At 67.4% G+C, this 56,347-nt stretch carries 48 protein-coding genes (2 of these 48 running past the window's edge); 26 read left to right on the top strand and 22 right to left on the bottom strand.

The features are described 5' to 3' along the window. Positions 1–123: the 5' end (the start) of an SHOCT domain-containing protein gene (locus G7Y54_RS10100; protein WP_165079191.1), read on the bottom strand. The gene continues 126 nt to the left of window position 1, outside the view; the window shows 123 of its 249 coding nt (coding positions 1–123); the start codon lies at positions 121–123; its stop codon lies off the left edge, out of view. Between the two features lie 17 nt (positions 124–140). Continuing rightward, a complete protein-coding gene (locus G7Y54_RS12690; protein WP_241159455.1) occupies positions 141–845 on the bottom strand; it encodes a DUF805 domain-containing protein in 705 nt (234 codons plus the stop codon). Positions 846–988: 143 nt separating this feature from the next. On the opposite strand from G7Y54_RS12690, the gene G7Y54_RS10115 reads away from it, so the two are divergent. Further along, the gene (locus G7Y54_RS10115; RefSeq protein ID WP_165079091.1) at positions 989–1,159 is read left to right on the top strand and encodes a helix-turn-helix transcriptional regulator; all 171 of its coding nucleotides are present in this window, start codon (positions 989–991) and stop codon (positions 1,157–1,159) included. Between the two features lie 133 nt (positions 1,160–1,292). Further along, positions 1,293–2,489 carry a class I SAM-dependent methyltransferase gene (locus G7Y54_RS10120; protein WP_165079194.1) on the top strand — a complete coding sequence of 399 codons (1,197 nt, stop codon included), beginning with the start codon at positions 1,293–1,295 and terminating at the stop codon, positions 2,487–2,489. A 17-nt stretch (positions 2,490–2,506) separates the two neighbouring features. Here the strand turns inward: G7Y54_RS10120 and G7Y54_RS10125 are convergent, their stop codons facing one another. Together G7Y54_RS10125 and G7Y54_RS10130 are read right to left on the bottom strand one after the other, a co-directional pair. Beyond that, a complete protein-coding gene (locus tag G7Y54_RS10125; RefSeq protein WP_206214949.1) occupies positions 2,507–3,553 on the bottom strand; it encodes an alcohol dehydrogenase catalytic domain-containing protein in 1,047 nt (348 codons plus the stop codon). A gap of 49 nt (positions 3,554–3,602) precedes the next feature. Beyond that, positions 3,603–4,091: a cupin domain-containing protein gene (locus G7Y54_RS10130; protein ID WP_165079195.1), complete on the bottom strand. Its 489-nt coding sequence runs from the start codon at positions 4,089–4,091 to the stop codon at positions 3,603–3,605. Positions 4,092–4,288: 197 nt separating this feature from the next. On the opposite strand from G7Y54_RS10130, the gene G7Y54_RS10135 reads away from it, so the two are divergent. Beyond that, positions 4,289–5,188: an AraC family transcriptional regulator gene (locus tag G7Y54_RS10135; protein ID WP_165079196.1), complete on the top strand. Its 900-nt coding sequence runs from the start codon at positions 4,289–4,291 to the stop codon at positions 5,186–5,188. A gap of 422 nt (positions 5,189–5,610) precedes the next feature. On the opposite strand, the gene G7Y54_RS10140 is transcribed toward G7Y54_RS10135, so the two are convergent. Further along, complete coding sequence (locus G7Y54_RS10140) at positions 5,611–6,939, bottom strand: O-antigen ligase family protein (protein WP_165079197.1); 1,329 nt, start codon at positions 6,937–6,939, stop codon at positions 5,611–5,613. Between the two features lie 367 nt (positions 6,940–7,306). On the opposite strand from G7Y54_RS10140, the gene G7Y54_RS10145 reads away from it, so the two are divergent. Genes G7Y54_RS10145 through G7Y54_RS10165 form a run of 5 tightly spaced genes read left to right on the top strand, consistent with a single transcriptional unit; the run spans position 7,307 to position 12,842 of the window. Further along, entirely contained in the window at positions 7,307–8,290 is a 984-nt protein-coding gene (locus G7Y54_RS10145) for a glycosyl transferase family 1 (protein WP_165079198.1), read from the top strand. Further along, positions 8,287–9,426, top strand: a complete 1,140-nt coding sequence (locus G7Y54_RS10150) for a glycosyltransferase (protein WP_165079199.1) — start codon at positions 8,287–8,289, stop codon at positions 9,424–9,426. The genes G7Y54_RS10145 and G7Y54_RS10150 overlap by 4 nt, the downstream gene beginning before the upstream one ends. Then, on the top strand, positions 9,413–10,696 hold the full coding sequence (locus G7Y54_RS10155) for an oligosaccharide flippase family protein (protein ID WP_165079200.1): 1,284 nt from the start codon (positions 9,413–9,415) through the stop codon (positions 10,694–10,696). The genes G7Y54_RS10150 and G7Y54_RS10155 overlap by 14 nt, the downstream gene beginning before the upstream one ends. A 6-nt stretch (positions 10,697–10,702) precedes the next feature. Then, positions 10,703–11,707: a glycosyltransferase family 2 protein gene (locus G7Y54_RS10160; RefSeq protein ID WP_165079201.1), complete on the top strand. Its 1,005-nt coding sequence runs from the start codon at positions 10,703–10,705 to the stop codon at positions 11,705–11,707. A 10-nt stretch (positions 11,708–11,717) separates the two neighbouring features. Continuing rightward, the gene (locus G7Y54_RS10165; RefSeq protein ID WP_165079202.1) at positions 11,718–12,842 is read left to right on the top strand and encodes a glycosyltransferase; all 1,125 of its coding nucleotides are present in this window, start codon (positions 11,718–11,720) and stop codon (positions 12,840–12,842) included. A 75-nt stretch (positions 12,843–12,917) separates the two neighbouring features. Here the strand turns inward: G7Y54_RS10165 and G7Y54_RS10170 are convergent, their stop codons facing one another. After that, positions 12,918–14,324, bottom strand: coding sequence for an aldehyde dehydrogenase family protein (locus G7Y54_RS10170; RefSeq protein WP_206214950.1), 1,407 nt, complete (start codon positions 14,322–14,324; stop codon positions 12,918–12,920). Between the two features lie 156 nt (positions 14,325–14,480). On the opposite strand from G7Y54_RS10170, the gene G7Y54_RS10175 reads away from it, so the two are divergent. The 3 genes from G7Y54_RS10175 to G7Y54_RS10185 all read left to right on the top strand — a co-directional run bounded on the left by G7Y54_RS10175 (position 14,481) and on the right by G7Y54_RS10185 (position 18,133). Then, positions 14,481–16,028, top strand: a complete 1,548-nt coding sequence (locus tag G7Y54_RS10175; protein WP_165079203.1) for a glycosyltransferase — start codon at positions 14,481–14,483, stop codon at positions 16,026–16,028. Between the two features lie 258 nt (positions 16,029–16,286). Next, positions 16,287–17,540: a multidrug effflux MFS transporter gene (locus tag G7Y54_RS10180; protein WP_165079204.1), complete on the top strand. Its 1,254-nt coding sequence runs from the start codon at positions 16,287–16,289 to the stop codon at positions 17,538–17,540. 23 nt (positions 17,541–17,563) lie between these two features. Beyond that, positions 17,564–18,133 carry an isochorismatase family cysteine hydrolase gene (locus tag G7Y54_RS10185; protein WP_165079205.1) on the top strand — a complete coding sequence of 190 codons (570 nt, stop codon included), beginning with the start codon at positions 17,564–17,566 and terminating at the stop codon, positions 18,131–18,133. Positions 18,134–18,224: 91 nt separating this feature from the next. On the opposite strand, the gene G7Y54_RS10190 is transcribed toward G7Y54_RS10185, so the two are convergent. Continuing rightward, positions 18,225–21,890 carry a response regulator gene (locus G7Y54_RS10190; protein WP_165079206.1) on the bottom strand — a complete coding sequence of 1,222 codons (3,666 nt, stop codon included), beginning with the start codon at positions 21,888–21,890 and terminating at the stop codon, positions 18,225–18,227. A 317-nt stretch (positions 21,891–22,207) separates the two neighbouring features. On the opposite strand from G7Y54_RS10190, the gene G7Y54_RS10195 reads away from it, so the two are divergent. From G7Y54_RS10195 to rimO, 5 genes are all read left to right on the top strand, one after another. Continuing rightward, a complete protein-coding gene (locus tag G7Y54_RS10195; RefSeq protein WP_165079207.1) occupies positions 22,208–23,245 on the top strand; it encodes a hypothetical protein in 1,038 nt (345 codons plus the stop codon). 141 nt (positions 23,246–23,386) lie between these two features. After that, positions 23,387–25,306, top strand: coding sequence for a SurA N-terminal domain-containing protein (locus G7Y54_RS10200; RefSeq protein WP_165079208.1), 1,920 nt, complete (start codon positions 23,387–23,389; stop codon positions 25,304–25,306). Positions 25,307–25,333: 27 nt separating this feature from the next. Beyond that, entirely contained in the window at positions 25,334–27,160 is a 1,827-nt protein-coding gene (gene glmS / locus G7Y54_RS10205; RefSeq protein ID WP_165079209.1) for a glutamine--fructose-6-phosphate transaminase (isomerizing), read from the top strand. A 7-nt stretch (positions 27,161–27,167) separates the two neighbouring features. Continuing rightward, a complete protein-coding gene (locus G7Y54_RS10210; protein ID WP_165079210.1) occupies positions 27,168–27,740 on the top strand; it encodes a hypothetical protein in 573 nt (190 codons plus the stop codon). Between the two features lie 4 nt (positions 27,741–27,744). Beyond that, positions 27,745–29,094 (top strand): 30S ribosomal protein S12 methylthiotransferase RimO, encoded by a 1,350-nt coding sequence (gene rimO / locus G7Y54_RS10215; protein ID WP_165079211.1) that lies wholly within the window; start codon positions 27,745–27,747, stop codon positions 29,092–29,094. 60 nt (positions 29,095–29,154) lie between these two features. On the opposite strand, the gene G7Y54_RS10220 is transcribed toward rimO, so the two are convergent. From G7Y54_RS10220 to G7Y54_RS10240, 5 genes are all read right to left on the bottom strand, one after another. Further along, positions 29,155–30,132 carry a hypothetical protein gene (locus G7Y54_RS10220; RefSeq protein WP_165079212.1) on the bottom strand — a complete coding sequence of 326 codons (978 nt, stop codon included), beginning with the start codon at positions 30,130–30,132 and terminating at the stop codon, positions 29,155–29,157. Positions 30,133–30,328: 196 nt separating this feature from the next. Continuing rightward, a complete protein-coding gene (locus G7Y54_RS10225) occupies positions 30,329–31,993 on the bottom strand; it encodes an MBOAT family O-acyltransferase (protein ID WP_346773641.1) in 1,665 nt (554 codons plus the stop codon). A 42-nt stretch (positions 31,994–32,035) separates the two neighbouring features. Continuing rightward, positions 32,036–33,181 (bottom strand): glycosyltransferase, encoded by a 1,146-nt coding sequence (locus G7Y54_RS10230; protein WP_165079214.1) that lies wholly within the window; start codon positions 33,179–33,181, stop codon positions 32,036–32,038. Between the two features lie 48 nt (positions 33,182–33,229). Beyond that, a complete protein-coding gene (locus G7Y54_RS10235) occupies positions 33,230–34,180 on the bottom strand; it encodes an aminotransferase class IV (protein ID WP_165079215.1) in 951 nt (316 codons plus the stop codon). Between the two features lie 16 nt (positions 34,181–34,196). Continuing rightward, positions 34,197–35,243 carry an aspartate-semialdehyde dehydrogenase gene (locus G7Y54_RS10240; protein ID WP_165079216.1) on the bottom strand — a complete coding sequence of 349 codons (1,047 nt, stop codon included), beginning with the start codon at positions 35,241–35,243 and terminating at the stop codon, positions 34,197–34,199. Positions 35,244–35,469: 226 nt separating this feature from the next. Here G7Y54_RS10240 and G7Y54_RS10245 point away from each other — a divergent pair, with 226 nt between their 5' ends. The 7 genes from G7Y54_RS10245 to G7Y54_RS10275 all read left to right on the top strand — a co-directional run bounded on the left by G7Y54_RS10245 (position 35,470) and on the right by G7Y54_RS10275 (position 47,285). Further along, positions 35,470–36,486 (top strand): NAD-dependent epimerase, encoded by a 1,017-nt coding sequence (locus G7Y54_RS10245; RefSeq protein WP_165079217.1) that lies wholly within the window; start codon positions 35,470–35,472, stop codon positions 36,484–36,486. Continuing rightward, positions 36,483–38,624: a peptidase U32 family protein gene (locus G7Y54_RS10250; protein WP_165079218.1), complete on the top strand. Its 2,142-nt coding sequence runs from the start codon at positions 36,483–36,485 to the stop codon at positions 38,622–38,624. Before G7Y54_RS10245 ends, G7Y54_RS10250 begins: the two co-directional genes overlap by 4 nt. Beyond that, the gene (locus tag G7Y54_RS10255) at positions 38,621–39,421 is read left to right on the top strand and encodes a methyltransferase domain-containing protein (protein WP_165079219.1); all 801 of its coding nucleotides are present in this window, start codon (positions 38,621–38,623) and stop codon (positions 39,419–39,421) included. Before G7Y54_RS10250 ends, G7Y54_RS10255 begins: the two co-directional genes overlap by 4 nt. Beyond that, positions 39,418–42,594 (top strand): UvrD-helicase domain-containing protein, encoded by a 3,177-nt coding sequence (locus tag G7Y54_RS10260; protein ID WP_165079220.1) that lies wholly within the window; start codon positions 39,418–39,420, stop codon positions 42,592–42,594. The genes G7Y54_RS10255 and G7Y54_RS10260 overlap by 4 nt, the downstream gene beginning before the upstream one ends. A 320-nt stretch (positions 42,595–42,914) precedes the next feature. Then, entirely contained in the window at positions 42,915–45,020 is a 2,106-nt protein-coding gene (locus G7Y54_RS10265; protein ID WP_241159458.1) for a heavy metal translocating P-type ATPase, read from the top strand. 115 nt (positions 45,021–45,135) lie between these two features. Beyond that, on the top strand, positions 45,136–46,293 hold the full coding sequence (gene cobT / locus G7Y54_RS10270; RefSeq protein ID WP_165079222.1) for a nicotinate-nucleotide--dimethylbenzimidazole phosphoribosyltransferase: 1,158 nt from the start codon (positions 45,136–45,138) through the stop codon (positions 46,291–46,293). Then, a complete protein-coding gene (locus tag G7Y54_RS10275; protein WP_165079223.1) occupies positions 46,290–47,285 on the top strand; it encodes an ABC transporter ATP-binding protein in 996 nt (331 codons plus the stop codon). Before cobT ends, G7Y54_RS10275 begins: the two co-directional genes overlap by 4 nt. Positions 47,286–47,301: 16 nt before the next feature. Here the strand turns inward: G7Y54_RS10275 and G7Y54_RS10280 are convergent, their stop codons facing one another. The 7 genes from G7Y54_RS10280 to rpsF all read right to left on the bottom strand — a co-directional run bounded on the left by G7Y54_RS10280 (position 47,302) and on the right by rpsF (position 51,704). Then, positions 47,302–47,544: a hypothetical protein gene (locus G7Y54_RS10280; RefSeq protein ID WP_241159456.1), complete on the bottom strand. Its 243-nt coding sequence runs from the start codon at positions 47,542–47,544 to the stop codon at positions 47,302–47,304. 11 nt (positions 47,545–47,555) lie between these two features. Next, positions 47,556–48,551 carry a hypothetical protein gene (locus tag G7Y54_RS10285; RefSeq protein ID WP_165079224.1) on the bottom strand — a complete coding sequence of 332 codons (996 nt, stop codon included), beginning with the start codon at positions 48,549–48,551 and terminating at the stop codon, positions 47,556–47,558. Between the two features lie 39 nt (positions 48,552–48,590). After that, positions 48,591–49,076 (bottom strand): ribonuclease HI, encoded by a 486-nt coding sequence (gene rnhA / locus G7Y54_RS10290; RefSeq protein ID WP_165079225.1) that lies wholly within the window; start codon positions 49,074–49,076, stop codon positions 48,591–48,593. Positions 49,077–49,096: 20 nt separating this feature from the next. Beyond that, a complete protein-coding gene (dnaB, locus tag G7Y54_RS10295) occupies positions 49,097–50,458 on the bottom strand; it encodes a replicative DNA helicase (RefSeq protein WP_165079259.1) in 1,362 nt (453 codons plus the stop codon). Between the two features lie 124 nt (positions 50,459–50,582). Then, a complete protein-coding gene (gene rplI / locus G7Y54_RS10300; protein WP_165079226.1) occupies positions 50,583–51,122 on the bottom strand; it encodes a 50S ribosomal protein L9 in 540 nt (179 codons plus the stop codon). Between the two features lie 9 nt (positions 51,123–51,131). Further along, positions 51,132–51,395 (bottom strand): 30S ribosomal protein S18, encoded by a 264-nt coding sequence (gene rpsR / locus G7Y54_RS10305; protein ID WP_165079227.1) that lies wholly within the window; start codon positions 51,393–51,395, stop codon positions 51,132–51,134. Next, positions 51,396–51,704 carry a 30S ribosomal protein S6 gene (gene rpsF, locus G7Y54_RS10310; RefSeq protein WP_165079228.1) on the bottom strand — a complete coding sequence of 103 codons (309 nt, stop codon included), beginning with the start codon at positions 51,702–51,704 and terminating at the stop codon, positions 51,396–51,398. It abuts the gene before it with no gap. A gap of 156 nt (positions 51,705–51,860) precedes the next feature. Here rpsF and G7Y54_RS10315 point away from each other — a divergent pair, with 156 nt between their 5' ends. Genes G7Y54_RS10315 through ruvC form a run of 3 tightly spaced genes read left to right on the top strand, consistent with a single transcriptional unit; the run spans position 51,861 to position 53,872 of the window. Next, entirely contained in the window at positions 51,861–52,511 is a 651-nt protein-coding gene (locus G7Y54_RS10315; RefSeq protein WP_165079260.1) for an RlmE family RNA methyltransferase, read from the top strand. 50 nt (positions 52,512–52,561) lie between these two features. Then, a complete protein-coding gene (locus G7Y54_RS10320) occupies positions 52,562–53,299 on the top strand; it encodes a YebC/PmpR family DNA-binding transcriptional regulator (RefSeq protein WP_165079229.1) in 738 nt (245 codons plus the stop codon). Between the two features lie 24 nt (positions 53,300–53,323). Continuing rightward, positions 53,324–53,872, top strand: coding sequence for a crossover junction endodeoxyribonuclease RuvC (gene ruvC, locus G7Y54_RS10325; RefSeq protein WP_165079230.1), 549 nt, complete (start codon positions 53,324–53,326; stop codon positions 53,870–53,872). Positions 53,873–53,986: 114 nt separating this feature from the next. Here ruvC and G7Y54_RS10330 read toward each other — a convergent pair whose 3' ends face one another. The 3 genes from G7Y54_RS10330 to G7Y54_RS10340 all read right to left on the bottom strand — a co-directional run. Then, positions 53,987–54,688 (bottom strand): HNH/ENDO VII family nuclease, encoded by a 702-nt coding sequence (locus tag G7Y54_RS10330; RefSeq protein WP_165079231.1) that lies wholly within the window; start codon positions 54,686–54,688, stop codon positions 53,987–53,989. A 103-nt stretch (positions 54,689–54,791) separates the two neighbouring features. Further along, positions 54,792–55,703: an SMP-30/gluconolactonase/LRE family protein gene (locus tag G7Y54_RS10335; protein WP_165079232.1), complete on the bottom strand. Its 912-nt coding sequence runs from the start codon at positions 55,701–55,703 to the stop codon at positions 54,792–54,794. A 175-nt stretch (positions 55,704–55,878) separates the two neighbouring features. After that, positions 55,879–56,347 carry the 3' portion of a peptidylprolyl isomerase gene (locus G7Y54_RS10340; RefSeq protein WP_165079233.1) on the bottom strand. Its footprint extends 164 nt past the window's final position, so 469 of the gene's 633 nt are visible here — the last part of the coding sequence; its start codon lies beyond the right edge, outside the window; the stop codon is at positions 55,879–55,881.

Raw genomic sequence — 56,347 nt, forward strand, 5'->3', positions numbered from 1 at the left:
TATATCGGTGCCGATTTCCGCAACTTCCTTGTGGCCCCCCTTGCGCAGCATCCTGACGATGAAGCCGATGACGAAACAGGCGGCCAGGATGGCCATTACCATGGTGAAAAACAGCTTGAACATTTCTCACGCCCTCCCGGTCAGTTCGCTTTTTTTCCGACGCCCTTTTTCGCCAGCAGATAGAGCAGATAGAGATTCGCTCCCGGGATAAACCATAATATCCATAAATAGCCGGGCTTTCCCACATCATGCAGGCGCCTGATAATTGCAGTAACAAGCGGGATGTAAATGGTAATAATAGAAGCGATGAGGAAGAGGACAGCAAATATATAGTTATCTGTTGGCATTTTTATAGCAATAACTATAATAATCCTTGGAAATAATAGACCACTTATTGGCCAATATATAATAAAGAATCGCCAAAATTGTCCGCGCGTGTCACAGCCGTTGGTGATAAAGCTTTTGCGTAACACATTCCAACTGCTTTCATATAGTTCACTTAATATACTTCTTATTAAAAGGTAAGTGTTGCATTTTTGGATTGCAATATTACTACAACATAAAGTATTTGCTCTGTCAATAAATTCGTAGGTAGCCGTGCTGTCTTGGGCAATGCTGGCAAAATGGAAAAACCAGCATGTCTTTTCGGCCCCGCGCTCCGAAGGGAGCGGGAGAAGAAAGGCTTTTCTTTTTGGGAGGTTGTATATCTGGCAGCCTATTATCCGGCGAATATCAGGCGCATCGAGGAGGGCAGGCTTCAGCCAGGTGTGCGCATGGCTTTCCGCCTCCTCAACGCCATCGGCGTGGAACCCGGCGGCTTCATGGCGGCCCTTGCCCGCGAACACGCCGCATGGCTGCCGCAGAGCCCTTCAGGCATGGGCAGCGTGACGGTGAGCTATGTGCTGACGCCCCTGGAGGCTGGGCAAAAATCCCTGTTTGGCCCCTTCTGGCGCAGGCGCGCCTTGCCGCGCACGTTTCTCAAACGGCCATGGCCAGGGCGGCAGGCTATAACCTCCGCAACATGAGCGTGGTGGAAAAGGGCCTGCAGGAACCGGGGATCATGACCGCGCTTGCGCTGGTCATGACCACCGGCGTGGATGTGGAGGAATTTTTCCGCACATTGCATGCAGGCTGGCAGGAGCACAAGACGCTCGGCTGAGGGGAAAAACGGCGTTTGGCCTCACGGGCGATGCAACAGGGGGCCATGCGGGCCCCAGCCCGGCAACACAGTGTCCCGCGATTCCTTGCCCCGGCGGAAAAGTTCCCGTATTTTATCCCGTGGAGGACCCGCCATGGGATACCAAAGCTTCCCCTGGGCGCGCGGCGATTCCGAAAGCTACAAGAAGCTCATCGCGCTGCAATTGCCCGCGCTCAAGGGCAGGACCTTTCTCGACGTGGGCTGCAACGAGGGCTTTTTCTGCGGCTATGCGGAATTCATGGGCGCCCGGAAGGTCACGGGCGTCGACATCGAGCCGCGCTTCCTGGCCATGGCGAAGACGCTCTTCCCGGGCTGCACCTTTCTTTGCGAAGACTGGGAAAATCTCGGCGAAGAGCGCTATGACATCATCCTGAACGCCTCGGCCATCCACTACGCGAAAGACCAGAAAAAATTTCTCGACCTGCTCATGAGCCGGCTCAATCCCGGCGGCACACTGGTGCTCGAGATCGGCGTGGCGCCCGGCAAGGCCAAGGAGTTCGTCGAGGTCAGGCGCTCCATCGACACGCGCCTCTTCCCCACGCGGGCGAAGCTGGAGGAGATGCTTGAGGGCTACGCGTTCAAGCTCATCTCCCGCAGCGTACCGCAGGCGGGCGACCCCATCCCGCGCGAGGTCTATCACATTTCGCACAAGCTGCCCTACGCCATCCTCGCGCTGGACGACCCGCACGCCGGCAAGAGCTTCACCGTGCGGGAGATCTTCAGGCCCGGCATCCGGCGCATCTCGGGCGACATGCTCTATTACGAGGTGGCGCAGGGCAGCCGCGAGGCGCCGCCGGCCGTCACCGAAACCGTGCTGGACAACAGGGCGGACATGGATTGCTGCGCCATCACCTGCCAGGTCTTCAAGAAGGGGCTGTTCAGGGAGTTTTGCCAGTGGCTTGCCGAAACGGCCGGCCAGGAGGACTTCATCCTCGACATGTACATGCCCGCGCCCGTGCGCCCGGCCGTGGCCGGCTTCCTGGAGAGCCGGGGCTACTATGTGGTCAATGTCCAGCTCCAGAAAGCGCTGAGCCGGCCGCGCGCCCGGGAGATGGCGCCCCGCGGCTCCTGCGGCCGCTATATGGACCACCTGCGGCGGGAATTCATGATCAATGAGGAGGACTACCTGGCCGCCAACCCGGACGTGGCCGAAGCCCTGCGCGCCGGCCGAATCCGCAGCGCCTTCGAGCACTACATCTTCCACGGGCGCGCCGAGGGCCGCAGGCGCGCCCCGGCCGAAAAAAACGAAGGGCGGGAAGCCCGGAAACCCGGGCCCCCCGCCGCTGACTGAGCACAACGCAGGCGGCCTCAGGGCCTGACCACGCTCTTCAAAAGCCCCGGCCAGCCGGTGCCCTGCTTCTGCATGGCCTCCTGCAGGCCGTCGAGCCCGATGATGTCGGTGACAAAGGCCTCGGGATCGATAAAGCCGCTGGCGATGAGGTCGATGGTCTCCTCAAATTCCTTGCGCGTGCAGGAGACGCTGCCCGAGAGGCGCACCTCGTTGAGGACAAGACTGTTGAGGCTGAAGGGGATCTCGGGCGTGACCGAATTGCCCACCGCCACGATCTCCCCGCCGGGGCGCACGGCCTCGAGGCAGCTCGCCAGCGATTCCCGGCTGCCCACCGCCTCGAATACCACGTCGAAGCCGCCCCTGCTCACTTCCCGGTAACGGGCCGCGCGGTCGGGCGCCGCGCCGTCGAGGTAGCAGTCGAAGTCGCCCGGTTCGCGGGCCTTGGCCATCTGGTTGTCGTTGATCTTCGACATGGCGAGCAGCGAGGCGCCGGCCTTTTTGGCCAGCCGCCCCATGAGCTGGGCGATGATGCCGCTGCCCACCACCAGCACCCGGTCATGCAGGCGCGTGCGCGAGTGCTTCACCGCGTGGTAGGCCACCATGAGCGGGTCGATGAGCGCGGCCGCCACATCCGACACGGTATCCGGCAATTTGTAGGCATAGCGCGCCGGGCCCGCGAAATATTCCGCATAGGCGCCGTTGCACACGAAGCCGATGTAGTTCTTGCCCTTCACCTCGCGGCACAGGTGCTCCAGGCCCTGGCGGCACATGTCGCAGCGGCCGCAATACATGTTGGCCCAGAAGGTCACGCGGTCGCCCCTGGCGAAATGGCTGTCGCCCGGGTCCACTACGACCCCGCAAAACTCATGCCCCATGCGGAAGTCCGGGATCGGCTCGTCGCTCCAGCCCTTTCCGGCCTTCCACATGTGCACGTCGCTGCCGCACACGCCGCAGGCGCTGACCCTGATGAGGATCATGCCCGGGGCGAGCCCGGGCATGGCGACCTCCTTCACCTCGATCTTTTCCGGGCCGGCGAGCACCGCGGCCTTCATGGTCTTTTGCATGTCTTTCCCCATGCGCCCGCGCGCGTTGCGGTTGCGCTCGCCCGGGCCCCTACTTGCCGTTGTACTGTTCGTCCGTGACCTTTTCCATCCATTCCACGACCTTGCCGGGCTCCTTTTCCTCGCAGATGGAGATATGGGTCATGGCCGTTTCGGGGCTGGCGCCGTGCCAGTGCTTGACGCCCACCGGGCAGATGATGATGTCGCCGGCCTTCACTTCCTGCACGGGCTTGCCCCATTCCTGCGTGCGCCCCACGCCCTCGGTGACGAGCAGCACCTGGCCCACGGGATGCACATGCCAGTTGGAGCGCGCCCCGGGCGCGAAGGTGACGCTGCCGCCGCTGGAGCGCATGGCATTGTTGGCCGGATAGAGCGGCGTGATGGTCACGTCGCCGGTGAAGATGCTGTCCGCGCCTTTCACGGACTTGAGCTCTTCCTTGCGGATGATGGACTGCCCGGGCGCGTCGTCCGCAAAGGACGGGGCCGCGAAGGCGAACACCAGAAGGGCCGAAAGGATGATGCCGAAAACCGCATGCCGCATGGTCTGCTCCTTGTGTTGGGCTCGTTTGTGTGGGTCGGGGGAGCCGGGGATTTGCCCGGGGCTTCGCCGGCATATATACGAAGCGGCACCGGCGCCGGGCAAGGCCGCTTTTTGGCAAAAAATTGCCATTTTCCTTCATCCGGCTTGCGCGGGCCGCGGGCGGTGCTACCATGCCGCCACGGGGAGGCAAGGTGGCCATGAGCACTGAGGACAGGGAAAGGATCGCCCGCGCGGGCGAAAACCTGAAGCGCGCGCTGCTTGCCCGCATGCCCCGGGACGGCATCTGGCCCACGGCCATCCCGGGCGTGTTCATGGCCAGGCGCGACCATGCGGGCATCTCGGAGCACCGTTTCGACCAGCCGCTGGCCTCGCTCCTCGTGCAGGGCAGCAAGAAGACGCTTTACGGCGCCGAGGAGCACACGCTCACGGAGAACCAGCTCCTCCTCGTGGGCATGGACATGCCGAGCTCCTCGCAGATCCTCCAGGCCAGCCCCGAAAAGCCCTTGCTGACCCTCTTTTTCCACATCAACCGCCAGATCGTCGGCGACCTCATCCTCCAGCTCGGCTGGAAGGAGCGCCACAGCCCGCACACGCCGGGCATCTCCATCGCGGACGCGGGCCCCGACCTCATGGAGACGCTCCTGCGCGTGACGCGCATCCTCGACGCGCCGGAGCAGGTCCCGGTGCGCGGCGAGCTGGCCATGAGGGACCTGCACTACCTGCTGCTGGCCGGCCCGCAGGCGGACGTGCTCCACGCCATCTACGGCAGCGGCCGTTACGGGCGCCAGCTTTTCGCGGCCATCGGCTATCTGCGCGAGCATCTCGACGCGCCCGTGAGCCTCGCCGAGCTCGCGCGGGCGGTCTATATGTCGGAGTCCACGCTGTACAGGTATTTCAAGACGCTCACGGGCCTGAGCCCGCTGCAGTATTACAAGCAGCTCAGGCTGCACGAGGCGCGGCGCCTCATCCTCGAGGAGCACGAGCAGGCCAGGCTCGCCGCGGCCCGGGTGGGCTATGGCAGCGCGCAGCAGTTCAACCGCGACTACAAGCGGCTTTTCGGGCAGCCGCCCCTCAAGAGCCGGAAATACCGGGAGTAGGGGCAGGGGCGCCGTGCGGAAGCGGCGGGGGCTCCCCTGAGCACCTGCGTGCCCTTGGCTTTGGCGTGCTTGTGCGTTGGCGGTGTTGCGGTGGGGCTTGGATAATGCCGAAATTATCCGTCAAAAACAGCCTTTTTGCTGCTGGCTGCGTCAGAAAAAAATTTCCTCGGTCGAGTACTTAAGTACACTCCCTTCGGAGCTTCAGCCGTTGCGACGCAGGAAGCTACGGATGAAGACAGCAGTTAGTTACCGCGCAGGACAGCCAACGCTGCCACTGTCGCTATCCGTAAGGCTCGTGGACTCGCCAACGGCTAGCGCAATTTTTGTCTTCCTTGCCAGCAGCAAAAAATCTTATTTTTTAGGATTCTTCCGGCACCAGCACCCGTCTTCCGCTTCGCTCCAGACGGAAGGCGGAATATCTGTCAACTCCCGTGGGGAGATGGTCTGATTTCCTCTTCCGGCGCCGGCGCTCCGTTGACCACGGCGCCGATCATGACGCCGAGGTGGCTCATGGCGAGCGCGAGCCACCAGATGCGGTAAAAGTCGTGGCCGAAGATGCCGTTGACGAGCCAGCCGGCATAGCCGAGCCAGAACCAGGCCGCGAGCCGCCAGTAAACGCCGCTGCCGGGCTGGCGGCACTCGGCCGCGAGCCGCGGGCGGATCTTGCGCCAGCCCCACCACAAAAAGCCCAGCAAAAAGACCATGCCGAGGCTGAAGCCGACGATGCCGTGCGCGTAGAGCAGGTCGAGGTACAGGTCGTGCGGGTGGCTGATGGTGATGGCGTCGTGGGCCGGCTTGAGGCCCAGTTCGCGGAAGGCCGCGTTGTAGCGGCCCGCGCCCGCGCCCAGCCACGGGTGCTCCAGAAAGACGCGCCAGGCCAGCTCCCAGAGGCTCCAGCGGCCGTCGCCGGCGATGCGCTCCACATGCAGCCTCGGGGCCTGGCAGAGGTAAAAGGCGGCGAAGACGAGGGCCGGGCCCACGACGGCGCGCACGACGCGCGACAAGCCCCCGCGCAGGATCTGCCAGAGGCCCACGGCCGCGGCGATGGCGAGCATGCCGCTGCGGCTGGCCGCGCCGATGCAAAGGAAGAAGGCCGGCCAGAACAGTGCCAGAAAGAGCAGGGCCGAGGCGCACCGGCCCAGGCCGCGCCGCAGGATGAACCACACGCCGAAAGCCGGGATGAGGGCGAGCGCGATGTAGTTGCCCACCGTGTAGTCGCCGAGGCTGCCGGTGAGGCGCCGGGCATTGAGCTTGTAGCCCATGATGAAATCGCGGCCGGTGGCGGCCTGCCACACGCCGTCGATGCCCTCCCAGAAGCAGGCGAACACGCAGGCCCAGACAAGGCGCCTGAGGTCGCGCCCGTCGCGCACGCACTCCATGGCGATGAAGGGCAGGATGAAGCCCTTGTTGACCCCGGTGCCCGCGTGCAGGAGGGACGCCACGGGGTCTGGCGAAAAGACGACGCCGATGGCGGTCATGAGGGCCGCGCAGAGAAAGAGCCACCACACCCTGAGCCGCGCGAGCACGCTCTTGCGCCACGCATGGCGGTAATAGGGCACGAGAAAGAGCACGCAGACAAGCGGCATGACCTCGCGCATGCCGTAGCCGACGGGGAAGGACGCAAGCGAGAGCCAGAACGCCCAGAACAGCAGCCCGTGCCAGAAATCCGCGGGGCGCTCGCGCCGGAGGGCCGCGCAGCCCAACGCAAAAGCGCGGAACCGCGCGGTCATGCTGGCGAAATCAAAAATCATGCGGCGTTCTCCGTAGCGAACCTTCGGGCGGCCATGCCAGTTTGGTGAAGTGCGGCAATTGTGCAGCATACGCAGGAGCGGCGAAAACCTCAAGGCGGCAGTGTGCGCCTGCCTGAACAGGCAGCCGAAAAAACAGGAGAATAAATTAATCTGGCAAATTGCCGCGCTCCATATTATTACATCCCTGAAAACGAGGAAGCCGCGAGGCGGCGTCAAAAAAACGGGGCGAGCCCCTCCCTTGGGAGGACGGCCCGGCAGGGCCTTCCCGACGTCTGCGAAAAGCGCCGGGCCCGCCGGCTGGCGGGAATTTCGATGCCGGCGCGCACCTATGGAGGCGGCCGCCCGTTTTGCCAAAGAGCCCGGGACGATGCCAAAGCCCATCTATGTGATCATTTCGCTGGACGTGGAGGAAGAGGGCCTGTTTCAAGGCGCCTATGCCCGCCATGTGGCCGGCGTGCGCAATGTGGCGTGGCTCAGGGGGCTTGAGCCGCTGCTCGCGCGCGGGGTCAGGCCCACGCTCTTCTGCGCGCACAGCGTCTTCACGGACAAGAGCGCCTGGCCCGTGCTGGAAGGTCTGCGCGACCGCCACGGCGCGGAAATCGGCGCGCACCTCCATTTCTGGAACACACCGCCGCTCTCCCCGGGGCCGGACGTGCTCGACGCGGTGCCGGCCTGCGAGCTCGGGCAGGGCCTTCTCGCGGCCAAGCTCGAGAGCCTGCTCAAGGCCGGGCGCGACTTTCAGGGGGCCGACATCAGGGCCTTCCGCATGGGCCGCTGGGACATGCACAAGAAGCACTGGCCGCTGCTTTTCGAGGCCGGCGTGGAAGCGGACGCCTCCGTGCGGCCGCTCTACGGCATGGCGACGGCCCAAGAGGGCCCGGACCACTTCGCCGCGCCCGGCCAGCCCTACTGGATGGAGCACGGTGGCCGGCGCATGCTTGAGGCGCCGCTCACGGTGGCGCCCCTTTCGCGCATTGCCGCAAAACTGCATATGCTGCCGCAAAACACACTGGGCAAAAAGGCGCGCGCCTTCATGCGCCACTGGAACACCATGGCCCTCCTGCCCGCCTATCACCCGCTCTGGAGCCTGAAACTGACCTCACGGCTGTGCCTTGACCGCGGAAATGTTCTTGTGGCCACCTGGCATTCCTCGGAAATGATGCCCGGGGGCGCGCCCCACATGCCGGATGCCGCGGCCGTCGAGGGCATGGTCGGGAGGGTCGCCGCGTGGCTCGACTGGCTTGCGAAGCATTGGGACGTGCGGTTCCTGACCCTCACGGAACTGGCCGCGCTCTGGAAAGAACACAACCCTCAGCCCGTGCCCGCCGGGCCCGGTGACTGGCGCCCATGACGACCGCAACGAGCCACAAGGGTACCGCCCTCATGAAAAAGCCGCATGTGGCGCATGTGGTGGAATCCTTCGGCGCCGGCTGCCTCACTTCCGTGGCCACGCTCTGCCGCATGATGCGGGATGACTTCCGCTTTTCCGTCATCCATTCCATGAGGCCGGAAACGCCCGCGAATTTCCGGGAGCTCTTCCCGCCAGAGGTGGAATTCCATTACCTGCCGGAAATGGAAAACCGCATCCATCCTCTCAAGAACTTCCGGGCCTGGCGCGCGCTCAGAGCCGCGCTCAAAAATACAGCGCCGGACGTTCTGCACTGCCATTCCTCCATCGCCGGCTTCCTCGGGCGCATGGCGGCTTTTTCCGGCGCGTGGCCCGTGCTCTACAGCCCGCGCGGCTATTCCTTCCTCAGGGACAATATCGGCCCCTTCAACAGGGCGGCCTGCACGGCCATGGAGTGGCTGGCCGCCCGGGGCAACAGCATCACCGTGGCCTGCGGCGAGGAGGAATACGCCTGCGCCACTCGCCTCGCGCCCAAGGAAAAATGCTTTTTCATCCCCAACGCGCTCGACCTCGCCGCCATCGACGCCTGCGCGGGCGCCCCGGCGGAAAAAGCCCCCGGGGAGCCCCTGCTCGCCGGCACATGCGGGCGCCTCTCCCTGCAGCGGAATTACGCCTACTTTTCCAAGGTGGCGAAGCTCGTGGACGAGGCCCGCTGGACGTGGCTGGGCGCGCCGGAGGCTACTGGCCTCCTCCCGGAAAGCGTGGCGCGCACCGGCTGGCTCACCCGGGAGCAGGCGCTTTCAGGCATGGCGAAGCTGGACATCTATGTTCATTCCTCCGCGTGGGACGGCCTTTCCAACACCCTGCTCGAGGCCATGGCCCTCGCAAAGCCCGTGGTCGCCACGGACATCCCGGCCAACCGCGCCGTGGTCGAGGACGGGGTGACCGGCTTCCTTTGCCGGGACGAGGCGCACATGGCGGAGACGGTGAAAAAGCTCCTTGCCGATGCAGGGCTTCGGGCCCGGGTCGGCCGCGCCGCGCGCGCCTATATCGAAGAGAAGCACGACGCCGCCAAAGTGTACCAAAACTTCGGGGCGCTCTACCGCAGGCTCGCCGGGGCTGGGCATGCGGCCGGATAAGGGCGCGGGCCCCCTCGGCCTCTTCCGGCCCCTGCTCGGGGTCTTTTTCTCCCTCGGCGCCATCAAAATCACCCAGATGGTTCTGCCGCTGCTCGCCATCCCGTGGCTCGCGCGCATCCTCGATTTGCGCACGTTCGGCATCCTCATGTATTTCAGCATTCTGCCGTCCGTGGCCGAGACGGTGCTGAACTGGGGCTTCAACCTCGGCGCCGTGCGCGAGGTGGCCTTCGCCCGCGGCGGCAAAAGGCGGCAGGCCGCCATCCTCGGGGCCGTCATTACGGCCAAGCTCATGCTCGCCGGCCTGTGCCTTCTGGGCGCGCTCGCGCTTTTGCCGGTCATCCCCTATGCCCGGGAATATCCCGGCGTCTACATGCTCGCCATCCTCTACGGCATCGCGCGGGGCTTCAGGCCCCTGTGGTTCTATCAGGGCATCGGCAAGGGCATGCGCCGCATGGCCCTGTGGGACATGCTCTCCAACCTCACCATCCTTGTGCTCATCGTCATTGTCATCAACCGGCCAGAGCGCTGGCCCTGGTATTTCGCGCTCAACTTCGGCTGCAAGGCGCTGCCCTATTCCTTTCTCATCTGGCAGCTCTCCCGGTCCTGGCCCTTCCGCCTGGGCATCAGGGGCGCCCGGCGCATCCTGCGCACGACGCGGACGCTGTTCGCCAATGCCCTTACCATCATGGTCCATACGCAGACCGCGAAACTGGTGCTCGGCTATTTTCTCCCGCCGGCCGAGATGGGCATCTACCTCGCCGCGGACAAGATCATCAAGGCCGTGGCCGACGCGAGCGAGCCCGTGACCCAGACCATCTATCCCGAAGTGTGCGCCCTGCGCCACGGGGGCACCGAAACGGCCGGGCAGATGCTGTTCTGGTCCTTCGCGGTGACGGTGGGCCTCATGCTGCTGGCGGCCGTGTTGCTGTGGCTGACGGCGCCCTGGCTCATTCCGCTGGCCCTGGGGGCCAAGTATGCCGAAGCCATTCCCATCCTCAACATCATGGTCGCCGCCTTGCCCATCATGGGCATGAACGCTGTTGTGGGCCCGCAGATACTGGTCGCCAGCGGTCACGAAAGAGCCTTTTTCCTGGCCTCGGTGTTCGTGGCCGCCGCCAGCGTGCCGCTGGCCATGCTTTTGCCCACCTTGTTCGGGCTTGAGGGCGCGGCCTGCCTCAATATCGTCCTCGCCCTGCTTTTTCTCGCGGCACAGGCCTTCTGCATCAAAAAATATTGCCCCGGCTCCCTCTCCTTGAGCCCGGCGGAGTAAGCAAGGATGAACCAGCCACTCGTCTCCATCATCATTCCCGTCTACAATGCCGAACCATATCTCGCGGAGAGCCTCAAAAGCGCGCTCGGGCAGTCGGTGACGGACATCGAAGTCATCGCCGTGGATGACGGCTCAACAGATGCGAGCCTCGAGATTTTGCGCTCCTTTGCCGCCCGGGACCCGCGCCTCAAGGTGCTGGTCCACGAAAAAAACCGGGGCCAGGCTGCCGCGCGCAACAGCGGTCTTGATGCGTCCACGGGCCGCTGGTTCGCGTTCCTTGACAATGACGATTTGCTTGCTCCTGATTTTTGCGAGGTCCTGCTTGCCGAGGCGGAAAGAAGCGGCGCGGACATCGTCAAGGGCCGCGCCAGGATCATCGAGCCGGACGGAAGAGTCCAGGAGACTTCGCTCCAATGGCAAAGAGACATCATGGAGAAAAGCCCGCTCTGCTTCAACGACACATGGTGGACCGCCATCTACAACGGGGAGAAGATCCGCGGGAAGATCCGGCTGCATGACGATGCTTTCCTCGGCGAGGACCTTGTCTTCCTTGTGGAGGCCATCACCATGCCCCTGAAAGTGTCGTGCATTGACGATATCGTCTACATCAATCTCCAGCGCGAAAACAGCGGCGGGGAATACCACAGCCGCTCCCTCAAAAAAATTGAGGCCACCATCGATTCACAGGCCTCCATATTGCAAACCTTGAATAAAAAACACATCTATGCTTCCGACCCCTATGGCTATCGCCTCTGGACCATGGAGGCCCTGCGGCGGCTCGGCGGTTTTCACCGCGCAAAAGAGGGCGAGCGCGAGACGGCCCTGAGGCTCTGCGCGGCCAAGGCGCCGCAGGTGGCCTCGCTCATCCGCTGCGACTATCCGGGCGCCAGGAGATTCCTCATGCCGCTCGCGCTAAAAATTTTAACGGATGACCGGCTGCTCTTCGCCCGGCTCTTCATCTTCCGCTGCTATGGGCTTGTGAAAAAACTCAGGCGCCCCAGGGGCCAGTAGGAGGCATGGCATGCTCAAATGCCTGTTCATCATGCACGACTGGGCCGGCGGCGCGGAAAAGATCAGCCTCAATGTGGCCAAGTGCCTCGACAGGGCAACCGTGGAGCCCACGGTCTGCTGCCTGCACCACCTGCCAAAGCTCGCCGCCATGCTGCCGGAGGGGCAAAACTTCTCCATGCCCGCCAAGCCGGGGCTGCTGCCCAAGCTCAGGCATTTCTGGAAGATCCGCCAAATGGCGGCTGAGAGCGACGCGGTGGTCGGCACCGTGCAGCTGCAAAGCATCTTGGCGGCCGCACTGCTCGCCCCGGGCAAGGCCGTCGCCTGGCTGAGGACGGACCTGCGCGGCAAGCTCGCCGGCAAGGCCCCTCATGTGGCGCGGCTGTACAAGGCGCTCATGGGCTGGGCCTTGCGCCGCTCCCGCTTTGCGGTGTGCGTCAGCGAGGGCGTGCGCCGCTCCAGCGCCGCGCTGTGGCCCGCCCTCGCCCCGCGCCTTCGGGTGCTCAGGAACCCCTCGGACCTCGAAAAAATCCGCATGGAGGCGCAGGCGCCGCTGCCCGAGGGCCTCGAAGCCTGCTTCCAGAAGCCCGTCATCATCGCCGTGGGCCGGCTGGAGAAGGAAAAAAACCTGCCCCTGCTCATGGAGGCCTGCGCGCTTTTGCGCCGGCGCGGGCGCGACTTCAACCTCTGCCTTGCGGGCCGGGGCTCGCAAAGGGAAAGCCTTGAACGGCTGGCCCGGGATGTGGGCCTGAAAGACCATGTCTTCTTCACCGGCTACCAGCGCAACCCATATGCCCTCATGGCGCGCTCAGCCGTGCTGGCCCTGAGCTCCAACCGGGAGGGCTCCCCCAATGTGCTGGTCGAGGCGCTCTGCCTGGGCATCCCCGTGGTGGCGACCGATTGCCCGAGCGGCCCGGACGAGATTTTATGCGGCGGCGAATTTGGGCGCCTTGTGCCCATGAACGACGCGCACGCGCTGGCCGGCGCGCTGGAAGCCGTCCTTGCCGCCCCGCCCGATGCCGCCAAGATCGCGGCGGGCAAAAAGCGCGCCGGGGATTTCAGCCTCGAGAACGCGGCCGCGGCGTGGCAAAAGCTGCTGCTGGAGACCGCGGCGGAAAGCCCAAAAAAGCCGGCATAGCCCGGGGGCGTTCGGCGCCAGCAGTTCCCGCCTTCAATATTTCCCGGGCCCCCCTGCCCCTGCCGCCGACCTTTTCTAGCCGCCGAGCAGGCGTTTCAGCCACCTGAGGCGCCCCTTGCCGTAGGGCGGATAGCGCAGCGGCAGGTCGAAAGACGGCCATTGCCGCACCACGCCCTTCAGGTTGCTGAACAGGTCAAAGCCGGCGCGGCCGTGGTAGCGGCCCATGCCGCTCATGCCCACGCCGCCGAAGGGCAGATGGCTGGAGGACGCCTGCAGCGCCACATCGTTGATGCAGCCGCCCCCGAAGGAGACTTCGCGCAGCACGCGCGCCTCGACGGCCTTGTCCCGGGTGAAAAGATAGCAGGCGAGCGGCTTGGGATTGGCGCGGATGTAACTCAGGGCGTCGTCAAGGCTCGCATAGCCGACGGCCGGCAAGAGCGGCCCGAAGATCTCGTCCTCCAGCGCCGGGCTGGTGAGGCCGGTCTTGAACACCACGGGCGCGATCTTCAGGCGCTCCCTGTCGGCGCGGAGGGCGACGCCGCAGCGTTCCGCGAGCCCGGAGAGCCGGTCAAAGGCCGCCGGGGAGACGATGCGGCCGTAATCCGGCGAGGCGAGGGGGTCGGGCCCGAGGAAGCGGCCGAACTCCTGTTCGATAGCCGTCACGAGCTCGTCGAGGATGGCGGCGTCGGCGAGCAGGTAGTCCGGCGCCACGCAGGTCTGGCCGGCATTGAGGATCTTGCCCCAGGCGATGCGCCGGGCGGCCACGCCGAGGTCGGCATCCTTGGGGACGATGACCGGGCTCTTGCCGCCGAGCTCAAGACACACGGGCGTGAGGTGCCTGGCCGCGCTCTCCATGATGACATGCCCCACGCGCGGGCTGCCGGTATAGAAAATAAAGTCCCACGGCAACGCGAGGAGCGCGTTGGCCGTCTGCTCAGGCGGGGCGCCCGGGGCTTCCGGCGCGTCGAGCACGACCCGGCAGTGCCCGGCGTCAAAGCATTCGGCGACCAGCTCCCGCAAAAGGCGCCCCGTGGCCGGGGACTGCTTCGAGGGCTTGAGCACCGCGCAATTGCCGGCGGCCACCGCGCAGATGAGCGGGATGAGCGAGAGCTGGAAGGGGTAGTTCCACGGCGAGAACACAAGCGCCACGCCGAAGGGCTCGGGGTGAACCTTGCAGAAGGCCGGCAGGATGGTGCGCCCGGGCCATACCCGGCGCGGCCGGCTGAAGCGGGCCGCCCTGGCGGCGTAATAGTCCGCCGCGTCCAGCGTTTCCGCTATCTCGGTGAGGTAGGCCTCCACGGCGGGCTTGCCAAGGTCGGCGTGGAGTGCCGCCGTGATATCCGCCTCGCGCCGGCGCACGGCCGCGGCCAGGCCGCGCAGCCGGGCCTTGCGAAAGGCGGGCGCAAGCGTGGCGCCCGTGGCAAAGAAGGCCCGCATCTCTCCATGCAGGGCGGGCAGGGCCTTGTATGACAGCTCATTCATGGGTCACGCCCCTTTGGTCTCGACCTTTCCCCGCGGCTCTGGCATCCTTGGGGGGCGGCCCGCCGCCGGCAGCCCCCTCAAGCTGTAGCGCGCCGGGGGGCGGCGCGCAACGGCCTGACACCTCCCCGCCCGCAGGCGGGGAGCACAGGGAGCCCCATGAACATCGCCTTGAAGGGCCATTTCTTGCGCGAAGGGCTCAGGCTCAACGGCCACCATGTCCACAATCTCGTCATCAGGAAGGGCGAGACCCTTGCGGACGCCCTCAGGGCCGCGCCCGCGCCCGTGGACCTCGTGATCTGGGAGCTCTTCGGCGCCGCTTCGGACATCCAGGCCCTCGGCCCCTGCGAGCAGCCCATGGCGGCGTTCTGCATCGACACGCCGCTCAACGCCTTCTGGCTGCGCCCCTGCGTGCAAAATTTCGACGCGGTCTTCGTGGACCAGCCCCAGTGCGTGGCGGATTTCGCCGGCTTGGCACCCCACGTCTCCTGGCTGCCCCTGCCGGCGCATACTTCCTATTTCCAGCCGCCGCGGCCGAAAAAGTACGATATCACCTTTATCGGCACCACCAATGCCGAACGCCTGAAGCGCAACAATCTCCTCAGGCTGCTTCGGTCGCACTTTGAGCTCAACGTCCTCACCGGGCTCACCATAGCGGAAAGCCAGGAGGTCTTTGCCGCGTCGAAGATCGTCCTCAACGAGAACTTCTTCCCCGGCCTCACCCTGCGCGTTTTGCAGGGCCTGGCGGCCGGCGCGGCCGTTTTCACCGAGCGCTCGCCCTTTGGGCACGATTTCGGCCTCACGGACTTTCAGGACCTCGTCTTCTACACGCCGGACAGCCTCCTCGAGCGCATGACGGAGGTGCTCGCCAACTACGGGCGCTACGCCGGACTTGGCGCGCACGGGCAGGAGACGTGCCGCGCCCTCTATGGGAGCGGCCCCGTGGCGGCGGAACTCCTGGCCCGCATCCCCACGGGGCGCCGGTGGGACGGCCCGGCGCACGCCGAAGCGGCCCGGTGGCACAGGATCACTTCGGAGCTGCTCTATGCGCAGCGCTTCGGGGGTGACTTTTCGCGCACCGTGCGGGCGCTTCAGGAAGTCGCGCGTTCCTCGCCGGGCAAGGCGGCCTGCGCGGAGCTCCTGCTCGGCGACGTAGAGGCGCGGGTGAAAAAAGGGAGGGACGCCCGCGCGCACTACCTGAGGGCGCTGGAGCTGGACCCGGCAAGCCCCGCGCGCCTCAAGCTGGCCCTGCTGGACATCCGCCAAAACGAGCTCGCCGCCGCCCGGGCCGGGCTGCTGGCCTATGCGCGTGCCACGCCGCTCGGCCTGGCAAAAGTCCCGGAAGCGTCCCTCGCGGGCCCCCCGACGCCCCAAGGCCTGCTCACGCTGGCCGGGGAGCTCGCTTTCGCCTTCGGCCGGCGGTGGGACATGGGCTTCAACAAGGATTTCCCCGACCCGGTGCCGGACACGGCCTTCGAGCTCGCCCGCATGTCGTGGGAGCTGGCGCCCACGCCCGACGCCCTTGACCTCATGCGGCGGTGCCTGCCGCAGCACATGCGGGGCGAGCTTTTGCCGCTCCTGCTCGCGGCCCTGAAAAAGGGCCTGCTCCCGGATGTGCAGATCCTCGAGACGGCCCGCACGGCCTATGAGTACTACGACCACGAGACGCCCGCGACCATCATGGCGGCCCTGCGCAAGACGAAATAGCTTTTTGCCAGGAGGATGCCGACCGCGCGGCCGATTAGGCGCGACCGGGCCTCGTGGCGGCTGCCGTTTCCCGCCATCATGACAGCCCGGCACGCGGGCGGCCCACACGGAGGCGAAGCACCGCCCCGGCTTGCCTTTGGGCGCAAAGTGTACCACTCTTGCCGGGGCGCGCCGGATACTCACGCCCGGCTTTCGCGGGCAGGCTGCCCTTGGGCGCTGCCCCGGCCCCAAGCTTTACGCAAGACCACCGAGGACCGCATGGCCGACACAGCAGCCGCAAAAAACGCCGCGCACCCGGCCAGCCCTTCCCCCGCCACGGCCGGAACCGAGCAGGAGGGCCGCGGCTACTTTCTCTTCCTCCTCTGTTTTCTCGCGGCCATGAGCGCCTTCCCCTCCATGGTCAACGACCTCTACCTGCCCACCTTGCCGGCCATGCGCGCCGAGTTCCACACCTCCAGGCCCGTGGTGCAGCTCGGGCTCTCCTTCGTCATGATCGGCCTCGGGCTCGGGGGCCTCGTCTGGGGGCCGCTCAGCGACAAGATCGGCCGCAAACCCGTGCTCTTCGTGTCGCTTGGCATGTTCATCGTCTTTTCCGGGGTGAGCGTGTTTTCGCCAAGCATCGCGTTCTTTCTCGGCTGCCGCCTGTTCCAGGGGCTCGGCGCCTCGGGCGCGGTCATGCTCTCCAAGACCATCCCGGCGGACATGTACACCGGCCGCGCGCTCGCCAAGATCATGTCCACGGTGGGCGCCATCAACGGCATAGCGCCGGTCTCCGGGCCGCTTCTGGGCGGCTTCATGGCCAGGGCCATCGGCTGGCGCGGCATCTTCCTCGTGCTCACCGGCATCGGCCTCGTCATGATCCTTCTCACCTTCTTCTTCCGCGAGAGCCTCGCCCCCAGGAATCGCGACCGCGGCCCGTGGCGCGCGCTTTTCGGCGAATACCTGCCCCTGCTCAAAAACCGGCCCTTCATGATCCATGTGATCCTCAAAAGCGCGGCCTTGGGCGTGCTCTTCTGCTACATCTCCTCCGGGCCCTTCATCATCCAGGAGCGCTACGGCTTCGACGCCATGCAGTTCGGCCTCATTTTCGGCCTCAACGCCATGGCCGTGGTGCTCGGCGCCACCCTTTCCGTGCGCTTCCGTACCATGAAAAAAGCCGCCATCACCGGCGCCGCCGGCATGGTGGCCTTCGCCTGCCTTGAGGCGGGCGCCATCTCCTTCCTCGACAGCATCTGGGTCTTCGAGGGGCTTATCGTGCCCATGCTCTTCTTTTCGGGCATCGTGTTCGCCGCCTCCAACACGCTCGCCATGACCGAGGGGCGCCTTTCCGCCGGCGCGGCCTCGGCCATCCTAGGGCTCGGCGGCTATGTGTTCGGCTTCATCGTCTCGCCGCTGGTGGGCATGGGCGACATCCAGCTCTCCACCTCCATCGGCATGACCGTGTGCGCGCTGATCTGCCTGCTCTACGCCTGGTTCGCCTACCAGCTGCCGGCGAGCAAGATCCAGCCCTGAACGCCGCAAAACCGGGAGAACCCATGCTGCTCCAGGCCCACAGCGCCATCCTCGTGGTGGACATGCTCAACGATTTCGTCCTGCCCGGCGCGCCCATGCGCGTGGAAGGCGCTCTCGCCACCGTGCCGGCCATTGCGCGCTTCCTCGCCTACGGGCGCGAGAACCAGTGGGCGGTGATCTATGTGAACCGCGAGCACCGCGCCTCCGGCATCGATGCCGAGATGACGCGCCGCCACTTCTTCGAGGAGGGGCAGCCCTTCTGCGTGCCGGCCACCCCTGGCGCGCAGGTGGTGGACGCGCTCGCGCCCGCGCCAGAAGACATCATCGTCACCAAGCAGCGCTTCAGCGCCTTTGTGGGCACGGACCTCGACATGGTGCTCCGCGGGCTCGGCGTGAGCACCGTGTTCGTGACCGGGACGCAGTACCCCAACTGCATCCGCGCCACGGCCGTGGACGCCATGGGGCTCGACTACCTGACCATCGTCTGCACGGACTGCTGCTCCGCGGCCACGCCGGCCGTGGCCGAGGCCAATGTCTATGACCTCACCATGATGGGCATCACGTGCGCGCCGTCCACGCGGTACATGGAGTGAGGGGGCGCATGGCGCCGCGTCGGCTGGGTCTTTAGAATGAAAAAACCTCCCGCAGGCGGGAGGTTTTTCTGTGCCTTGTGGCAAAACGCGCTCAGCGCTGCCGCAAAAACTCGTCCAGCGTCTCCATGAGCTTCTTGATGTCGATGGGCTTGGCCACATAGCCGTTCATGCCCGAATTGATGGCCTCCTCGCGGTCTTCGTCAAAGGCGTTGGCCGTCATGGCGATGATGGGGATGCCGGAACGGATGGGGTCCTCCAGGCCGCGGATGGCCCGGGTGGCCGCATAGCCGTCCATGACCGGCATCTGCACGTCCATGAGGATGAGGTCGTAGGTGCCGGCGGGCATGTCGCGCACCTTGGCCACGGCGAGCTGGCCGTTTTCCACGATGTCGAGCTCAAAGCCCGCGTTTTCCAGGATCATCTGCGCGATCTCCTGGTTCATCTCGTTGTCTTCGGCGAGCAAGAGGCGCTTGCCGGCGAAACTTTCCGGCGTCGTGGGCTCTTCGTGCTCCTCTTCTTCAGGCTGCGACGGGGAGAGCAGCACATTGCGCAAGCCCGAAAGGAAGATGGGCTTGGAGCAGAAGGCCGTGACGCCGGCCTCTTTGCCCTCCTCCTCGATGTCCGTCCAGTCATAGGCCGTGAGAATGATGATCGGCACCTCGGGGGGCACGGTCTTGCGCAGGCGGCGCGTGAGCTCGATGCCGTTCATGTCCGCCATGATCCAGTCGATGAAATAGGCGCCGTAGGCCTCGTTCTGCTCGCGCGCGAACTCGGTGCGCACGAGGGCCTCCTTGCCGAGGGTGGTCCAGTCGGGCTTCATGCCGAGCTCGGAGAGCATCTTGGAGAGGCTGGTGCAGGTGTTGATGTCGTCGTCCACCACCAGCGCGCGCGTGCCCTCATATTGCGGCAGGAGCATGTCGGCCGTGTCCTCCTCCACCACGCGGAAGGTGAAGGTCACGGCGAATTCCGAGCCCTTGCCGCTCTCGCTCTCCACCTCGATGGAGCCGCCCATCATGTCCACGATGTTCTTGGTGATGGCGAGCCCGAGGCCCGTGCCCTGGATGCCGCTCACCGTGGTGGTCTGCTCGCGCTCGAAGGGCTCGAAGACATGCTTCAGGAACTCCTTGCTCATGCCGATGCCGCTGTCGCGCACGCGGAACTCGTAGGTGGCCCTGCCGTCCTCCGCCGGCGTGACCTGGATGACGCGCACGCTCACCCGGCCCCCGGGGTGGGTGTACTTCATGGCGTTGCTCAGGATGTTGAGCAGCACCTGGTTGAGGCGCAGCCGGTCGCAGAAGATGGTCTCGTTGACCACGTTGAGCGTGTCGATCTGGAAGTCGAGCTGCTTTGCGCGCACGTCCGCCTGCACGATGGTGCGCAGGTCGTGGAGGATGGAGGGCAGGCTCACCTCCTGCTCCTCGATCTTGACCTTGCCGCTCTCGATGCGGCTCATGTCGAGCACGTCGTTGATCAGGCTCAGGAGGTGGTTGCCCGAGGTCATGATCTTGCCCAGATAGCGCTGCACCATGGGCACGTTGTCCGCATTGGAGGAGGCGAGCGCGGTGAAGCCGATGATGGCGTTCATGGGCGTGCGGATGTCGTGCGACATGTTGTTCAAAAAGGCCGTCTTGGCGGCGCTGGCGTAGCGGGACTTTTCGAGCGCTTCGGCGAGGGCCTGCTTCTGCTCCTGCTCGCGGCGGATCATGTCGTCGATGTTCCTGAAGCCCGCGAGGATGAGGTCATAGCCGCGGCCGCCGTTTTCGTGCGGCCTGACGAAGGTGAACTGGAAATACTGCGTCTCGCCGTCCTCGACGATGCGGTAGGTGCCGCTGTATTCCTCCTTTTCGGCGAGCTGCCTGCGGATGGTCTCAAGCGAGAGCGCGTCGCGCAGATAGTCGCGGTCCTCGGGGTGGACCTTCTGGTCGATATAGCGCCCGGCCAGTTCCGCATAGGGCCTTTCGGCGCCCTGGCTCTCGGCCGTGCCCCCGGGCCCGAAGCCCGAGAGCTTGATGATGCCCGTGCTCCCCTTGTCCGCATCTATGGCGAGCACGTTGGAATAATCGCGGGAGAGCGCCTCCACGATGGCGAGCTGGCTCGCGAGCTCCTGGTTGGCGTGCTCGGTGGTGGTGAGCAGCTGCCGGTTCCAGCGGCCGCGCAGCCACATGATGAGGAAGAGCGAGGCCGCGAGCATGAGGATGCACGCCGCCACCGACATGGTGCCCGGATTGGCGTAGAGATAGTGCCAGAGGCTCATGTCCCCGGCGCGGTACGAAACATAGTTGGAGCCGAGCTGGTTGAGGGTGGCCGGCGGCACGCCCTTGACGGCTTTCTTGAGGATGGTGCCGAGCTCATGGTCCGCGCTGGCCGGCACATAAATGCTGAAATTGGCGCCGCCGTCGTTGAGGATGGCATAGGTGAGGCCGCCGCCGGGGTCGCGGTTGATGAACATCTGCGCGGTCAGCGGCAAGACGTAGGCCGCGTCGGCCTCGCCGCGCTGCACGGCGCGCAGGGCTTCCTGCGCGGTGGGATATTCCCGCGTCTCCACATTTTTCAGCAGGCCGTCCGGCAGGTCGAAGGGCATGCCTTTGGGCAGCGCCAGCTTGCGCACGGGGGCATTGAAGTCCGTGCGCGTCACCCGGGCCACGCCGGTGACAAGATAGGGCTCGGTGGAAAAGCCGTGATAGGGCTCGTCCTCGCCGATGCGGTCGGGCTCCAGCCGGTCCAGCATCACGAGCGCATGGGCGCGGTTTTCGCCGGCTTCCCCGGGCGCCGTCGGCGCCACCAGCGTATAGGGCAGCCCCGCCACCTGCATGACGCGGCCGAAATATTCCGGGATGACGCCCTTGAGCTCGCCGTCCTCCACAAAGGAGTACGGCGCGTTGTCGGCCCGGGCCGTGGCGGTGATGGCCTTGTCGCCCTGCTTCACCGCTGCCCTGTATTCCTCCTCGCGCGGCGAAAATTCCACCTGGTCGGGCTGGTCCGGCCCGTAGTGGCGGTAATAGAGCCGGTTTTGCCAATCGCCCTCGTTGAGATTCATCTGGTCGATGGCGTGGTTGATCTCGTCGATGATGTCCTTGTTTTCCTTGCGGGCGATAATGTAAAAATTGTCGCTCTTGATGATGTCGAGCAGGGTTTCGTTGTAGGGCTTGCGCAAATTGCTGGAGAGGATGGCGTCCACGTCGCCCTTTTGCAGGGCGTCGGAGAGCTCGGACGGCGATTCGTATTCGATGAGCGTGTAGGTGAAGCCCTTGTCTTTCGCAAAATCGGGCAGGTAGCGGTTCTGGCTGCTGCCCGCCACCGCGCCGATCCTCATGCCGTCATAGGTCTCGTAGTCGCCCGCGCGCAGGTGGGTGTTCTGCAGCTTGCGGGTGAGCACGGTGTGGTTGCGGCCCACGGGCAAGGAAAACGTGAAGATCTTTTCGCGCTCGGGCGTGCGCCGGGCCGTGCTCACCACGTCGATGTCGCCGTTCTTCAGCATCTCCTGCATGTCCTGCCAGGACTTGTCATAGCCCGAAAACGTGAAATTGAGGTTGGAATATTCCGAGAGCAGGCGCAGAAGGTCCATGCCGTAGCCTTCCAGGTTGCCCTCGTCATCCTTGCTGTGGTAGCCCTCGAAATTGAAGATGCCCGCCTTGACCTCACGGTTGGGGCCACTCGATGTGGAGGGGGTGGCGGGCTCGGTGGCCGTCGGCCACGCCAGAATAAGCACGAGCGCCAGGGCGGGGAAGATGCCGTGATGCCGGGGAATGTGCAGCATATATTTCACCACAATCGGCTTTTTTGCAGGGAGGGGCGGCGTCCCCGGCCGGGGGCAGGCGGGACGCAACGGTCTCCAGTATAGGGGATGCGGCGCCCTTTGCCAATGCCCGGCCGGGCGCCTCCGGCTTCGCCCGCGCCCGTGGCTCCGGCGCTGCGGGGCTTGCGCCCGTCTTTGCGTCTTTACGAAAAAAGGAAAAACCCCTAGAATGGAGCCTTGCGGCATGATGCACTTTGGCGCGGCCCCGGGCCGGCCGCTCATGTTGCGCCCGTGAAACCGCACTCTGCCAACATCCCGCGCAGCGCCGACAGCAAACCATGAACAGAAGTCACGCCATCCTCGCCGGCCCCCTGTTTTTCGCGCTCCTGGGCACCGCCTTTTGCGTCTGGAGCGCGCTCGGGAACGATGTCAATTTCTGCGTCACCACCGGCTGCACCCTGTACCAGGACTTCACCGTCGCCGGCATCTCCCTCTGGTGGTTCGGCACCGCTGCCTTCGGCGCGCTGGCCGGCCTTGCGCTGCTCGGCGCGGCGGAGTGGGCCCGCATCGTGGCCGCCCTCGCCATCCTGGGCGATATCTGCCTGCTCCTGCTCATGGCCTTCACCGCGCCCTGCATCAGTTGCCTTGTGGCGGCGCTGCTCTTCGCCATCATCTATTTCCTCCTGCGCCGCGAGCCCGCGCCGCAGAGCCGCATGCGCCCCGAGGAGCGGCGGCACTCCGTGCTGCTCTGGGTGTGGGCCGCGCTCTTCGTGGTCAATGTGGGCGCCGTGGCGCGCTCCCAGGCGGATGTGTGGCCCATCCTCGACGAAAGCGAAAACCCGGTCACGCGCATGTTTTTCTCGCCCTCCTGCCGCTACTGCATCGAGGGCATCAACGCGCTCTCCGGCAATGTGGACGTGGCCTTCTATCCCCTCGCCGAGACCGAGGCCGATGTCTGGAAGGTGGCGCGCATGCGCGCCCTGCTCGACGAAGGGCTCAACATCGCCCAGGCCCTCGCCCAGAGCCAGAATGTCCAGGAGCCCTCGGGCTTCGCCTCCTGGCGGCCGGGCATGCTGCTCCTGCGCTTCCGCCTGTTGCGCAACAAGGCCCACGTTTTCGCGGCCGGCTCGCAGGGCGTGCCCTTTTTCGAGCAGCGCGGGCTTCCGGGTGACATCCGCGAGCGCGTGGAGCGCGCCCAGCAGCCGCGCGGCCACGCCGACGCCCGCCCGGGCCGCGCGGTAACTTCGCCGGCCGCCCCGGATGACGACACCCCCCGGGACGAGCGCCTGCCGCTGGAGACGGGCGGCCTCACGGGTTCCGGGGGCACCCAGTGCGGCGGCGCCGTGCCGTGCCCCCCGGGCAGCGAGGCCCGCTAGGCTCGGGCTCCCTTCCCTTCTCCCCGCCACTTCCCGCCTCCGCGGCCGCGGCGCCCTTTCTTGAAATTTGCCGCGCCCGCGCGTATACTGTCCCTTTCCTGTGATCCTCATTCCTGCGGCCCGGGCCGCACGGGAGCGCCCATGCTTGAGTATATCCGCACCAGCGCGCAGTCTTTCGGCGTCAAGGTGGCCTTCGGCGTCATCATCCTTGTCTTCGTCTTCTGGGGCGTGGGCAACTTCAACGACCGGGATTACTCCAACGTGGTGGCCGTGGTGAACGGCCAGCCCATCCTGGCGCAGGAGTTCGAGCGCGCCTACCGCAGCGCCGAGGAATACCTGCTGCGCGCCAATCCCGGGCTCACGCGCGAGCAGCTTATCCGCGACCATCTCGGGCGCACGGTGCTCAACGACCTTATCCGGCAGACCCTCGTCCTCCAGGAGGCCGAGCGCGCGGGCATCACCGTGACCCCGGTGGAGCTCAGGCACGCCGTGGGCAAGATGCGCGCCTTCCAGGACGACAAGGGCCGCTTCGACCCCGAGGCCTATACCCGCGTGCTCGCCGCGCAGCGCAAGAGCCCGGCCCAGTATGAAAAGGAGCTCGCCGACGAGCTCCTGGCCGGCAAGATCTACGCCCTCGTCACCGCCCCGGCCTGGAGCGACCCGGACGAGCCCCGCCGCCGCTATGACTTTTTGCGCGAGCGGCGCAGCGTGGACTATATCTTCGTGCCCGCAGGGCGCTTCCTCGACAAGGTCACGGTCACGGACGCCGAGGCCCAGGCCTGGTATGACGGCCACAAGGCGGATTTCGCCATCCCGGCGCGCGTCAACGTGGCCTATGTGGCCGTGCGCCCCGAAGAGCTCGTCAGCCCCGACAGCGTGAGCGAGGCCGACGCGCGGGCCTGGTACGAGGCCAACAGGAACCACTTTGAGCAGCCGGAGCAGGTGCGCGCGGCCCATATCCTCGTGCCCCTGCCGCAGGATGCCGACGCCGCGGCCGAAAGCGAGGCCCGCGAGGCCATCGCCAAGGCCGCCGCCCGCCTCAAGGCCGGCGAGGCCTTCGCCAAGGTGGCCGACGCCGTGAACCCCGAGGGCGCGGCGGGCCCGGGCGGCGAGCTCGGCTGGATCACGCGCGGGCGCACCGTGCCCGCCTTCGAGGAAGCGGCCTTCGCCCTCGAGCCGGGCACGGTCTCGGAGCCGGTGCGCAGCCCCTTCGGCTTGCACCTTATCCTCGTGGAAGAAAAGAATCCCGGCGGCGTGCCGGAATTTGAGAAGGTCGCCGGCGAGGCGCGCAAGGGCGTGGCCTTCGAGCGCGGCTCGGACAGGCTGCATGACACGCTCGACAGCCTCATCGAGGACAATATCCTCAACAAGCCGCTTGCCGAAAGCGCGGAGCGCCACGGCCTCAAGGCGGCGGAAAGCGGCCTCCTGGACAAGGAGGGGCTGGTCAGCACCCTCGGCGTCAAGCCCGAGGGCGCGGACGCCCTGCTCGCGGCCGGCGCGGGCCTGCCGGTGGACAGCGCGCTGGAAGCGGGCGACAGCTACCTCGTGGCGCGCATCGTCGCCACGGAGCCGGCCTCCACCAGGCCCTTCGCCGAGGTGAAGGACGGCATCGTGAAGATCCTCGCCGAGGAGAAGGCGCTCGCCGACGCGCTCGCCAGCGCGCAGGCCACGCGGGCAAAGCTCAAGGACGGCCCCCTGCCGGAGGCCGAAGCCAAAAGCCTCGGCGTGAGGCAGGCGCCCGCCATGGAGCGCGGCGGCGCCCTGGCCGACTTCGCCCCGCACCCGGCGCTCGCCGAAGCCATCTTCGCGGACAAGCCGGGCGACTGGCTCGAGCGCGTCTACAGCGTCAGCGGCCCGCAGGGCCCGGGCGCCCTCCTCTGCCGCGTGGCCGCGGTGCTGCCCCCGGACGGCGCGGAGTGGGAGAGCGTGGGCGAGGCGCTCGCCGAGGGCGTAAAGCGCGAGCGCGAGGACGCGGTCTACGCCATCTTTCTCCAGAGCCTCGCGGACGGCGCCAAGGTGGAAGTGGTCAACAGCAACCTCGTCGACCGCGTGAACATGTAGGCGCGGGCGGCGCCTGGGGAGCGATCCATGTGCGGCATCATCGGCTATGTGGGCCACCGCCCGGCTGTGCCCGTGGTGGTGGAGGGCCTCGAGCGGCTCGAATACCGCGGCTATGACTCGGCGGGCGTGGCGTGGCTGCTTGCGGGGCGCCTGCATGTGCTGCGCGCCAAGGGCAAGCTCGCCGCCCTCAAGGAAAAGCTGGCCGATTCGCCGGCCATCACCGCCACCTGCGCCATGGGCCACACCCGCTGGGCCACCCACGGCGTGCCGGCAGAGCGCAACGCGCACCCGCACCTCAGTAACGACGGCTCCCTCGCCCTCGTGCACAACGGCATCATCGAGAATTACCAGGAGCTCAAGGCCGGCCTCGCGGCCCGGGGCTATGAATTCCATTCCGAGACGGACACCGAGGTGCTCGTCAACCTCATCGCCGAGCGCCGCAAGACCGAGCCCGACCTGCTCCACGCCTTTGCCGCCGCCCTGCGCGAGGCCCACGGCGCCTACGCCGTCTGCCTGCTCGATTGCGCCTCCCCGGACACGCTCTACGCCGCGCGCATGGCGGCGCCGCTCATCGTGGGCCTCGGCACCGGCGAAAACTTCGTGGCCTCGGACATCCCGGCCTTTCTGCCCTATACGCGGCGCGTGGTCTTTCTCGAAGACGGCGAGATCGTGCGCGCCACCGCCTCGGCCCACGAGATTTTCCGGCTTGCCGACCTCTCCCGGCAGGAGCGCGAGGCCCAGACCATCCAGTGGGACATGCAGGCCGCGCAGAAGGACGGCTTCCGCCACTTCATGCTCAAGGAGATCTTCGAGCAGCCGCGCGTCATCACCGACGGCCTCGCCGGCCGCGTGGCCCGTTCGGGCGACCGCGTGGTGCTGCCCGAGCTCGCGCATCTCCCGGTGCCGAAGCGCCTGCACGTTGTGGCCTGCGGCACGTCCCACCATGCCGGGCTCTGGGGGCGCCACCTGCTGGAGGCCTGGGCCGGCATCCCCGTGCAGGTGGAGATCGCCTCGGAGTTCCGCTACCGCGAGAGCCCGCGCTTCGGCGAGGGCGAGATGGGCCTTGTCATCAGCCAGAGCGGCGAGACGGCCGACACCCTGGCCGCGCTCAGGCTCATGAAGGAGCGGGGACTGCCGGTGCTCGGCCTGTGCAACGTGGTGGGCTCGTCCATCGCGCGCGAGGCCGAGGCCGTGCTCTTCACCCAGGCCGGCCCCGAGATCAGCGTGGCCTCCACCAAGGCCATGTGCAGCCAGATGCTCGCCCTCGCGCTCATGGCCCTCCACTGGAGCGAGCGCACGGGCACCCTCACCCCGGCCGCCCGCAAGGAGCGCCTGGGCATCCTCCAGTCGCTGCCGGCCCTGCTCGACGACCATTTGCCCCGGATGCACAAGACCGCGCGCGAGCTGGCCCTCAAGTACGCGCAGGCGGCCAATTTCTTCTACCTCGGGCGCGGGCACTGCTACCCGCTGGCGCTGGAGGGCGCGCTCAAGCTCAAGGAGCTTTCTTACATCCACGCCGAGGGCTATGCCGCCGGCGAGATGAAGCACGGCCCCATCGCGCTCATCGACCCGGCCTTCCCCACCTTCGCCATCGCGCTTGACGACGCGCTCTTCCCCAAGGTCAAGTCGAATATCGAGGAAGTGCAGGCGAGGCAGGGCAAGGTCATCGCGCTCACCAATCCCGCTACGGAGCTTGCGGCGGACGACGTGTGGCGCGTGCCGCCGCTGCCCGCCCCGCTCTCGGCCTTTGCGGTGCTGCCCGCGCTCCAGCTCTTCAGCTACGAAGTGGCGGACTATCTCGGCAAGGACGTGGACCAGCCGCGCAACCTCGCCAAGAGCGTCACCGTGGAGTGACGGGGACATGCTCAAACCCTTCTACCAGGGCAAGCTGGACACCTTCTGCGCCATTTACGCCGTGCTCAACGCGCTGCGCCTGCTCTACGGCATCCGCGTGCTCAAGGCGCGCGACATCCTGAACGAGACACTCATGGGCCTCGCCTCCCGGCCCGAGGCCTTCCGCGCGGTGCTCACCCAGGAGACGGACTATATCGCCCTCGTGGACAACCTGCTGCGTATCCAGGCCCGCGCCTTTCCGCTGGACGTACAGGCGCCCTTTGCGGGCGCAAAGTCCCTGCCCGGGCCGGACGCCTTTTTCGCCGCCTGCCGCGACTGGCTGGCCCCGGGGCGCGGGCGGGCCATCGTCTTCCGCTTTCTGCGCAGCCTCACGCCCGACGGGGGCCCCATGAACCGCCACTGGACCACGGCCGACCGCGTGGACGGCGATGTCCTCCACCTTTTCGATTGCAGCCACGAGGCCGAAGCCATCCTCAACATCGACAGGACGAGCTTTGTCACCCGGGCCGACCACGTTTCCGCCGAGCGGCTTTTGCACATCCAGCCCGAAAGCGCGCGCTTCCTGCGCGTGCCCTTCTGACGCGATGCCTTCCGGCTCCCAGAGCGCTTCCACCCCCCGCGGCCCGCTGCCCGTCTGGGCGCTGAGCCTCGGCTGCCCCAAGAACCGCGTGGACAGCGAGCGCCTGCTGGGCTCGCTGGGCGTGCCCGTGAAGCCCGCGGCGCACATGGGCCGAAGCCGCCTCGTCTTCATCAACACCTGCGGCTTCATCGAGCCCGCGGTGCGCGAATCCATCCGCGCCGTGCTCGACGCGGCGCAACATCTCGGCAAGCTCCGGCGGCGCCCCCTGCTGGCCGTGGCCGGCTGCATGGTGGGCCGCTATGGCGTGGCCGAGCTCGCCAAGGAGCTCCCGGAAGTGGATCTCTGGCTGCCCACGGAAGACCTTGCGCGCTGGCCGGCCCTCGTGCGCGCGGCGCTGGGCCTTACTCCGGCGCAAGGTTCCGGGCTGCCCGGCCGGCTGCTCTCCACCGGGCCCGCCTATGCGTGGCTCAAGGTGGGCGAGGGCTGCCGCCACCAGTGCGCCTTCTGCACCATCCCGTCCATTCGCGGGCCCCTGCGCTCGGCGCCGGCCGAAGCCCTGCTCGCCGAGGCCCGCACGCTGCTCGCCCAGGGGGTGCGCGAGCTCGACCTCGTGGCGCAGGACGTTTCCGCCTGGGGCAGCGATTTCAGCGGCGGCGCGGAGCGCCCCCGGCTCGAGGACCTCATCACCGCCCTCGCCGGCCTGGACGGCCTTTTCTGGCTGCGCCTGCTCTATCTCTACCCCACGGGCGTCACCGGGACCCTGCTCAGGCGCATGGCCGGGCTGGGGCCCCCGGTGCTGCCGTACCTTGACATCCCCTTCCAGCATGCGGCGCCCGAACTCCTGCGCTCCATGGGGCGCCCCTTCGCGGGCGACCCGCGCCGCGTGCTCGAGCGCGTGCGCAGCATCCTGCCCGGCGCGGCGCTGCGCACCACCTTCATCGTGGGCTATCCGGGCGAGACCGACGCCCAATTCCTGGAGCTCTGCCGCTTTGTGGAGGAGGCCCGCTTCACCCACCTCGGCGTTTTCGCCTACCAGGCCGAAGAAGGCACGCCGGCCGCGAAGCTCCCCGGGCAAGTGCCCGTGCCCGTGCGCGAGGAGCGGCGCGCCGCCCTCATGGAGCTCCAGGCCGGCATCAGCGCGGACATTCTCGCGCAAGCCGTGGGCAGCCGCCTCCCCGTGCTCGTGGACGCGCCCGCGGCCGAGTGGCCCGGGCTGCATCGCGGGCGCGTGTGGTTCCAGGCGCCGGAGGTGGACGGCGTGACATGGGTGAGCGGCCCGGGTGTCACGCCCGGGGCCGTGGTGGAGGGCGATATCGTGGAAAGCTCGGATTACGACCTGAGCGCGCTGGCCTGACAGGGGAACCGGCCGCGCGAGGCCAGCCCCCACGCGCGGCGCCTTGGGGACGATTTTCCCTTATTGCGGGGAGGGGGCGGCCTCGTGCCCGCCCCCATCCGCAAGCAGGGGCTTGAGCTTTTCGGCCAGCGCCCGGGAAAATTCCGCTTTTCCATACCTGTTCAAATGCGTCATGGTGGAGAAATATTTGGCCGGGAAAAACGCCAGCCCCTCAAGCAGGCCGGCATCTTTTTCGATGGCCAGCTTTTTCGCCACGTCACGGTAGGCCGCCGCCAGCGCGCCCTTCTCGTCCACAAAATGCTCCGCCACGGGCGTTCGCAGCAATACCACGTCCTTCAGGCCGTACTTGTCCACAACCTCCCGCAGCACCTGGAGGTTTTGCACATAGCCCTCCGCCAGGCCCTGAAAGCCGATATTCTTGGGGCCGCTCTGCACGTCTTTTAAATATATCACATTGGGGTCGATGACGCCGCCATGGCCCGCGCGAATGGCCTCCTGCGCCGCCTTGGGCGAGCCATAATAGCCGCCGGAGCTTCCCCGCAGTGGCACATAGAGAACGTGGTCATAAAGAAGCGTGCTCAGGGCATTCTTGACGCCCTTGTACGGGCCTGTGGGCGGAACCACCTCTTTATCAAAACTTTTCCTGATATATTTTGGCCAGTTGTCATACTGTTTCTGCCGTATGAGCTGGATGGGATGAAAAGCGAACAGGATCAGTTCCGGCACCGGGTTCCGTTTCAGGTATTCTTCGAGCACGATGGCGCAGCCCCGGGGCCCGGCGTAGGCCAGGGTGCAAAAGTTCTGGACACTCCGCCCCAGCTCCTGCTCGAGGATGAGCGGGTCTATGCCCATCAGGCCGGAGCTGTCGCCGAAGATGACGATATCGCCCCTTGCCCCCTGCTTTACCCTTTTTACCTGCTCATTGATGAGCAGCATGTCATACGATGCCGGCTTCTCGTATTCCGTATCCATGTGCCGTGCGCCAAGCCAGGCAAGGCCGCCCGCAAGCCCGAACATGGCAAGGATGGGCAAACTCACAAGGGCAACCGCCCGCAGCGGATGCGAGCGGCTTCTTGTGGCGAGGAGGTCACGAAGTTTTTTTAACTGCTCCATAGCGCATGCCGCCTCATGCCTCATTCGGCGTTTTGGGCTTCGGCGCCCGCCGGGCCCTCGTCTCAGCGAACAGCATCCCACCCGGACCAGCGCGCCCGAGGCAGGGTTGCCGCGCAGGCGCCTAAAACTGGAAGTAGATAAAACTCAGGATGTTTTTGTTGTAAAAAACAAGCGTGCACAACAGCATGACGCCCAGGCACGCATATTTTATATACCTGTGCAGCCCTGTCAGGGGAAGGTCCGCTTGCGCCCTGCGCTGGAAAAACTCTATGACAAAGAGGATGCCGCCCAGGAAGAGGAGGGCTTTAAGCTGCCAGTAATTCGCCGGGAAGAATTCCCAATGTTTCAAGGCATTGCCGGCAAGGGACAATTCCTCGAGGCTGTGCACACGGAAGAAGAACCAGCCGATAAACGCGACGAGGAGAGTCACCAGCCAGCCCAGGGCGCGCCCCAGGGGCTTGCGGGTAAACTCCGGCGGCACGACGAGCCGCCATGCCACGAGGGCCGCGCCCCACCACAGGCCCCAGATGACAAAATTCCACCCGGCCCCGTGCCACAGGCCCGCCAGCCCCATGCAGAGGAGGAGATTCAGCGCCATCCGCCGTGTGCCGTGGCGGTTGCCCCCAAGGGGGATATACAGATAGTCGCGTATCCATGAGCTCAGGGTTATATGCCAGCGGCTCCAGAATTCCCGGGGCTCGGTGGACCAGTAGGGCCGGTTGAAGTTCAGTGAGAGATTAAAGCCCAGCAATTTGGCAAATCCGATGGCCATCAGGCTGTAGGCAAAAAAATCCGCATAAATCTGGAGCCCGAACGCCATTGACCCGAAAATGACGGACCAGCCGTTGGCCGTGGCCTGCCCGAATACGCTGTCCGCTATAAGGCCCGCATGGTCCGCGATGAAAACTTTTAAAAAATAGGCATAGACCAAGAGGCCCACGGCGAGCTCGGCATCCTCGCGGGAGGCAGTTTTGAGGGTCTTGAATTGCGGCAGGAGGCTGGCCGCCCGCTCGATGGGGCCGGCCACCAGCTGCGGGAAGAAGAGCGCGAAGGCGAAAAAATCCACGGGATTTTTTTCGGCGGCCACCTTTTGCTTATATACATCGACCACATAGGCGATCATTTGAAACGTGATGAACGAAATGCCCAAGGGGAGAATAATGGATTTCTCCGTGGAGCCTCCCCCCCCCCCGAGAGCGCCCAGCGTGGAAAGCAAAAACGTGTAATACTTAAAGTAAATGAGCGTCAGGACGATCAGGCTGATGGCAAGCCAGAGAATGAACTTGCCTTTCCTCATCCAAAGTGCGGAAATGTAGGCGATAAAGCAAATCGAGAGCATCAGGAAGAGGTGGGGAACGCTCCACCAGGCATAAAAAATACAGCTGAACCCGAGGATGCACATATTCCTGAGCGGAATATTCCGGATAAAGGGCAAAACGGCAAGGGCGATCCCGAAGAGAAGGAGAAATTCAATGCTGACAAAGCTCATAGGATATTCTCCCGCCCCAGGCCCGGAAAAAGGCCGCCCCCGGCAGGCACGCGCCACCTGAGCGCATGCGGGCCACCGGCGGCGCGCCCGGCATTGCCCCACATGCACACGCCGCTCACCCCATGGCACTGCGGGGAGCGCCCGGGATTGCGGCGTCTCCCCTCTAAAGCGGGGCCTTGCCTTTCGCGCGGGGCCACCGGCGGCCGCTTTCAGGCCCGGGTCACGCGCAAGGCGTGGCGCCCCGTGCCCCGCTTTCGGGAAGCGCGCGGAAATTCCGCCGCCAGGCACTGCGCTCATACTGCCTGGCCTGCCTTTTTGCAAGGCGAAACGCCGTCCCTCTCACTCCCCGAGCGTGCCCTCCAACCCCGCCGCCACTTCGCCGCAGAAGGCGAGAAAGCGCCCCGCCATGGCCTCGAGGCCGATGCCCGGGCGCAGGCTCTCGCCGGCCCCGCGCAGGCGCGCCCGGAGGCGCTCGTCGCGCATGACCGCGATCATGGCCCGCGCCAGAGCCTGGGGGTCGCTTTCGCGGATGCGCACCGCCGCATGCGGGGGCGCCCCGGCAAGGCGCTCGCGGTGCAGGGGACTCAGCGCGCAGATGAGGGGCACGCCGAGCGCTATGCCGGCCCAGAGGGTCTGCGGCACTTCCTCGGGCGAGGTGCCGGGCGCGAGCCACGCCGAGCACTGGCCGAGCACTTCCGGCGGCTGCCCGCCGAGGATGGAGAGCCGGCCGGCCACGCCGAGGCTTTCGGCCTCATGCAGTATCTCCGCAAAGCGCGGGCCCGCGCCGAACATGCGCACTTCCCACGGGGGCAGGTCTTCCCGCTGCCAGAGCGCGGCCATGGCCCGCACCACGGCGAGGGCGCCGGAATCGGGCCCAAGGCTCTCGCCCATGCCGAAGACATGGCGCCCTGTTTCCGGCGCGGGCACATACTCCGCCAGCGGGAGGCCCGGGCCGAGCAGGTCGAGCAGGGCGTCCGGGCGGCGCTTTTCGGGCATGCCGGCCCAGAGTTCATGGAGGCGCGCGCGCACATGCTCCGAGCCGCAGAAGACGCGGCTTGCCGCGCGCATGGCGCGCCCCCGGGCAGTTTCAGGCGCTGGCGGCCGCACGAAAAAGGCATGCGCGAGGTGGGCGCTCCCCTTTTTGCGCATGCCGAGCACGCGGCGCGAAAGGCCCAGGGCCTCTTCGCCCACGGTCTGGATGATGAGGAAGTCGCACCGCCGCTGCCAGCGCCAGAGGCGTACAAGGCCCGCCACATCACCCGCGCCGCCCACGGCGAGCAAGGACAGGCCCCGCTCCTCCGCGCGCTGATGCAGCCACGCCCCCCGCCGGCAGACAAGGAGCGGCGTGAAGCGGCCGTCCTCCCTGAGGCCTTCCGCCATGGCGAGCGCCTGTTCGGCCTCCACGCGCGCGAGCTGCGCGGGAGTTCCCAGAGGGGCGCCGGAGCCGTCCCCCTCCTGCTGGAGCGCCATGAGAAGAATGTGCATCACGTTCCCCGGGGCGCGGCATGCGCGCGGGTTCACAGGACGGCTTTGCTAATAGGGCGTCCCGGTGGCGAGCATGTGCGCGAGCAGGGCGTCCTTGAGCCACAGGGCCACGGGCCCGGGCCGGCCGCGGGTCTCGCCCTCGCCCACCGGGCGCCCGTCAAAGTGGGTCACGGCCACGCAGAGCGTGGCGCTCGTGAAGAGCAGCATCTCCCGCGCGCGGGCGATCTCGTCCCGGTGGATGGGGCCTTCCACCACGGGCATGCGCTCCGCCGCCAGCCTGAGCGCTGCGAGGAGCGTCGTTCCGGGCAGGATGCGCCGTATCTCCGGGCTGCGCAGGCGCCCTTCGGCGTCCACGATGCCGATGTTGGCGATGGCCGCCTCGCCCATGTGGCCCTCCTCGTCAAAGGTCACGGCCACGTCCATGCCCTTCTCCCGCGCCTCGGCCGCCATGAAGACATTGGGCAGATAGTTGGTGTTCTTGATGCGCGCGAGATATTCCTGCTTGGGCGGGATGGCGCTCGTGAAGGCCGTAAGCCCCTTCAGGTAATACTCCTCCGTGGGGAGGCGCGAGGCGAGCGCCACGATGTAGAGCCCGGCCACCGGGCACTCGGCGGGCGAGATGCCGAAGCCGCCCGGCCCCCGGGAGAGGAAGACGCGCACGTCGCAATGGTCGCGCCCGCCGGCCCGGGCCACGTCGAGGATGCGCTCGCGCAGCTCCTCCCACGAACAGGGCGGCGTGATGGCAAGCGCGGCCGCGCCCTCGCGCAGGCGCGCCAGGTGCGCTTCGAGGGCGAAAACGCGGCGCCCGCGGCAGCAGATGCTCTCGAAAAGGCCGTCGCCCCGGTGACAGAGGTGGTCGTCCAGCGGCACGAAGAGCAGGCGACCGTCCGTTGAGATGCGGCCCACGCGCCAGTCATAGAAGGCGAGCACCTTTTCCGCGCCCGGCCTCGGCGCGGCGAGCAGGGCCTCCAGGTACTCCTCGCGGTCGGACGCTTCCATCCCGCTCCTCCGACGCTTACGCGATGAACACGTCCCTGTCGGGCACGCGCACGAGGTCGCGCCGCACCAGCTCCTCGGCGATCTGCACGGCGTTGAGCGCCGCGCCCTTGCGCACGTTGTCGGCCACGATCCACATGTTGAGGCCCTTTTCCACGGATTCGTCCTCGCGGATGCGGCCCACGAAGACATCATCCTCGCCGATGGCATCGGCCTGCATGGGATAGAGCAACTCGCGCGGATTGTCGAACACGCGCACGCCCGGCGCCTGCGAGAGCAGGATGCGCGCCTCCTTGGGGGTCATCTTTTTCTTCGTCTCCACATTGACGGCCTCGCCGTGGCAGTAGAACACGGGCACGCGCACGCAGGTGGCCGTCACCCTGATGGACGGGTCCTCCATGATCTTGACGGTCTCGTTGACCATCTTCATCTCTTCCTTGGTGTAGTCGTTGTCCAGAAAGACATCGATGTGCGGCAGCGCGTTGAACGCGATGCGGTAGGGATAGACCTTGCTTTCCGGGTCGCGGCCGTTGAAGAGGTCGCGCACCTGCCGCTCCAGCTCCTCGATGCCCTTCTGGCCCGTGCCGGACACGGCCTGGTAGGTGGAGACCACCACGCGCGTGACGCCCACGGCGTCGTGGATGGGCTTCAGCACCACCACCATCTGGATGGTGGAGCAGTTGGGGTTGGCGATGATGCCCTCGTGGTTCTCGAGCGCGTCGGGGTTGACCTCGGGCACCACCAAGGGGCAGCGCGGGTCCATGCGCCAGGCCGAGGAATTGTCCACCACCACGCAGCCGGCGTGCGCGGCCAGCGGCGCGAACTTTTCGGAAGTGGAACCGCCAGCGGAAAAGAGGGCGAGGTTGATGCCCTCGAAGGAGTCCTCCTTCAGCTCTTCCACCACAAGCTCCTCGTCGCCAAAGGGCACGCGGCTGCCGGCCGAGCGCGCCGAGGCGAAGGCGCGCACACGGGTTGCCGGGAAGGCCCGGTCATGGAGGGTCTTGAGCATTTCACGGCCCACGGCGCCGGTGGCGCCGACAACGGCGACGGTCAGGTTCTCGCTCATGGCGGTATCGGTCTCCTTCTTGCTTGGCTTTGCCGGAGGTCATGCGGCCCCTGCCGCCTTTCCGCCAGCAAAGTCAGGGGACTATAGCCCCGGGCGCCGCAAAAGGGAAGCGGGCCCGCGCCCCGGCCGCGCAGGCCGCCCCGATCCCCGCAGGGCCGGGCGCCGGCCGCTTGCCCCGCGCCCCTATCTGGCATACTCTCCCGGCTGCCAGCCCAAAGGAGAACTTATGCACGTCCTCGTCACCGGCGCCGCCGGCTTCATCGGCTACCACCTCGCCAAAAGGCTGCTCGCCGACGGGCACACCGTGGTGGGCATCGACAACCTGAACGCCTATTACGATGTGGCCCTCAAGGAAGCGCGCCTCAAGGAGCTGGCCAGGCTCCCCCAGAGCGCGGCCTTCCGCTTCGAGCGCCTCGACCTCGCCGACGGGGACGGCATGGCGCGCCTGTTCGCGGCCGAGCGCTTCACGCATGTGGTCAACCTGGCGGCGCAGGCCGGCGTGCGCTACAGCCTGAAGGATCCGGCCTCCTATATCAGCTCCAACCTCGTGGGCTTCGGCCATGTGCTCGAGGGCTGCCGCCAGAACGGCGTGGAGCACCTCGTCTTCGCCTCGTCCTCCTCGGTCTACGGGCTCAACGCCGCCATGCCCTATTCCACGCGGCACAACGTCGACCACCCCGTGAGCCTCTACGCGGCCACCAAGAAGAGCGACGAGCTCATGGCCCACGCCTACAGCCACCTGTTCGGCATCCCCGCCACGGGCCTGCGCTTCTTCACGGTCTACGGGCCCTGGGGCCGGCCGGACATGGCGCTCCACCTCTTCACCACGGCCATCCTGAAGGGCGAGCCCATCAAGGTCTTCAACGAGGGCCGCATGCGCCGCGACTTCACCTATATCGACGACATCGTGGAGGGCATGGCGCGCCTTCTGCCCATCCCCGCCGCGCCCGACCCGGCCTTCGACGCGGCCGCGCCCAGCCCGGCCGCGAGCTCCGCGCCGTGGCGCATCTACAATATCGGCAATCACGACACCGTGGAGCTTGGCACTTTCATCGACACGCTGGAAAAGGCCCTCGGCAAGAAGGCCGTCCGCGAGCTTTTGCCCATGCAGCCCGGCGACGTGGAATCCACCTGGGCGGACGTGGACGACCTCGCCCGCGTCACGGGCTTCACGCCGGCCACGCCGCTCGCCGTGGGCATCGGCCGCTTCGTGGACTGGTACAGGGAGTATTACGGCGCATGAGCGCGGCCACGCCCGACACGCCGGCGCGCCCCGAGATCCTCGCCCCGGCCGGCGACACGCCCTCTTTCCTGGCGGCGCTCGCCGCCGGCGCCGACGCCGTTTATGTGGGCCTCAAGCATTTTTCCGCGCGCATGGAGGCCGAGAATTTCGGCGTAGGCGAGCTTACTCGCCTCACCGACCTCGCCCACGAGGAGGGCCGCCGCGTCTATGTGGCCATGAACACCCTCATCAAGCCCGGCGAGACCGGCGCGGCCTGGCGGCTCGTGGCGCGCCTCGCCCGGCGCGTTGAGCCGGACGGCCTCATCCTCCAGGACCCGGGCCTCATCGACATCGCCCGCCAGGCCGGCTTCACGGGCGGCCTCGCGCTCTCCACGCTCGCCAATGTGACCCACCCGCTGGCCCTTGAGGAGGCGAAGCGCCTCGGCGCGAGCCGGGTCATCCTGCCGCGCGAGCTCTCCATCGACGAGATCCGCGCCATGGGCGCCGCGTGCCCCGAGGGGCTCGACCTTGAGCTCTTCGTGCAGGGGGCGCTCTGCTATTGCGTGTCCGGGCGCTGCTACTGGTCGAGCTACATGGGGGGCAAGAGCGGCCTGCGCGGTCGCTGCGTGCAGCCCTGCCGCCGCGTCTACAGCGAGGTCGCGCGCCAGGGCGCCCGCCCGCGGGGCAAGGACGCCCCGCGCCGCAAGGGCGCCGGAAACAGCCGTCCCGCGCCTTCAGGGGAAGCGCGCCCGACCCACGCCAAGGCCGGCGGCAAGTCGGGCCGCTTCTTCTCCTGCCGCGACCTCGAGCTCGGGCCGCTGGTCAAGACCCTGCTCGATGTGCCGCACCTTGCCTCGTGGAAGATCGAGGGCCGGAAGAAGGGGCCGCACTACGTCTTTCATACGGTGACGGCCTACCGCCTGTTGCGCGACCATCCCGGCGACCCTGCGGCGCGGAAGACGGCCCAGAACATCCTCGAACTGGCCCTGGGGCGCCCCGGGGTGAAGGCGCGCTTTTTGCCGCAATCGCCGGAGGAGGCCGCCAGCCCGGACAAACAGACGAGCTCGGGCCTGCTCGCCGGCAAGGTCCGCATCACACCCGAGGGCGGCTGCGAGCTCAAGCCGCATCTCGAGCTTTTGGCCGGCGATTATTTGCGCGTGGGCGTGGAGGACGAGCGCTGGCACGCCACGCTCCCCGTGACGCGGCGCGTGCCCAAGGCGGGCACCCTGCGCCTCAAGCTCGCAAAGCACGCCACGCCGAAGGCCGGTACGCCGGTCTACCTCATCGACCGCCGCGAACCCGAGCTCCAGCGCCTGCTCGGCGAATGGCGCAAGCGCCTTGACGCCCTGAAGGAGCCTCCCGCGCAGGATACGGCCCCGCCGGCGGGGGGCCCGCGCCTGCCGAAGCCGGCGCGCCCGCGCCCGCGGCCGGACATGCTGCTCACTTCCGGGGCAGGCCGGGGGAAGGGCGAAAACAGCCGCGCCGGCGGAAGCGCTCCCGGGCGCCGGACCGTGCCCGCGCTCTGGCTCTCGCCGCGCACGGCCGAGCTTTCGCGCACGCTCGTTGGCCGCACGGCGTGGTGGCTGCCGCCCGTGGTCTGGCCCGAGGAGGAGGCCGCGCTCGCCCGCATGATCGAGCGCCTCTGGCGCGAGGGCGCGCGGCACTTTGTCTGCAACTCCCCGTGGCAGCGGGCCTTTTTTCCCGAGAGGCTCCCGGAGGATGCCGACCTTCTGGCCGGGCCCTTCTGCAATATCGCCAATGCCGCGGCCCTCGCCGTGCTGGCGGGCCAGGGCTTCGCCGGCGCCTTCGTGAGCCCGGAGCTTTCGCGGGACGACGCCCTGGCGCTGCCCGCGCAGAGCCCGCTCCCGCTGGGGGCCGTCATCTCCGGCTTCTGGCCCGTGGGGATCTCCCGCTTCGGGCAGGCGGCGCTCAAGCCCAACGAACCCTTCATGAGCCCCAAGGGCGAAGTGTTCTGGACAAGGCGCTACGGCGGCACGCTGTGGATCTATCCGGCGTGGCCGCTGGACCTTTCCGGGCAGCGCCACGAGATGCGGGACGCTGGCTACAGCTTCTTCGCGCGCATGGAGGAGGCGCCGCCGCAGGGCCTGCCGGAGCTTCGCCGCGAGGGCCTGTTCAACTGGAACGGCGCCCTCCTGTGACGGAAGCCCCGCACTACCCGCGCGGGCTCGCGCAGCCGCGGGGCGCCTACCGCTTCGGGCTGGAGGCTTTGCTGCTGGCGGCCTTTGCCGCGCGAATCCTGCGCGAACGGCGCGGCGTGGAGCGGGAATGCGCCGTGGCCGAGCTCGGCACGGGCTGCGGCGCGGCCCTGCTGGGCGTGGCCTTGCAACTTCCCCACGCCATGTGCCTGGGGCTCGAGCGCGAGCCCGTTCTTGTGGAGGCGGCGCGCGCCAATGCCGAGGCGCTGGGCCTTTCCGGGCGCGTCCGCTTTGCTGAGGTCGATGTGGCGGCGCCGCTGCCAGATGCGGCACCACAGGACATAGTGCTCGCCAATCCGCCCTGGGGCCTTGCGGGCGGCGGGCGCCCTTCGCCCTCGGGCCTGCGCGAGACGGCCCTGCGGGCAGAATGCATGCCCGGGGGCGACGCCTTCCCCATTTTTTGCGCGGCGGGCCTGCGCCTCTTGCGCCACAGGGGCGCCTTTTGCTGCATCGTGCCGGCAGTGGCGCTCACACGCATCTGCGCCGCCCTTGAGGGCGCGCGCCTGGGCCTGCGCCGTGTCCTGCCGCTCAGGCCGCACAGCGGGGAGGCCGCGCACCGCCTGCTTTTGCTCGCCCTGAAAGGGGCCTCGGCCGAGCCCGTCCTGTGTTCGCCGCTCACGCTCCACCGCAGGGGCGCGACTTCGGGCTCCTCGTGGACGCACGCGGCGCTCGGCTTCTGCCCCTGGCTCGCGCACGATCCCGCCGCATCCGGCCCGCCGCCCCACGGAGACGCCTTATGAGCTTCATCGCCGACCTGCACATCCATTCCCGCTTTTCCCGCGCCACCAGCACGGCGCTCACCGTGCCGCACCTCGCGGCCTGGGCGGCCTGCAAGGGCATCGACGTGCTCGGCACGGGCGACTTCACCCACCCCCAGTGGCGCGCCGAGCTGCGCGAACAGCTCGTGCCCGAGGCGGAAAGCGGCCTCTACCGCCTCAAGGGCGAGCCCGAGGCGCTGGAGGCCCTGGGGGGGAGCAAGCCCGCCCGACCCGCGGCCACGGAACACGGGGCCGGCCCGCGCTTCTGCCTCCAGGCCGAGATCAGCTCCATCTACAAGCGCGGCGGCCAGGTGCGCAAAGTGCACAATCTCGTCTTCGTGCCCACGCTGGAAGATGCCGACCGCCTCTCGGAACGCCTCGCCCTCATCGGCAACCTCCATTCGGACGGGCGCCCCATCCTCGGCCTCGACTCGCGCGACCTGCTCGAGATCCTGCTGGAATGCGTGCCCGGCGGCGTGCTCATCCCGGCCCATGTGTGGACGCCGTGGTTCGCGCTTTTCGGCTCCAAGTCCGGCTTCGACCGCCCCGAGGACTGCTTCGGCGACCTCACGGAGCATATTTTCGCCCTCGAGACGGGCCTCTCGTCCGACCCGGCCATGAACCGCCTCTTGAGCCAGCTCGACGGCTATGCGCTCATTTCCAATTCCGACGCGCATTCCGGCGCCAATCTCGGGCGCGAGGCCAACCTCTTCGAGGGGCGACCCTCCTATGCGGGCATGTTCGCCGCGCTTCGGGCCACGGCGCGGCGCGAGCCGCAGGACGGCCTCGACTGCCGCTTCCTCGGCACCATGGAATTCTACCCCGAGGAGGGCAAGTACCACCTCGACGGCCACCGGGCCTGCGGCGTGGTGCTCGAGCCCGCCGAGGCGCGGGAGCTTGGCGACATCTGCCCGGTCTGCGGGCGGCCGCTGACCATCGGCGTGCTCCACCGCGTGCTCGAGCTCGCGGACCGGGCGACGCCGCCGGCCCTCGCGCGCGAGCCCGGGGTGCTGCCGCTGGTGCCGCTCGCGGAAGTGATCGGCGAGATCCTGGGCGTGGGCGGGGCCTCGCGCAAGGTACGCGAGCGCTATGGCCGGGCCCTCACCGAGCTCGGGCCCGAGCTCGACATCCTCTGCCGCCTGCCCGAGGCGGAAGTGCGCGCCTGGTGGGAGCCCCTGGGCGAGGCCGTGGCCCGCATGCGCGCGGGCGAGGTGATCCGCGAGGCCGGCTTCGACGGCCAGTACGGCACGGTGCGCCTGTTCCGCCCCGGGGAGCTCGACACCACGGGTGGCGGCCGAGGGCGGCGGCGCCTCCCGGGGCTCAAGGCGCCCAGGCCCGCGGCCCCTGCCAAGGCCGCCGCGCCGCTTGCGCGGGCGCGCGGGAAGCAAGCGGCGCCGGGCGGCATCAGCTATTCCCCGGAGCAACTGGCCGCGCTCAGCGCGGGGACAGATGCCGGGGATGAAGGCCCGGTCTTCGTGGCCGCGGGGCCGGGCGCGGGCAAGACGCGCATCCTCGTGGGCCGCGTGGAGCGGCTGCTCGAGGCAGGCACGCCCCCGGGGGAGATTTTGGCGCTCACCTTCACCCGCCGGGCAGCCGGCGAGATGCGCGAGCGCCTCGCCGCGCGAAAGACGCCGGGCGCCACGCTCCCGGCCTGCGACACCCTGCACGGCCTCGCCTGGCGGCTCATTCGTGAAGCCGCCGGGGAGGCGCAGGCAGCGCTCCCCGTACTCCTCGGCGAGGACGCGGCCCTGCGCGTCTTCGCCACGGCCAATGCCGGGCTCACACGGGCGCGGGCGCGCCAATACTGGGACGCGCTGGCCCTCGCGCGCGAACGCGACGAAAAGCCCGCGAGCGAACTGGCCGAAGCCGCCGCCCGCTATGCGGCCCGCAAGAAGGCGCAGGGCCTGCTCGACTACGGCGACCTTATCGACTGGCTGCTCGACAACGCCCCGGCCCTGCGCGGCCGCTGGAAGCATATCCTCGTGGACGAGGCGCAGGACCTCTCCCCGGTGCAGCTCGGCGCGCTGCGCGGGCTCCTGCCCGGGGACGGCCGCGGCTTTTTCGGCATCGGCGACCCCGACCAGGCCATCTACGGCTTCCGCGGCGCCCCCGGCCAGAGCGCGGAAAGCCTTGCCCGCTTCTGGCCGGGGTTGCGCGTGCTCAGGCTCGGGCAGAGCTACCGCGCAAGCCAGAAGGTGCTCGACACGGCCCGCGCCCTGCTGGCGGACAAGGGCCGCTGCGGGCCGCTCACCGCCGCCCGGCCCCTCGGGGCCGAGCTCAGGCTCTTCGCCGCGCCGGATGCCCGCGCAGAGGCCCGCTGGGTGGCGCAACGCGCGCGGGCGCTCATCGGCGCCACCTCGCACAGCCTGCTTGACGCCGCACAGCCCGCGCCCGGCGGGCTCGACGGCAGCCTCGCGCCGGGCGACATCGCCGTGCTCGTACGCCTCAAGGCGCAGATCCCGCCGCTCATGGCCGCGCTGGAAGCGGCCGGCGTGCCCTGCGCGGCGCCGGCCGCCGAGGAATTCTGGCGCGACGATCTCTGCGGCCGCTTTCTCGCGGCCACCGAAGAGCGCTGGCGCGAAGCCCGCGAGACGGGGCAAGCCCTCGCTCCCCCGCAGGAACTCCTCGCGCGGGCTTGCCCCGCCGGCGAGGACGCACCGGCCACTGCCGGCGAGGCCTACGCCCTGCGCCTGAGCGAGCCCTGGCGGCGGCTCTGCCGCCTCTGGGCCCAGTGCGGCACTTGGGACGCCTTCTTCGAGCGCCTTGCGTGGCTGCACGAGGCCGAACTCGTGGGCGCCAGGGCGGAACGCGTGCGCGTCCTCACCCTGCATGCCTCCAAGGGGCTGGAATTCCAGGCGGTCTTTCTGCCCGGCCTCGAAAACGGCCTCTTGCCGCTCCGGCGCGAGCTGCTCTTCGGCCCTTCGCCCGAAACACCCTCCGAGGGCGCCTTGGCCGAGGAACGCCGCCTGCTCTATGTGGGCCTGACGCGCGCCGCCCGCGGCATCTTTGCGAGCTTTGCCGCGGCCCGCAACCTCTACGGGCGCCAGCTCGCCCTTGAGCCGTCGCCCTTTCTGGAGCATATCCGCGCTTTCTGCCGCGAGAGCACCCTCACCCGGCATGTGCGCCGCAGCGAGGAGCCGCTGTCCTTGCTATGAGCCAGCGCCGCGCAAAAAATTTTTTCAAGGTGCGCTCACGCCCCTTGACTCTATAGCCGCTATAGCACTTATGGTTGACATGGATGTACGCCGGAGCCGCTGAAACGCCCGGCCTAAGGAGAAAACCCATGTCCCAATGCCAGTGCTGCCACGACCATCACGAGCTCCACGGCCACGAGGGCCACGAGCATACTCACGCCGCCCACGACCACGACGGGCACGCCCATTGCCACTGCGACCACAGCCACGAGGCCCGGGCCGCCTTCACCACCCCCGTGCCCGCGTCCACGGCCACGCGCGCGGTCTACCGCATCCCCAACATGGACTGCCCCATGGAGGAGGCGCTCATCCGCAACAAGCTCGGCACCCTCCCCGGCGTGACCGGGCTCGGGTTCAACCTCATGCAGCGCCTGCTCACCGTGGACCACGAGCCCGGTCTCGCGGCCTCCCGCATCGAGGAAGCGCTCCTTGCCATCGACATGGCCCCGGCGCAGCCGGACGCGGCGCCGGCCGCCCCGCAGGCGCTCCCGTGGCGGCGCATCTGCTGGGCCACCGGGCTCGCCGCGCTGGCCGAAGCCGTGGAACTTGGCGCGGAATGGGGGCACTTCCCCGCCGCGATGCAAAACGGGGCGGAATGGGCGGCCGCGGCGCTCTCGCTGGCGGCCATCCTGCTCGCGGGGCTCGGCACCTTCCGCAAGGGCTGGCTCGCGCTCATCAACCGCAACCTCAATATCAACGCCCTCATGGCCGTGGCCGTCACCGGCGCCTTCTGCATCGGGCAATTCCCCGAGGCGGCCATGGTCATGGCGCTCTTCAACCTCTCCGAAGCGCTGGAGGCCCGCGCCCTCGACCGCGCGCGCAACGCCGTGAGCGACCTTCTGGCGCTGGCGCCGGCCACGGCCACCGTGCTCCAGCCGGACGGCGCGTGGCTGGAAGTGCCCGCCGCCGATGTGGCCGTGGGGAGCCGCGTGCGTGTGCGCCCCGGCGAGCGCGTGGCCCTGGACGGCGAGGTGGTGGAGGGCCGCTCCACGGTCAACCAGGCGCCCATCACCGGCGAGAGCATCCCTGTTGAGAAGGCCGTCGGCGACACGGTCTATGCCGGCACCATCAACGAGACCGGGGCCTTCGAGTTCACCGTCACCGCGGCCGCCCGCGACACCACGCTCGCGCGCATCATCCACGCCGTGGAGGAGGCCCAGGCCACGCGCGCGCCCATGCAGCGCTTCGTGGACAGCTTCGCGCGCTGGTACACGCCCGCGGTCTTCGCGCTGGCCGTGGTGACGGCCCTCGTGCCGCCGCTCTTCTTCGGCGCGGCGTGGGCCGGCTCGGTCTACATGGCGCTCGTGCTGCTCGTCATCGGCTGCCCCTGCGCGCTCGTCATCTCCACGCCCGTGACCGTGGTCTCCGGCATGGCCGCGGCCGCGCGCAAGGGCATCCTCATCAAGGGCGGCGCCTATCTGGAGCAGGGGCGCCTGCTCGACCGCCTCGCCCTCGACAAGACCGGCACCCTCACCCGCGGCGAGCCTGTGCAGACGGACTTCGTTCTCCTCGCCGAGGAGGGCCGGCGCGACGAGATCGCCCGCATGGCGGCGAGCCTCGCGGCCCGCTCCGACCACCCGGTGTCGCGGGCGGTGGCGGCCGCGGGCAAGGATCGCGCCCTGCTCGACATGGACGCCGTGGAGGCCCTGCCCGGCGAGGGCGTGGCAGGAAGCGGCGCGGGCCGGCGCTGGTATCTCGGCAATTACCGACTCATGGAGCGCCTCGGCGCGGGAGGGCCGGCCCTCAGGGAACGCATGGGCGCCCTGGAGGCCGGCGGCAAGACCACGGTGGTGCTGGCCTCGGCGGAGCTTGCAAAGCCCGAGGCCGCACGCGCCGAAGCCCTGTTCGCCGTGGCCGACGGCCTGCGCGAGACCAGCGTGGAGGCCGTGGCCGAGCTCAAGGCCCTCGGCGTGCGCACCCTCCTCCTCACCGGCGACACCGAGGCCACGGCCAGGGCCATGGCGAAGGCCGCGGGCGTGGACGAATACCGCGCCGGGCTGCTCCCGCAGGACAAGCTCGCCATCGTGGAGGAACTGGAGCGCACGGGCGCGCATGTGGGCATGGTGGGCGACGGCATCAACGATGCGCCCGCGCTCGCCAAGGCAAATATCGGCTTCGCCATGGCGGCCGGCGGCACGGACACGGCCATCGAGACCGCGGACGTGGCCCTCATGGACGACGACCTGCGCAAGGTGCCGCGCTTCATTCGCCTTTCGCGCGCGACCCACGCCATCCTTGTGGAGAACATCGCCTTCGCGCTCGGCATCAAGGCCGTGTTCTTCACCCTGACCTTCGCCGGCATGGCGACCATGTGGATGGCGGTCTTCGCGGACGTGGGCGCCTCGCTCGTGGTGGTGGCCAACGGCCTCAGGATCCTGCGGAAGTAAGGGCGGAAGTAGGGGCGCAAGCAAGGGCGCAGGCTGGGGGCGCGGGCGCGGCTCCCGGAGGGCAGGCAGGGCATCCGCGCTTGCCCTCGCTCGCCTGAACGGATACTGTCGCGCCATGAATGACACTCTCTCCCAAGGCGGCGGCACGGCTGCGGATGCGTTCTCCCGGCTCTTCCCCGGCGAACGCATCCGGCCCGTGGCCCCCGCGGATCTCGAGGCCGCGCGCGCGTGGCTGGACAGCCTCACCAAGCCCATGGGCAGCCTCGGGCGCCTCGAAACACTGGCGGCCCGGCTCTGGGCCATGGCGCGGGGGCGCCGCCCGCTTGACGTAGGGCCGGCCCTCATGCTCACCGTGGCCGGCGACCACGGCATCGCCGCCCAGGGCGTCTCGCCCTTTCCCCAGACCGTGACCCGCCAGATGGTCGCCAATTTCCTCGCCGGGGGCGCGGCCATCAACGTGCTCTGCGCCGCCAACGGCCTTTCCCTGCGCGTGGTGGACGCGGGCTGCGCGGGCGGCCCCTTCCCGGCGCATCCCCTGTTGCTTGACCGGCGCCAGGGCGACGGCACCGCCGATCTGAGCGCGGGGCCGGCCATGAGCCTCGCGGCCTGCGAAGCGGCCTTGCGCGCGGGCTTCGCCCTTGCGAAAGACGCCCATGCCGAGGGCTTCCGCACGCTGGGCCTGGGCGAGATGGGCATCGCCAATTCCACGGCCGCCACGGCGCTTTATTGCGCGCTGCTCGGCCTCTCGCCCGAAGCCGTGGCCGGCCCCGGCGCGGGCGCCGAACCGCCCATGGTGGCGCGCAAGGCGCGTCTCGTGGCGCAGGCGCTCAGCGTCAATGCCGATGCCGTGGCGCAGGGCCCCGTGGAGACCTTGGCCGCGCTCGGCGGCTTCGAGATCGCCGTCATGTGCGGCGCCATGCTCGGCGCCGCGGCGCAGGGCATGGCCGTGCTCGTGGACGGCTTCATCAGCACCTCTGCCTGCGCGGCGGCGCTCGCCATGGCGCCGGACTTCGCGGGCTATGCCATCCTGACCCATGTTTCGGCGGAGCCCGGCTATGCGGGCGCCATCCGCCGCATGGCGGGACGGGCCGCCCCCCATGCGGGCACCCTGGACTGGGGGGAGCCACTGCTTGCGCTCGGCCTGCGCCTCGGCGAAGGCACGGGGGCGGCGCTGGCCTGGCCGCTGGTGAAGAGCGCGTCCGCCATCTGCAACGACATGGCGACCATGGCTTCGGCCGGGGTCAGCGCCCGGGAAGAGGACAGGCTCGCGTGAGCGCGCCCGGGCTCCGATCGGGCGCCGACACGCCCCTTCTGGAGGTGCGGGACGTGGCCCGCTCCTTTGCCGTGCGCCGGGGCCTTTTTGGCGAAACGCGCAGCCTGCGCGCCGTGGACGGCGTGAGCTTCACGCTCGCGGGCGGCGAGAGCCTCGGCCTCGTGGGGGAATCCGGCTGCGGCAAGTCCACCCTCGGGCGGCTCACCTGCGGGCTGCTCAGGCCCGATGCGGGCGAGGTCCTGCTGGAGGGCCGTCCCCTGCCTCAGGCCGGCGCCGGGAGCTGGAGCGCCGGGCGTCTCCAGATGGTCTTTCAGGACCCGGCCTCGTCCCTCAACCCGCGCCTTAAGGTGCGCGCCTCGGTGGCCGAGCCCCTGGCCGCGGCCGGCGTGCCCCGGCCTGAACGCCGCGCCCGCGCCGAGGAGGCCCTGGCGGCCGTGGGCCTCGCCGGCGCCGGGGAGCGCTATCCGCACGCCTTTTCGGGCGGCCAGCGCCAGCGCATCGCGCTTGCGCGCGCCCTCGTCACCCGGCCGGACATCATCGTGTGCGACGAGCCGGTCTCAGCGCTCGACGCCTCGGTGCAGGCGCAGATCCTCAACCTGCTGCGCGACGCGCAGGAGCGCTTCCGCCCGGCCTATCTCTTCATTTCCCACGACCTCGCGGTGGTGGGCTTCATGTGCCGGCGCATCCTTGTGATGTATCTGGGGCAGATCGTGGAGGAGGCCAGCGCCGAACGCCTCTTCGCCGGGCCCGCGCATCCCTACAGCCAGGCCTTGCTCGCGGCCATGCCCGCCGGCGAGCGGGACTGGGCGCGCGGCCGGGGCCTCGACGACCTGCCCCCGCCCCTGCGCGGCGAGCCGCCGAGCCCGCTTTCGCCGCCCGCGGGGTGCCGCTTTCATCCGCGCTGTCCGCGCGCGGAGGCCATCTGCCGCGCAACGCCGCCGCCGTGGAAAGAGCTCGCGCCGGACTGGCGCGCGCGCTGCCATTTTGCCTGAAAAAACGGATGCTCCCCTAGCCCGCGGAGGTCACCACCCGCACCAGAAGCTCGTCCCCGGGCCAGACGCGGCGGTCGGGCGTGAGCAGTTCGCCACCGCGCACCACCAGGGCGGTCTCTTCCATGAGGCCGAGCGCCTCCAGCAGTTGCCGCGCCGTCTTGGGCCGGCGCAGGGTGAGGCGACGCTCCTCCGGCTGGAGGAGCACGGTGACGGTATTTTCCCGAAAGTCCGCTCCGGCGGGCGGCGTGTCGTCCATCATGCTTCCCCCTTTTAGGTGCGCGTCCAGAGATAGTAGACCCAGGTCATGAACGCCATGCTGGCCGCCCGGAGCGCCTGGTTGGCGAGGATGAGGCGCAGGGCCTCGGCCGGGCGGAAAAAGCCCGCATAGGCCGGGAACTGGTGCCGGATGGCACGCACCGGCGTGGAGAGGATATTACCGGCAAGCAAGGCCAGCACCACGTCGCGCGCGTCGAGGCCCCCGGCCTCAAGCAGGCTCCCGGCAGCGCCGAGGGCCGCGCCGAGTTCGGCCGCGAAATGGAGCACGATGACGCCCACGGCCTGCGGCTTCAAAAAGCTGAGCCAGTCCATATGGCCGGCGAGCCACGCCTCCAGCGCGGCGAAGGCGCCGAGCCGCTGGAGCGCGTACATGAGGATGTAGACCGGCACCGTGAAGCCCACGAGCCTCGGAAGCCGCCGCCGGAAGCGTCGCCACGCCTTGTCCAGCGCAGGCCGGGGGCCTGTCCCGGCCTGGGGCTGCTCCGGCGCGGGAACGGCGCCGGCCATGCCGCTCTGCCCCGGCGCGGGCAACAGCGCCCGGCCGAGAAAGACGGTAAAGGCGGTGCGCACCGCCGCGGCCACGAGGGTCAGGCCCACATAGACGACGGCCGGCAGCCCGAGCACCGGCCACGTGAGCAGGAAGATGGCCGGCGTGTGCACGAGGTAGGCGGGCAGGCTGTTGAAGAGGTTGGCGAGCATGAGCTCGCGGCCCGAAAGCTCGCCCGCGTCCCGCCGGCCGGCGAGCAGGGCATTGGCCGATGCCGGCGACACGAAGGCCAGGGCAAAGGCCGCGCCGGCCACCGGCGGCATGTGCGCGGCGCGGGCCAGCGGCTGGGCGAGCCGGGCGAGTCCCCGCGTCCAGTTGAGAGCCTCGAGCACATTGGCGACGAGGAGGCCCAAGGCGAGCCCGAGCACAAGCCGCAACAGCGGCCAGATAAGGGAATGCCAGAGCGCGGCCCCGTCCGCGAGCCACGAAACAGGCTCAGCCACGGGCGCCCCCGCCACGTGCCCGGCACGGCGCGGGCCTCGTCACTTGCGGGCGCCCTCGGCCACAAAGCCCGCATCGGCCGGCAAGTCCGGGCGCCCGGCGCAGGCCCGGGCCAGCTCGTCGCAACGCTCGTTTTCCGCATGGCCGGCATGGCCGCGCAGCCAGTGCAGCCGCACCTCATGCCGCTCCAAAAGGGGCACCAGCCGCTGCCAGAGGTCGACATTGAGCACGGGCTTCTTGTCCGCCTTGACCCAGTTTTTCTTTTGCCAGGAGTCGAGCCAGCCCTTCTCCACCGCATTGCGCACGTATTGCGAATCCGTAGAGAGGTCCACGGCGCAGGGCTCTTTCAACGCCTCGAGCGCGGCGAGGACGGCCATAATCTCCATGCGGTTGTTGGTGGTGCGCCTGAAGCCGCCCGAGAGCTCCCGCCGCGCCCCGGTGTCGGGATGCGTGAGCACCGCGGCCCAGCCCCCGGGCCCGGGATTGCCGAGGCAGGAGCCGTCCGTATGGATGATGACATGCTTCATGGCGCTGCCTCCACCGCCGGTCAGGCACGGCTTTCCGAGGGGCCGGGCGCCCAGTCGGGCGCCATGGTCTCGAAGGAGGTGTAGGGCGAGAGATACATGAGCTCCACCGCGCCCACCGGCCCGTTGCGCTGCTTGCCGATGATGATTTCCGCAACCCCCTGCGGGGGCCGCTCCGAGGGCTTCTGGTACTTGTACACGTCCTCGCGGTAGACGAACATGATCACGTCCGCGTCCTGCTCGATGGCGCCGGATTCGCGCAGGTCGGAGAGCATGGGCCGCTTGTCGCCGCGCTCCTCCACCTTGCGGTTGAGCTGCGAGAGCGCCACCACCGGGATGTCCAGCTCCTTGGCGAGGCCCTTGAGGGAGCGGGAGATGTCCGAGATCTCGAGCTCGCGCGAGTCGGTGCGGCGGCTCGTGCGCATGAGCTGGAGGTAATCCACCACCACGAGCCCGAGGCCTTTCTCCGCCTTGAGGCGGCGCGCCCGCGCGCGCAGCTCCAGCGTGGAGAGGGCCGGCGTGTCGTCGATATAGACCGGCGCGCGCGAGACCACGTCCGCCGCGGTGTAGAGGCGCTGCCAGTCATCGTCCGTGAGCTGCGAGGGGCGCCTGAGCTTGGAGAGATCCACCTTGCCCCACACGGCGAGCATGCGCTGCATGAGCTGTTCCTTGCTCATTTCCAGCGAGAAGATGCCCACGGGCACCTCCTGCTCCACGGCCGCGTGCAGGGCCATGCAGAGCGCAAAGGCCGTCTTGCCCATGCTCGGGCGCGCGGCCACGATGATGAGGTCCGAGGGCTGGAGGCCGGCGGTCAGCGTGTCGAGGCGCCGGTAGCCCGTGGTCACGCCCGTGACCACGTCGCGCGCATCCGCGAGCTTGGAGAGGTTCTCAAACACCTTGTCCAGCAGCTCGCGCGTGGGCGAAAAATCGCGCCTGGCCGTGCGCCGGGACACGGCGAAGACCGCCTGCTCGGACTCGTCCAGAAGCGCGTCCACCTCGCGCGAGGCGTCGTAGCAGTTGCCGATGATGCCGGAGCACACGTCGATGAGCCCGCGCTGGAGCGCCTTGTCGCGCACGATGCCCGCGTAATATTCGGCATTGGCGCCCGAGACCACGGCCTGCGCGAGGTCCGCGAGGTAGACGGCCCCGCCGGCTTCCTCCAGAGCGTTCATGGCCTTGAGCTGCTCGGCCGTGGAAACGAGGTCGATGGGCGCGGTCTTGGAATAGAGCTCGAGAAAGGCGCGGAAGATGACCGTGTGCGCGGGGAGGTAGAAATCCGCGGGCACGAGGATATCCGCGATGGAGTGCATGAGCTGCGGCCGCATGAGCAGGCCGCCGAGCACGGCCTGCTCGGCCTCGGCACTGTGCGGCGGCACGCGGCGCACGAGGTCGGCCTGGGCGCTGGCCGACCTGTCAGCGCCGGAAGCGGCCCCCCGGTGGCTGCCTCCAGAAGGAACGCCCCCGGCCTTGCGGCCGGGGGCGTCGGAAGCGTTACCGGCCTGCGCCACCCTAGGCCCCGGCTTCGGCCTCGGCCACGGCTTCGACAGCTTCGGCCACAGCCTCGGCTTCGGCGGCGGCAAGCTCCTCTTCCGTCACCTCGGGCTGGTGGTCGGAAACCACCTGCACCGGCACCACGGCGATGACATCGGCGTGCAGGCGCACGCGCACGGGGTGCTCGCCCAGGGTGCGGATGGGCGCGTCCATGAGAATGCGGCGGCGGTCCACTTCGAGCCCCTGTTCGGCGATGGCGTCGCCGATGATGGTGCTCGTCACCGAGCCGTAGAGCTTGTCGTTCTCGCCCACGTGCATGGGGATGACCACCTTGAGGGCCTCGAGGCGGGCGGCGAGGCCGCGCGCCTCGGCGCGCAGGGCGTCCATGCGGGCCTGAAGCTTGTTGCGCTCCTGCTCGAAGACCTTGAGGTTGGCCGGGCTCGCCACCATGGCCAGCCCCTGGGGCAAAAGGTAGTTGCGCCCGTAGCCGGGCTTCACCTCGACCACATCGCCAAGATTGCCGAGATTTTCCACATCGGCGCGAAGAATGAGTTTCATGGGCGCCTCCTAGATGTTGCTCTTTTTCTTGACGCCGGAATCGTGCGTGGCCGTGTAGATGAGCATGGCCATCTGGCGGGCGCGCTTGATTTCGCGCGTCAGCTCGCGCTGGTGGCGGGCGCAGGTGCCGGTGATGCGGCGGGCGATGATCTTGCCGCGCTCGGTGATGAAGTCCTTCAGGACTTCGGGATTCTTGTAGTTGAGCGGCAGTTCCTTGTCGGCGCAGAAGCGGCAGAACTTGCGGCGCGGGGCGAACTTCTTCTTGAAGGCCATTTACGCATCCTCCCCGGCCGCTTCGTCGGCCAGCTTGACGGTGAGGAACTTGAAGATGCCGTCGGTGATACGGATATTGCGCTCCAGCTCGGCCACGAGCGGCGCCGGGGCCTCGTAGACGAGGCGCACATAGAAGCCGCGCATGAGCTTCTTCACGGGATAGGCGAGGTCGCGCATGCCCCACTGGTCCACCTCGACCATTTTGCCGCCTTCGCGCTCGATGATGCCCGTGAGCGCGGCCAGGATGCCCTCGCGGCTCTCGGCCGAAAGCTCCGGCGAGAACAGGAGGAGGGTCTCGAACTTCCGCATGATGCTTCTCCTTGTGGATTGACAGCTCGCACCAGAGGTACGGGCAAGGAACCAAGACTGATACCCGCCAAAGGGGCTGCTGTCAACCGGGGGCGCCGGGGGGAACGGGCGCGCCCCTTGGCGGCGCCCGGAAAAACGTGTATGCTGTTCCGCTGCATGAAGGAATACCGCGACCACTACTTTCTCAAGGCCAAGCGCGAGAACTATCCGGCCCGCTCCATCTACAAGCTGCGCGAGCTGGACGCCCGCTTCCGCCTGCTTGCGCCCGGCATGCGCGTGCTCGACCTGGGCGCGGCCCCGGGCTCGTGGTCACTGGGCGCGGCCGAGCGCGTGGGCAAGCGCGGGCGCGTGCTCGCCTGCGATATCCAGGAGACGACCACGGCCTTCCCGCCGCAGGTGGTGTTCATGGTCTCCAACGCCTTTGAGCCCACGGCGGCATTCGCGGCCGCCATGGCGGAGACCGGGCCTTTCGACCTCGTCATGAGCGACATGGCCCCCTCCACCACGGGCACGCGCTTCACGGACCAGGCGCGCTCGCTGGAGCTCGCGCGGACGGCCTTCGAGACGGCGCGGAGGCACCTGAAGCCGGGCGGCAATTTCGTGGTCAAGATCTTCATGGGGCCCGACGTGGGCGAACTGCTCGCGCCCATGCGCCGGGCCTTCCGCAAGGTCACGACCTTCAAGCCCAAGAGCTCGCGCGCCGAGAGCAAGGAAACCTTTTTCACGGGCCTGGGCTTCAAGGGCGCGGCACCTGCGAGGGACGCCGCCGGGGCTGCGGAACCCGCACCAGGCGACAACGCCGGCTAGGGCCGGCGCGGGAATTTTCGGCACTTTTTTCACCCACACGGGGAGGTCATATGTCCGGTCACAGCAAATGGGCCAACATCCAGCACCGCAAGGGGCGCCAGGACGCCAAGCGCGGCAAGGTCTTCACCAAGGCCGCCAAGGAGATCATCATCGCCGCCAAGAACGGTGGCGACCCGTCCGGCAATCCGCGCCTGCGCGCGGCCATCGCGGCGGCCAAGGCCGTCAACCTGCCGAAGGACAAGATCGAGGCCGCCATCCGCAAGGGCACCGGCGAGGACGCGGGCGGCGACATCGCCGAAGCCTTCTACGAAGGGTACGGCCCGGGCGGCATCGCCATCATGGTGGAGGTGGCCACGGACAACAAGAACCGCACCGTGGCGGAGGTACGCCACCTCTTCACCAAGCACGGGGGCGCCATGGGCGAGAACGGCAGCGTGGCCTGGATGTTCGAGCGCAAGGGCGTCATCGCGGTGCCGCGCGCCGATTACGCCGAGGACGCCATCATGGAGGTCGCGCTGGAGGCCGGCGCCGACGATGTCATCGATGACGAGGACGTGTGGACCATCCAGACGGCCATGGCCGACTTCGCGGCCGTGCGCGACGCGCTTGAGGCGGCCGGCGTTGCCATGGAATCCGCGGAGCTCGCCATGGTGCCGGCCAACCTCGTGGCCGTCAACGCCGAGACGGGCGTGAAGCTGCTCAGGCTCATGGACGCGCTGGACGACAATGACGATGTTCAGAACGTCTACGTGAACGCGGACTTCCCGGACGACATGCCGGCGGACTAGCTGACTCGGGCGCGCCCCACCGGGATGGCGACCATCACCGTCATCGGCATCGACCCCGGCTCGCAGCGCACGGGCTGGGGCGTGGTGCGCGAGGTTTCGGGCGTGCTCTCGCTCGTGGAGTGCGGCGTGGTGCGCACGCTGGGCGGCCGCGGGCGCGAGGATGCGGCCGGGGGTGCGGAGAGCGGCTTTTCCCGCCGGCTTGCGCGCATCTATCACGAGCTCGCCGCCATCCTCGGGCGCCACAGGCCCGACCAGGCGGCCATGGAGCAGGTCTTCACCGCCAAGAACGCGGCCAGCGCCCTCAAGCTCGGGCAGGCGCGCGGGGCGGCCGTGGCGGCCTGCGCCGCCGCCGGGCTGGATGTGGCCGACTACGCCCCCACCCTTGTCAAGAAATCCCTCGTGGGCACTGGCCGCGCCGAAAAGGAACAGGTGGCCTTCATGGTGCGCCGCCTGCTCAATGTGCGCGACGAGGCAGCCGCCAAATGGCCGCTGGACGCCTCGGACGCGCTGGCCGTGGCCATCTGCCACCTGGGCATGCGCCGTTTCGCCGCGCTCCGGATCCAAGGCGGTTGAGGCTTTCTCGAACCCCTCAATAAGGCGTGTTGTCCTTCCCCTAGGCCATCCATAAGGTTTCCCATGCTGCTGTAGAACCCACGAAGGTAAATTTAAGGGGTAAAATAAACCAATCTAGTTCAAACAGAACTGTGTTGCCCTTTTCTGCCAATATTGGCGTCGCCATTTATCAAAATCTGCTCTCTGAATTTCGCTCATATTTGTGTGATTATGGAGATCAGAATAATTTTGTGAATGTTCATCAAACAATATTTCCATTATTATCCCATCTTCTTCTTGTAAAATATGATGAAGTTGAATAGCTTTACAATTTTTATCAAAAGGAGCATTCCCTAATTTCATTGAGTCACAACTAGTTTTTCCAGAACACCTTATAGCAACATCAATAATATTATCCCGTTGCGCTACAGGTTTATTATTCACTTCTTTAATTTTGGAGTTTTTTAAAATATTTTTTTCTATGGATGAAATATTTCTCGGAAAAAGAAATTGACGTATCTTTCTAATAAATTTAATTTTACTCATATGTTTCCAAAGCCACCTCACAATACTAAATATACCTTGACCTGTAGAACGTATTATTGCTGGATTTAAAACAGCACTTGCTGCTCCAAAACCTGGCTCTAATTCATCTTTTGAAAAAATAATTTTGGAAAGGCTTCCATCATTTTGTATCTCGTATAATTCTGAATCGATCATAATAACTTTATTATCATCATCATAAATATAGGTAAAATCATGATTATCTGAAGATAATGCTATATTTTCACCACAGATAATTAAAAAAATAAGAAATATGCCAACCTTATACCGCATATTATATCTCCAATCTTCCTATTAGCTACTCATCTTTTAGAGTAAAGGGGCGCCGCTCCCCCAGGAACGGCGCCCTTTTTCATTTTCGTTCAGCCCGAAAGCCTTACGGACGCTTGGGCGCGCCCTTGGGCGTCATGGAATAGCGGTAGATCTCGCTGATTTCCTTGTCATAGCCGGGATAGAAGCCCTTGCCCATGCCAAGCACGATGCGCGCGCCGCGGTTCATGAGCACGAGCAGGTCGCCGCTGGCCGGGTCGACGCAGAGGCCCTCGATCTCGCCCTGCTTGATGGCCTCGTCCAGGGTCTTTTCCAGCACCACGGGGGCGTTGGTGGCCGAGCTCACTTCCACGCGATAGATGTGGTCGGGCTCGTTGTCGTCGGCCGTGCCGTCGTCGGCGGTCACGAAGAGCGCGCCGTCCACATAGTAGACGCCCTGCACCCACTGCGGCACAGGCTGGAGATGCACCTTGCGCAGGTACTTGCCGTTGAGGTCGTATTCATAGAGATAGCGGCCGCTTTCCTCGCCCACCCAGGAGCACATCCACACCGTGCCCTTGACCGGGTCGACAGTGATGCCGGAGACTTCCTCCTGGCCGGACTTGGGCTCGAAGGCGAAGGTGCGCTTCAGCTTCAGCGTTTCCGCGTCATGCACGGCGATCTGGATGTCCTTGCCCACGCCATCCATGAAGTTCTCGGCGCTGATGTAGAGCTCGCCGTTGTAGATGTCGATGTCGCCGATGTGGTTGGACGGGATGGAGTAGCCCTCGAAAGGCTTGGTGTTCTCCTTCACCAGCTTGCCGTCCATGTCATACTTGTAGAGCGCGGTGCTGCCGCTCACGTAGATGAACTTGCCGTCGCAGGCCACGCCCTGGCGGCCAGCCACCGGGATGACGCTTTTCAGCTTGTAGACGTACTTGGGGCCCGGGATCTTGGGGCCGTTCACGGGCGCGGCGGACGCCATCTGGGGGAAGACCAGGGCCAGGGCCAGGGCGGCAAGCGCCAGGAATTTGGGCATGGAACACTCCTTCCGTCTTCAGGTTGGCGGCCGCAAAATGCCGCTTCCGCCTGCACGAGCCCTGCGGTTCGGCAGGATGGCCGGCCAGGGGCCCACAGCGGGCGCCGCTCCGGCCCGCGCCAGCCGCTCCCGCGGGGCGCGCCGCGTCCCCGGCGCAAAGCGCCGGAGCCCGCGTTTATTCCAGGACCTCGGCCTTCTTGATGATCACCGGCGTCACGGGCACATCTTCATAATGGCCCTTGCGCCCGGTGGTCACGGCCTCGATCTTGTCCACCACGTTCTGCCCCTGGATGACCTTGCCGAACACCGCATAGCCCCAGCCCTGCGGCGTCTTGGCCTTGAAATCCAGAAAATCGTTGTTCTTCGTGTTGATGAAGAACTGCGCGCTCGCCGAGTGCGGGTCGGACGTGCGCGCCATGGCGATAGTGTACTTCTGGTTGCGCAGGCCATTGTCCGCCTCGTTGCGGATGGGGGCCACGGTGCGCTTTTCCTTGAGCTCGGGCGTCATGCCCCCGCCCTGGATCATGAAATCCTTGATGACGCGGTGGAAGACCGTGCCATCATAGTGGCCGGATTTCACATATTGGATGAAGTTGGCCACCGTGATGGGGGCCTTGCGGGCGTCGAGCCGGAGCACGATGTCG

It is taken from the genome of Desulfovibrio sp. ZJ746, from assembly GCF_011039155.1.
Lineage (GTDB): Bacteria > Desulfobacterota > Desulfovibrionia > Desulfovibrionales > Desulfovibrionaceae > Desulfovibrio.

Excerpts from the sequence above, each read along its gene's own strand:
- G7Y54_RS10115 (WP_165079091.1), top strand. The coding sequence starts at position 989 with ATGGCCAGGGCGGCAGGCTATAACCTCCGCAACATGAGCGTGGTGGAA.
- G7Y54_RS10120 (WP_165079194.1), top strand. The coding sequence starts at position 1,293 with ATGGGATACCAAAGCTTCCCCTGGGCGCGCGGCGATTCCGAAAGCTAC.
- G7Y54_RS10125 (WP_206214949.1), bottom strand. The coding sequence starts at position 3,553 with ATGCAAAAGACCATGAAGGCCGCGGTGCTCGCCGGCCCGGAAAAGATC.
- G7Y54_RS10130 (WP_165079195.1), bottom strand. The coding sequence starts at position 4,091 with ATGCGGCATGCGGTTTTCGGCATCATCCTTTCGGCCCTTCTGGTGTTC.
- G7Y54_RS10135 (WP_165079196.1), top strand. The coding sequence starts at position 4,289 with ATGAGCACTGAGGACAGGGAAAGGATCGCCCGCGCGGGCGAAAACCTG.
- G7Y54_RS10140 (WP_165079197.1), bottom strand. The coding sequence starts at position 6,939 with ATGATTTTTGATTTCGCCAGCATGACCGCGCGGTTCCGCGCTTTTGCG.
- G7Y54_RS10145 (WP_165079198.1), top strand. The coding sequence starts at position 7,307 with ATGCCAAAGCCCATCTATGTGATCATTTCGCTGGACGTGGAGGAAGAG.
- G7Y54_RS10150 (WP_165079199.1), top strand. The coding sequence starts at position 8,287 with ATGACGACCGCAACGAGCCACAAGGGTACCGCCCTCATGAAAAAGCCG.
- G7Y54_RS10155 (WP_165079200.1), top strand. The coding sequence starts at position 9,413 with ATGCGGCCGGATAAGGGCGCGGGCCCCCTCGGCCTCTTCCGGCCCCTG.
- G7Y54_RS10160 (WP_165079201.1), top strand. The coding sequence starts at position 10,703 with ATGAACCAGCCACTCGTCTCCATCATCATTCCCGTCTACAATGCCGAA.
- G7Y54_RS10165 (WP_165079202.1), top strand. The coding sequence starts at position 11,718 with ATGCTCAAATGCCTGTTCATCATGCACGACTGGGCCGGCGGCGCGGAA.
- G7Y54_RS10170 (WP_206214950.1), bottom strand. The coding sequence starts at position 14,324 with ATGAATGAGCTGTCATACAAGGCCCTGCCCGCCCTGCATGGAGAGATG.
- G7Y54_RS10175 (WP_165079203.1), top strand. The coding sequence starts at position 14,481 with ATGAACATCGCCTTGAAGGGCCATTTCTTGCGCGAAGGGCTCAGGCTC.
- G7Y54_RS10180 (WP_165079204.1), top strand. The coding sequence starts at position 16,287 with ATGGCCGACACAGCAGCCGCAAAAAACGCCGCGCACCCGGCCAGCCCT.
- G7Y54_RS10185 (WP_165079205.1), top strand. The coding sequence starts at position 17,564 with ATGCTGCTCCAGGCCCACAGCGCCATCCTCGTGGTGGACATGCTCAAC.
- G7Y54_RS10190 (WP_165079206.1), bottom strand. The coding sequence starts at position 21,890 with ATGCTGCACATTCCCCGGCATCACGGCATCTTCCCCGCCCTGGCGCTC.
- G7Y54_RS10195 (WP_165079207.1), top strand. The coding sequence starts at position 22,208 with ATGAACAGAAGTCACGCCATCCTCGCCGGCCCCCTGTTTTTCGCGCTC.
- G7Y54_RS10200 (WP_165079208.1), top strand. The coding sequence starts at position 23,387 with ATGCTTGAGTATATCCGCACCAGCGCGCAGTCTTTCGGCGTCAAGGTG.
- glmS (WP_165079209.1), top strand. The coding sequence starts at position 25,334 with ATGTGCGGCATCATCGGCTATGTGGGCCACCGCCCGGCTGTGCCCGTG.
- G7Y54_RS10210 (WP_165079210.1), top strand. The coding sequence starts at position 27,168 with ATGCTCAAACCCTTCTACCAGGGCAAGCTGGACACCTTCTGCGCCATT.
- rimO (WP_165079211.1), top strand. The coding sequence starts at position 27,745 with ATGCCTTCCGGCTCCCAGAGCGCTTCCACCCCCCGCGGCCCGCTGCCC.
- G7Y54_RS10225 (WP_346773641.1), bottom strand. The coding sequence starts at position 31,993 with ATGAGCGCAGTGCCTGGCGGCGGAATTTCCGCGCGCTTCCCGAAAGCG.
- G7Y54_RS10230 (WP_165079214.1), bottom strand. The coding sequence starts at position 33,181 with ATGCACATTCTTCTCATGGCGCTCCAGCAGGAGGGGGACGGCTCCGGC.
- G7Y54_RS10235 (WP_165079215.1), bottom strand. The coding sequence starts at position 34,180 with ATGGAAGCGTCCGACCGCGAGGAGTACCTGGAGGCCCTGCTCGCCGCG.
- G7Y54_RS10240 (WP_165079216.1), bottom strand. The coding sequence starts at position 35,243 with ATGAGCGAGAACCTGACCGTCGCCGTTGTCGGCGCCACCGGCGCCGTG.
- G7Y54_RS10245 (WP_165079217.1), top strand. The coding sequence starts at position 35,470 with ATGCACGTCCTCGTCACCGGCGCCGCCGGCTTCATCGGCTACCACCTC.
- G7Y54_RS10250 (WP_165079218.1), top strand. The coding sequence starts at position 36,483 with ATGAGCGCGGCCACGCCCGACACGCCGGCGCGCCCCGAGATCCTCGCC.
- G7Y54_RS10260 (WP_165079220.1), top strand. The coding sequence starts at position 39,418 with ATGAGCTTCATCGCCGACCTGCACATCCATTCCCGCTTTTCCCGCGCC.
- G7Y54_RS10265 (WP_241159458.1), top strand. The coding sequence starts at position 42,915 with ATGGACTGCCCCATGGAGGAGGCGCTCATCCGCAACAAGCTCGGCACC.
- cobT (WP_165079222.1), top strand. The coding sequence starts at position 45,136 with ATGAATGACACTCTCTCCCAAGGCGGCGGCACGGCTGCGGATGCGTTC.
- G7Y54_RS10280 (WP_241159456.1), bottom strand. The coding sequence starts at position 47,544 with ATGATGGACGACACGCCGCCCGCCGGAGCGGACTTTCGGGAAAATACC.
- rnhA (WP_165079225.1), bottom strand. The coding sequence starts at position 49,076 with ATGAAGCATGTCATCATCCATACGGACGGCTCCTGCCTCGGCAATCCC.
- rplI (WP_165079226.1), bottom strand. The coding sequence starts at position 51,122 with ATGAAACTCATTCTTCGCGCCGATGTGGAAAATCTCGGCAATCTTGGC.
- rpsR (WP_165079227.1), bottom strand. The coding sequence starts at position 51,395 with ATGGCCTTCAAGAAGAAGTTCGCCCCGCGCCGCAAGTTCTGCCGCTTC.
- rpsF (WP_165079228.1), bottom strand. The coding sequence starts at position 51,704 with ATGCGGAAGTTCGAGACCCTCCTCCTGTTCTCGCCGGAGCTTTCGGCC.
- G7Y54_RS10315 (WP_165079260.1), top strand. The coding sequence starts at position 51,861 with ATGAAGGAATACCGCGACCACTACTTTCTCAAGGCCAAGCGCGAGAAC.
- G7Y54_RS10320 (WP_165079229.1), top strand. The coding sequence starts at position 52,562 with ATGTCCGGTCACAGCAAATGGGCCAACATCCAGCACCGCAAGGGGCGC.
- ruvC (WP_165079230.1), top strand. The coding sequence starts at position 53,324 with ATGGCGACCATCACCGTCATCGGCATCGACCCCGGCTCGCAGCGCACG.
- G7Y54_RS10330 (WP_165079231.1), bottom strand. The coding sequence starts at position 54,688 with ATGCGGTATAAGGTTGGCATATTTCTTATTTTTTTAATTATCTGTGGT.
- G7Y54_RS10335 (WP_165079232.1), bottom strand. The coding sequence starts at position 55,703 with ATGCCCAAATTCCTGGCGCTTGCCGCCCTGGCCCTGGCCCTGGTCTTC.